Below are 57,671 nucleotides of genomic sequence, written 5' to 3' on the forward strand. Positions count from 1 at the left end.
CCACCACCCCCTGCGCCGCCCGATCCCCCACCATGGCCCGAACCTGGCAGCATGAGCGCCGCAATATTCAGATAGGCGTAAGCATTCCCCCAGGGATCGACCATGTCTCCGGCTCCTGCCTCGGCCAGTGTGTTCGGGTAGACGTCGTAGGCGGTATGGTACGAATCGACGGCACGGGCAATGTAACGAATTTCGGCGATGCAGCGCGTGAGCCTGGCCTTATCCAAATATCCCAGATAGGCCGGCACGGCTAACCCGGCCAGGGCACCCACAATCACCATCACAATTGCCAATTCAACGATGGTGAATCCCTGCTGACGACGATCGAGGGGGACGTATGCCATAGCGACCCTAGAATCCTGACGCGGCAGGCAGCGGCGCGGATGGCTTCTGAACTGTTTCCGTTTTCGTCTGGAACGGCTCCATTGCCAGGGCCAGCTGTTCGATCGTGGCACGCAACCGGTCGGTTTCCTGCTCGACCTCGCGCAACGCCCCACGGGCAGCCGCCGCCTTCAGCCGTTCCAATTGCGGGGCCATGTCGGCATGGTGTGCCTCGATCCGGGAGATCTTTTCGCGGAGCGCGCCGACCATTTCGCCCAGACATTGAGCTTCGGCATGCAGATAGTCGCTCTTCCGAATCGACGTGCGCACGGTCAAATCCCCGTTCGCCACCGACTGGAAAATCCGGCGAAAGCGATAGAGCGGGCCCGCGATGCGGTGCGTAAAAAATACGCCGTGCACGATCAACAGCAACGACACCACCGCGACGGCCGGCCAGAACCGGCTGTGCAACAATTCGAACTGATCGGCCACTCGCTGCGCCTCGACCGAGGAAAGCGGAAGATGGTCCAGTTGCAGCATCAGCGGGAGAAATAACGCACCCGAGACTGCGGCGATCACCACCACCACATAGAGGAGACTCAAGCACAGAAAGCGCGGCTGGACCGTATCCCACAAAAAATGCCGTCTGAATCGCGGCCTGCTCATGTGGTCGCCGCCCGCTTCGTCCAGATCAAATGGCCCTGGTTCTTAAACGTGATGCGTCCGCCTCCGGCGGGATCATAATAAAACGCCAATTGATACTTCGCCTGCTCGGCATCCTGATACGAGACGAGAAACAATGTCCTGGCGCCTTCCCGGCTTTCGTCGACCTTCGTAATCAGATAGCCGTTCGCCGCCACCGCGCTGGTCCCGAACCCGATCCGGGCTTGGTCAATGAACATATGTTGATCGGCATACCCGTCGCTTGTGGTTTCCCACACCCCGATCAGATACGACGGCGCCTGATCCGGCTCCGGGGCACAGGCCGAACACCCCCACAGCAACAATAGACCGCTCACCGCTCTCATTGACCACACAACTCACCTCTCCAGCATGCTGTCTCGACACCATCCCCCGATACGAAATCAGTATGTCGCAGTTGCCGGGAAATTCAATCTCTTTACATATTCCTACAAGCCGGCGCGGGCCGGTCACCGCGCAGAATCGAGCCGCGGGCAGGCGCCGGCGACCGGAGCAGTGGGGTCAGGACCTGACTATTCGGTTTGGAGCGGGATATAGAGCAGGCTGCCCTGCCTGTTGATGAGCAGGAGCGCGAGATCTGTGGAGCGCAGCGGCTCGGCAAGCCGTTGAAATGTGCTGAAGTTGGGGATGGGTTGCCGATTGAGTTCGAGGAGCAGATCGCCGGGCTGCAGTCCCGACACTTCCGCCAGGCTGCCGTCCTCGATATCTGTCACCACCAGCCCGGTGTTGGCCGGGAGATCCATCTGCCGAGCCAACGCGGGAGTGATTTCATCGACGATCACGCCGGACAGGGGATGCGCCGTGGGACCAGCGGGCTCGGCAGTCTGCGCCTTCCGCTGCCGCTCACGCGGCGCTTCCTGCACCGTCAATTCGGCCTGCATCAAGCGGGCATCCCGCAGGAGTTCGACCCGGTGTTTGCTGCCGATAGCCGCCGCCGCCATAAGATTGCGCAAATGCCCGCTGTCCATGACATCGCGCCCGTCGAACCGCACCACCACGTCGCCGCGCTTCAATCCCGCCCGTTCGGCTGACCCCTTGGCCTGCAGGTCGGTGATGATCGATCCTTTCACATCCGGCAGGTGAAAAATCTTGGCCAACAGGGGCGTCACATCCTGGGTGGAGGCGCCCAGAAACCCGCGCACGACGCGGCCTGTCTTGATGAGACTCTGCATGGCCGTCCTGGCCATGTTGCTCGGAATGGCGAACCCGACGCCGACGCTCCCGCCGGTGGGGCTGGCGATGGCCGTGTTGATGCCGACCAACTCCCCGTTCGTGTTCACCAGCGCGCCGCCCGAATTGCCGGGATTGATCGGCGCATCGGTCTGAATGAAATCTTCCACATCGGCAACCCCCACGTCCGCGCGCCCGACCGCGCTGACGATGCCGAAGGTCACCGTGCGGCTCAGACCTAGAGGGTTCCCGATGGCCAGCACAAAATCGCCAACAGCGAGCGCACTAGAATCGCCCCAGGCCGCCGTGGGAAGACCGCTGGCATTGATTTTCACGACGGCCACATCCGTCTTCGGATCGGTCGCAACGACGCGGCCTTTGAACTGCCGCCGATCGGCCAGGATCACTTCGACATCCACCGCATCGGCCACCACGTGGTTGTTGGTGATGATGTAGCCGTCCGACGAGACAATCACGCCGGATCCCTGCCCATATTGGCGGCGGGGCGGCACATCCTTAAACATGCCGAAGGGCAGGCCTTCATCGCTGAACGCCTGATCGTGGACCATGACAGTGGAGGCTATACTCACGACCGCCGGAAGCACCTTGGCGGCGGTGGCCCGCACCTGTGCCTGCAAATCTCCGGTCGCGCTCACCCTTGACGGACGCGGGGCAAGCACATCCGCCGCCGAGGCGGCCCCATCAGACCAGCAGCTCAGCAACGCGCCTAGGATTCCCACGGCCAACAAGCCTGACTGTGATCGAGGTGACGACATGGTGTGAGAGATCCTCAGAAGGGCAGGCCCCAGACTATCATGCACCCGAGGCCTGCACACGCAGAACTCATAAATCGGTATGCCGCAGGCGGAGCGCGTTCGAAATCACCGAGAGCGAACTGCAGGTCATGGCCGCACTGGCAATCATCGGGCTGAGGAGAAGCCCGAACACCGGATAGAAGAGCCCGGCCGCCACCGGCACACCAATACTATTGTACACAAAGGCGAAGAAGAGATTCTGGCGGATGTTTCGCATTGTCGCCTTGCTTAACCGATACGCCCGGACGATTCCTCGCAAATCCCCTTTTACCAGGGTGACCCCGGCGTTCTCCATGGCCACATCGGTGCCGGTGCCCATCGCGATTCCGACATCCGCCTGTGCCAGAGCCGGCGCATCGTTGATGCCGTCCCCGGCCATCGCCACGACCTGGCCTTGCCGCTGAAACTCTTGCACGATCCGGCTCTTTTCTTCCGGCTTGACGCCGGCCCGGACCTCATCCAACCCCAATTCCTTGGCCACCGCCTGCGCCGTCGCCGCATGGTCGCCGGTCACCATCACCAGGCGAATGCCCTCCTGCCGCAACAAACGAAGTGCCTCCGGCGTGGAACTCTTGATCGGGTCCGCCACGCCCAGCAATCCGATCGCGCGGCCATCCACCGCGACCAACATCACAGTCTGTCCCGTCTGCCGCATCAGCTCGGCATTGGCATCCAACGCAGCGAGCGCGCTCTCGTCGCCGACCTTCAATTCCCGTAACCAGTCGATGGTGCCCACCGCAACCCGCCTCGCCCCGACGGTCGCCATGACGCCTTTTCCCGCTTTCGACGTGAACTCGGCCACCGGCTCCAACGTGATGTCCCGCGCTTCAGCTCCGCCGACAATCGCATTGGCCACCGGATGCTCACTTCCCCGTTCGACCGACGCGGCCAATCGCAACAGATCCGTTTCCGACCAGGGCGCCATCGCGCTGACCACCCGCAACTTCGGCTTGCCTTCCGTTAACGTGCCGGTTTTATCGAACACCAGGGTGGTCATCTTTTCGATCGTCTCCAGCGCCTCGGCCTTTTTGAACAACACCCCGGCCGACGCACCGCGCCCGGTCCCCACCATGATCGACATGGGCGTCGCCAGCCCGAGCGCGCAAGGGCAGGCAATAATCAGCACCGCCACGGCGTTCAACAGGGCATGGGCCAGACGCGGCTCCGGACCCAGCCATGCCCACAACAGCCCAGTGATGATCGCCACGGCAACCACGATCGGAACAAAGTATCCGGCCACCACGTCGGCTGTGCGCTGGATGGGGGCTCGACTGCGTTGTGCCTCAGCCACCATCCGGACGATGTGGGACAATAATGTGTCCGCCCCCACCCGATCCGCTCGCATCACCACGCCGCCCGATCCGTTGATCGTGCCGCCGGTGACCCGCTCCCCGGCAAATTTTTCGACCGGGATGGATTCGCCGGTAATCATGGATTCATCGATTGAGGTCGAGCCTTCGAGAATCACTCCGTCCACGGGAACCCGTTCGCCAGGACGTACCCGCAGCCGATGACCCGCCTGCACCTGTTCCAGCGGCACATCTTCTTCACGGCCATCTTCATGCAACCGCCGCGCGGTCTTCGGCGCCAAGCCGAGCAGCGCCCTGATCGCGCCGGTCGTGCGGCTCCTGGCTCGCAGTTCCAACACCTGGCCCAAAAGAACCAAAACGGTGATGACGGCGGCGGCTTCGAAATACACCGGCACCGCCCCGCTCTCGAGGTGAAATGATTGCGGGATCCAGGACGGAAGTAACGTGGCGACCACGCTATACAGATAGGCCGTGCCGGTGCCGATCGCGATCAGCGTGAACATGTTCGGGCTGCGGTGAACGATCGACGCCCAGCCGCGCTGAAAGAACGGCCATCCGGCCCAGAGCACCACCGGCGTACTGAACAGAAACTGGACCCAGGCCGATTGCGTGTCCGACAACAGATGGTGCATCGGATGGCCGGGAATCATGTGCGACATGGCCAGCAGGAACACGACCGCCGCCGGTCCCAGTGCAACCCAGAACCGCCTGGCCATATCGACCAACTCCGGATTCAGTTCTTCCTCAGCGGTGACCGTCCTGGCTTCCAGCGCCATCCCGCACTTCGGGCAGGCACCCGGTTCATCTTGCACCACCTCCGGATGCATCGGGCAGACGTATTCCGTCTTCGTCGGCAGCGGTTGCACGGAATCCGGCTCCAAGGCCATGCCGCATTTCGGACAAGGGACAGGCTTCTCCTCCAAGACTTCCGGACACATGGGACAGACATACTTAGTTCCAGGAGGTGCCGGAATGGTGGACATTGCTTCTTTGGCGGCACCCGGCGACAGATAGCGTTCAGGATCGGCGCGAAATTTGGTGAGACAAGCCTGGCAGCAGAAATAATAGGTCGTGCCTTCATAGGCAAACGATGCGGCCGCCGTCTTTGGATCCACCGTCATCCCGCAGACGGGGTCGATGAAGGTCGCAGCCGTCGAACCGGCAGGCGAGCCCCCCACCATAGGCAGGGCCTTTCCTCCAAACTGGCGCTGGGGGGCTGCGATTGGAGCCAGGTACCGGGCTGGATCGGCGCGAAATTTGGTCAGGCAACCTTGGCAGCAGAAATAATAGGTCTTCTGCTCATGGATGTGAGAGCCGGCCGCTGTGGCAGGCTGGACCGTCATCCCACAGACAGGATCGCGTTCCCCGCCCGTAGCCGCCTGTTCCGCCATCGGCTGCATCATCGGCAGCGAACGGCGGCTTGTCTGGTGAACGCCGGCGCCAGCGGGGACGTCCTTCTTCACGGAGTGAGCCGGCGCGGCGCGAAACCGGTCGAGGCAATGGAGGCTGCAGAAATAATAGGTCTCGCCCTCGTGCTCCGCATGCCCCGCCGCCGTTTCCGGCTCCACCGTCATGCCGCAGATCGGATCAATCGCCATGCACCCGCACCTCGTCTCTCGTCGTTCGTATCTCGTTGCGGTCGAGGGACGCGTCACGCTTCACGAGATACGACTCTTACTTCTTTCCGTCGCCGTCCAGAATGCTTTGGATAATAACCTTCAAATTCTCGGGGTCAATCTGTTCGACCTTGATGTTGCCGTCGAGCAACACGGTCGGGGTCTGCTGAATCTTGATGCGATCGCCCCATTTCCGCCCGTCTTCAAACGCCTTCGCCGGTTTGGCACTGGCCAGTCCTTCTTCGAACGCCGCCGGATTCAGTCCGACCTCGCGGATCAGCACCTCACGAATCGCCTTGTCGATAATGCCGATCTTGTCCTTGTGGATGGTCCGGAACAGCGCCCGCTTCATCTCGTTGCCCTTCCCCATGCTCTTGGCCTGCTCATACATATCGAAGGCCGTCGGCAACTTGCCGGGAATCACCGGATATCCCACCATCACCGCTTCGATTTTGTTTCCGAATTCCTTCTCGAGAATCATCAGTCCTTCGCCGTCAAACCGGTGACAATGCGGGCAATAGAAGTCGGCGAACTCCACCAATTGGACCTTCCCCGGCTTGTGGGTCGATTTTTCATCGCTCAACATCTGAAAGTTGCCCTTGAGTTCGGGCTTCGCCGCCTGCGCGGTTCCCGCCCACCCGACGAGCGCCATCATCATCAGCCCCACGAACAGACCACTGTGCCACACGCGACGCATCACCATACGCTGCACTCCTTTTCAGACATGGATCGTTTCCACAGGCTCGTGGGCATTATAAACAATGCCCGCGCTCTTATGCGTCTGTTATAATGCCCACGATGCGGGGCAAACTTCTACAGGGACTTGGTATTTTATGGATGGCCGCGATCCTGACAGCCTGCGCGACCTCCGCCGACCAGCGCGAGGCGGAAGACGTCGGAGCGCAGACACCGCAGTTTTCACAAATCAAAGCCGCCCCGGAATCGTTCAAGGGCCAGACCCTGGTGCTCGGTGGCCAAGTGCTCTCGGCCAGGCGGCTCAAAGAAGGTACCCGCATCGAAGTGCTGCAATTACCTCTCAACGAGGCGCAGCAGCCGTCTTTGGACCTCACGAAATCGCAGGGACGATTCGTCGCGATCCAACGGGAATTTTTAGACCCGGCAACCGTGCCACAGGGCACCTTTCTCACGATCACCGGCCAGCTGACCGGCTCCGTCACTCAACCGCTGGATGAGACCGACTACACCTATCCAGTGCTGGAGATCAACTCGTTTCGCACCTGGATCCCGTCCCAGGACTCGACCCTCCCCCGATACCGCCCCTATCCCTACTACAGCCCGTTCTGGAATCCCTACTGGGGACCGTATGGACGGTTTCCCTACTATTGGTGACAGGCGCAACGGAATTCCCGGCTCCACGTTGTTACCCTTGCATAGCCGAATGAGATGGGTACCTGCGCCTATCCTCGCGCATCGGCTCTCAACGACAACGCCCCGTCCATCCGTGAAGATGAACGAGGCGTTGCGATAACCGAATCGAGTTTGGCCGTTACTTGATCATGATCAACTGGCCACCCGGCTGCTTCGGGTTCAACTGATCCCGATAGGTCAGGGTGTTGCCCTGCGTGGCGTTGAACAAATCGCTGGTCGGAATGCCGATGTACTTCGTCTCACCGGGCTTGAGCACCACTTCCGCTTTCAACACGAACGGAGAGGCGGCGTTGACGGGGTCAGTCATCTGGAAGCCACGGTCGGAAGAGGAGGTATTCGTCACTTTCAACAGAAACGGCCGGCCTGGACGGATTTTGAAATCGATCACGGTCGTGGGTGGATACCAGGCCTTCAGGCTGCCCACTTCAACCGCATACAACTCGGCATCCACTTCCAACTCCTTGAACGGCTGGCCGACCACGGAACCGGTTTGGAGATCACCGACCTCGACGCCACCGGCCTGCAACGCCCAGGCTCCAGTTGCACTCGATAACAGACTCAACGCACCCAGAAACAACACTGCACTCCGACTCAACATACACGACCTCCTGATAGGTTAAAGGGATGAAGACGAACGATGCTCCGGCGCCAGACACGGAGGAAGACCGGTGCCTTCCAGTACCTGACCGCCAACAATGTGACCATCCATGATGAGAAATAATACTTTCATGCGCTTGGTATTGCCCGAAAATTTTCCGTTGGCAATGGCCACGACCTCATGCGATCCGTCGGGTTGAGGCTGATCCGCTTCGATGATGACATAGTAGAAATCGAAGCCCTCGAACTCCCGATTGAACGCCTGGGCCCGCAACACATGCTCCAGCGAGTCGTCGGCACCCCGCCCGCTGTCCCCTCTGCCAACACCAATAGCTGGATCAGGGCTATGAACACACTTCGCATGGGGCTTCCTCCCTAGGGTGGAGTTATAGCCCCGAGACGCCCGGTCGTCTACAGACGCGCGCTCATGGATGCTTACCGGTGCTACAGTATCGTGTCCGGACCACAATCGGCAAGAGGTTATACAGGATTCCGGGGTATCAAGGAAACCGTGACAAGGTTGGACGCGAGGGCTGGCAGACGAACAGCGAACGCGACTCGGGCAAAAAAGCCACGGGGGAGCTGGATACTTGCGGTCTCCCTCCGTGTCATCCTCGTCTGATTACTTGCTCTTACCCTTCCCCTTCTTGCTCGAAGCCTGCTCCGCATGCGCCAAAGACTCTTCCGCATGCTTGATGGGTTCCTTCACATGCCCGCCGCCGGCTAAGGCATACCCCATCGGCGCGGCAACCACAAGCGTAAACAGCGATAGCACCACCACTCCAACACCTAGACGAGTCAGCGTCATTCCTCCCCGGTAATAAGCTGCCCGCCGTATTTCGTGAGGCGCATTGTACGATATCCGGCGCAGCGTGTTGAGTGACTGGTAGCCCGGAAGGACGATGGGAGAGGGAAGCGTATGGGCGTACGCTTCCCTCATCGGGGCTCACTGCGTGGTCAGCGCAGTCCAACCGTCGAGCCCCGTCCTCCGGTCATCAACCATGGGCCGTCGATAACCAGGGCCAGCGGCAAATCCCGCATCGGCCTGGTTCCGTCGTCGCCGGGTGGCCGCCTGAATCCCACCTCGCATAAATCCACGATTCAGACTGCCTCACTCCGTCACCATCCATCGTCATCCCGGCGCATTTTTCCATCACAAACACCGCGGGCAGGGATCGCCGTACACCGGTCCCCGCCGGATAAGGTTCGGATTCCACAATGAACGCCGTCCCCACGGAAAACGACCTATTATCCGCCGTGAGCAACGCCTTGGGACACACATAAAACCGGAGTTGCTGCGCCCCGGCACGAGACTTCACCACCGATGTCAGATGCGGCCAATCCCGATACCCACTTGGGATCAAAAGCCCGGATGCGGGCGGAGCCGGCGACCATCCTCCGCTGATATTCAAGGCCAGCGCCAACAACCGCACCACGGCCACATTCAATCCTGTCTGGTCGCGGGGTGTTCCGGCGATCGTCGTTCGTCGAGGAGAGGCCGCCCTGTCACGAACCGGCATGGAACACCTTCCTTTCTGCTCGTGCGACGAGTTAGGGTCGGACTTCTCCAACCTCTGTCCCGGGTCGAGGGCCCGCGCTCTGCTTCACCGCCTCCGGTTGCGCCGCCGGATATGACCATCGCGAGCAGGCTGACGCTCCCCATTCGAGCCCACCGCTGCTCCACGCGATCACCCAAGATGATCGAGTTCCTTCACACCCTTCATCGACTCCGGCTCATTCAGCCTGCCTCTTCAGTTCGACACCTCCGGGCCGTCGGCCCCCCGAAGGGCCGGGGTGAAGGGGGAGGCCATCCCGTTCACCCCGGGGAGGCAGATCCTGAAGAAGGGTGCGCAACCTCAGGATCCGTCTTGATTCGCGTATCACTTGGCTGCCCGGCGCCCGCTCAGCGACGCCATTTTCAATCGTGGCGTAACATCGATCGGACACGGATCGGTCCGCTCGGCTTCGACACCGCTCCTTTCCAAGTGTGCGGGGGAGGACGAACCTCCCGAACAGCCGGGGCCACCATGCGTAAACCGGCACAGCTGTCATGACGGAACTTGGGACCGGCGGCGGAGGTCACAGGGATAGCGCCTGCGCCGCCGGTTGCGCCGAGGGAAAGGGCAATTCACCCCCGGACTCAGAAGCAGCGAGTGATCGCTCAGGGCAACCGCCCGATTGCGGCGGCTCACAGGGTGGAGGACGTTCCATCCCAGGTTTCGGCCTGAATGGACCGACTATCACGAGTGCTGTGAAGAAAAGGCGCTGCGGCCCGCCCGGACGCTCCCCCTCGCGGAGACCGGCGGCGCGCGGGTATGAAGAACCGCGTGACCCTGAACATCTATGAACGGAGGAGCAGAGGGAAGCGGATGAAATTGGGCCGCCCGCACTACGCCGCCGGCAGCTTGAGCCAGCGGCCCGACATCGGAAGTGGATTGGCAGGCCCAGAAGCAGAGGGAAGCATGCGAGTCCGTCCCGGAATGTTGATGGTGTCCGTCGGACGGCGCCGCATGGGCGAAGAGACAACCGGATGCCATCAGAGCCAGCGTCATGTACACCCCGGCAATACCGGATGCACTATAGGCCAGGGATCTGTGGAGTGTTGATGGTCTCATCGTATGGATGTATCTCGTGACATGTTTATCTACCCTGATTCCCGAAACCTGTCTACCGACGGATGCTCACGGATGCTACACAATCATCAGGTCCGCTCGAGAGGCCATCCGCCGTGGCGGTGACACGAGCCGGCCGGTCATCTGCGGGGCTCACATCGACAGCAGGACATGACGACGGGACGCGAACGCCGTCTCCTGACGGCCACCCACGGGTGCTACAGCTTGAAGAGCACAACGGGAATAGGAAACCGGGGATAGCGTCAACAACGGCTGATGCGGGGCAGTGGATGGAGCGCGGCGTGGTCAGTCGAGGTACGGCGTGAGGAACCGTTCCATCTCAGAGAATACGTGCCGACGATCCTCCTCGCGACGAAGGACTTCATCAGCCAGAGGCAATTCCACGTATCGAAAGGTCGTGATATTCGCCGCCTTCAGCGCATCAGCCATGTCGCGGCTCTGTGAGACCGGCACGGAACGATCCATGAGGCCGTGCATCAACAGCAACGGAGTGCGAATCTCTCGCGCATGAGCAATGGGGGACGTTTCGCGGAGCCGGTCCCGATCGTTCCACCAGGAACCGATACGTGACTCGGCCATCGGTTTCTGATTCAGGTACCAGCGGCTATCGGACAGAACCTGGGGCAAGTCCGTCACCCCGCCCAGACTGACGGCGCAGCGATACAGCTCCGGCGTCTTCACGGCGCCCATCAAGGCGGCGTACCCTCCGTAGCCCGATCCGATGATGCAGATCCGCTTGGCATCGGCAATACCGGCTCGAATAGCGTACCGCACCACATCGGTGAGGTCATCCTGCATCTCGAGGCCCCAACGTTGAAATCCGGCGCGAAGCTCTTCGTCTCCATAGCCTTCCGTGCCTCGGAAACGCGGCTCCAGCACCGCCCAGCCGCGACTGACGAACCACTGCGTCCAATAGTTGAATCCCCCGGGCATTCGCGAGGCCGGCCCTCCATGAGGAAAAAGAATCATCGGAAGCTGGCGCGGGTCCCGATTCTTGGGAACCGTCAGAAAAACCTGCAGCTCCTTGCCGTCCCGGGCCGTCACGTAGGTCGTGGCGGGAGCAGCCGGCGCGGCCGTCTCAAGATCGGGATACGACTTGCCAAGCAGCACCATCCGCCCGTCGTGCTCGTCGAAGATCGACCACCGCGGGGGATGCGCCGCGCCGCTCGACTTCACGACATGCAGCCGCCCGTCGTCGCTGCTGCTGTGAATGACATTGACCGTTCCGGGAATCGCCCGATCGATACGCGCCTGCAAGCGCTGCGCGTCGAAGTCCCAGAAGAGCACCCGCTCATCCGCCGCGCTATACCGCACACCAATCACCTTCTTGCGTCCCGGCGCATAAACCAATTCGCCGTTCAGGTCAAACTTTGGGTCGGCGACCACGAGGATACGATCCGCTGAGCGGTCCATCAGATTGAGTTTAAAAATCGCCGCTTTGCCCCGATGTTGGTCCCTCACATACAACCAGGCGGGGTCGGCATCAAAGGCCAAGGGCACGAGTCCGGTTTCCCTGGCCAGGTCATAGTCGGCCAGTTCTCGCCAAAGGCTGGATTCCGGCAGCCTGACAATCGCATGCACGGCGGTCTGAAATTGTCCCACCCCGGCGCGCACCACCCCCGCCCGATCGGCAATCCACTGCGAAATCGCGCTGGCGTCCGGTTTCGAACTGGGATTTTCCTCCACCAACTGCCGCTCACCGGAATAGACGTCCACTTTGTAGACATCAGGAGCGTCGGGGTGCTCCAGATCGAGGGCGAGCAGCACGTGCCTGGGATCGCCGGGAATCGTCCCGACCAGCTGATCGTGGAATCGCGGGAAATGTTTCCGTCCGAACATCGATGCGAAGGCGCTCTGCTTAAACAAATTGGCGGTCTGCTCCGTGCCGTCGCGGTTCACCGCCAACAATCGCGTTTCGATCGTGTCGGTCGCCTCCCGAGTCGCCGCAAACCGGATACTCACCAGCAGTCGCTCATCATTGACCCAACGAAACCAGGTGATGATGTATTCGCGATTGTCCGTCGACACAACAGGGTGCGCGTCTTGTCCCGTGACGGTTTGGGTCTCGAGAAACGTCTGCCCTTCATGGTTGCGGAGCACCGCCATATGCCGACCGGAAGGGGACAGCTGAATGGATTCAATGCGGGGAAGCGAGGCGAACACTACGGCCGGAGGAGGGGCTGAGCCGGACTCGGCATAGGCCGGCAGCAGGCTCCAGACACAGAACAGAACAGTGACAAGTGCGTAGATGGCCGGCACGGTCTATCCCTACAATTACCAGGACATGCCCATCCGGGAAATACCCGACGGATTCAGTTATCACATGTTCGCGCGACGGCCGTCTATCCCGTTTTTTACGCAGGCGGGAGGCCCGCAAGTTACCGGACGTCGCAGGATGCACCTCGCCGCAGCCGCGATGCAGGGACCGCAAATCCCCAGACCACCCGTCGCGGCCCCGTTCCCTTATTCCTCATAGACTGAGATTCATTTCGTGCGTCTTGTTGCGTTGCACCAGCCGATCCAGCGAGGCGCGAAACACCCGCAGACTGCCGCGGCCGATTTTGGTGCCTTCCAACCGGCCCTCCTCCACCCACCGGTAAATCGTCCACCGGCTCACCGCCAAGGCATCCGCCGCTTCCCCGACGCGCAAGAGTTGCTTGTTCATCGCAATCTCCTTTGAAGTAAGGACGTGAGCGGCCGCCTTCGGCGCTGCCGCTCACGCCACAGGGTTAGAACAATCCGAACGTGACACCCCCGTAAATCGCCCTGCCGTAGCCCGCAAAAAATGCCTGTTGCCCGGCGGCAGCCCCGGCGGTTTCTCCGCCGATCACCTGTCCGGAAGCGGCGTACTTCTTGTCGGCAATGTTGTCTACTTCCACATAGAACTTCGCGAACCGGAACCAGCTGTTCTTGAGATCGAAGCTCTTGTGCACATTCACATTCGCAATCACATAGGAGGGAATGCCGAACGTATTGCTGTTGTTCAGGAAGTAGCTGTTGTAATAGCTTCCCTCGACCCACGCGCCCCAGCCGGTCGCGGCGTGGTCATAGGCCACCTTGGTATTCAGGACATCGGTGGGCACATTCGGCACCTTGTTGCCGTCGCGTACCAAAAAGCCCGCGGCTGTATTCAGGCGATCGGCGAAATTGACGTATTTGGCTTCGATGTGGGTATAGGCGCCGGACAAGCGCAGGCCTTCCATCGGTCTCCAATCGTAAAAGGCTTCGATTCCCTTGTACTGTGAAGAGTCAGCATTCACTGAGGCCGTGTTCGTGCCGGACACCGCCTGCGTGATGATCTCATCCTTGAAGAACGTCCAGAATCCGACGAGCTGAACCGTCAAGGTTTTCGTCAGCTTGGATTCCGTGCCGATTTCAAAATTCAAGTTCTTTTGCGGCTTCAGGTCGAAGTTGGTGCCGGGTTGTCCGGTCACCGGATCTCTGAGCAGATTGCCGAATCCGGGAATTCCATAGCCGGTCGATGCCCGAACCCAATGCCGCTGCGCGTCACTCGGCTTCCAGCTCAGTGACATTTCGGGCGCCCAGTTGGTATAGCTGCGCTCCGCACCGGCCCGGCTGCTTACTGCGCCGCCCGTATAGCCGATCGACTGGACGCTCAGTTGTGATTGCTCAAACCCCAACCCCACGGCCAGCGTGACCTTGGGGATAAACTCCAATTCTTCTCGGAACCGTCCCCCCACGTTTCTGATCGTGCCGCGCGAATTTTGCAGCAGCGCGCCGCGGGTACCGAAGCCGTCTGCGAGATTCTGAAATGTCTGCGCTTCCTGCTCCATATTGGAGAGAAAGAACCCGACATAACTCCTCAACGGCATGTCGAAAAGCCGTCCGTCGTGCCGCAAATCGGCATAGTGTTTGTAGTTCGGATTCACGTTGTCGCTGATCTGCGAGAAGGTTTGATTGATGTCCTTCACGTCGTAATCGGCTTCGATCGTCAGCACGGTGTTCGCATTGATCTGACGCTCGTAGATGCCGCCGATGATGGTCCGACGATCCAATCGCCGCTGCGCGAGCCGTTCGGCATCGCTGCAGCTGGTGGCTGTACAGACCACGTTGGTGCCGCCGGCCTGCCGGTGGTCGGCGTTGAACTGGGCCTGCGTCAAACGGGTCGGCACCCGCGCATCGAGCCAGTTCGTGATGGCCTTGAAGTAGAAGTTCTGTTTGTCGTCGATTTTGAAGCGTAGATTGAGGTTAATGGTTTGGGTGGTGTAGTTGCTGTTCCGGATGAACCCGTCTTCCCCCACGTTACTGACAAACAAGGAGGCATCGAGATTCTCAAACTGTTGCCCCACCGCGATGCCTTCTTTGTGGTAACCGAAGGAACCCCCGCTCAAGAATGTCTCGACTCCGTTGATGTCGCTCCCGCGCCTGGTGCGGAAATGCACCATGCCGCCCAGCGCATAGTTGTCGTACAGCGATGATGAGGCGCCCCGGGTGACTTCCACACTACGCATGAACCAGGGGTCATGAATATCCAACCGCGACAAGCCATCCGACTGAGTCTGAACAAAACCATCCTCGTACATCTTGATGTCTCGCACGGCGAAGGTGGTTTTGGCGCCCTGGCCCCGAATCATCATGCTGAAGTCGCGCGGGCCGTTGGCCTGCCGCATGACGACACCGGGCAGGGACTCCATCGATTCTTTCATGGTCCTGGTTGGCTGCGACTCCGTCTCCGATTGTTCGGTCGATGACAGCGACAAGCCCTCAGGCCGTCGCTGCACCCGGTCGCTCACGATGCTCACGTCGGACAATTCGTACTGCGGAATCGGCTCCGCCGCCTTCGACTCCAGCAATTCTTTGACTACAGACGGCTGAAGCGTGGGCGCAGCCGCCTCAGCCGCGGGTTGCTGCTGCAATTCTTCCAACTCTCGAAGAATGTTTTGCAGTTGGTCGCGCAGCTCACGCTCCCGCGCGCTTTTCTCCACAACAGTTCCGGCTGCCATCTCCTCCTGCGCAAACGAAGTAACCACGGTCATCGGCAAGGCCGATAGCAAGGCACACCATATGAAGGCATGAAAGCTGAATGAATCACGACGGGCCCACATAGACACCCTCCCGGCACAACTGTGCACACGACAGAAGAGACAACCCCCTCGCGCCCCTGTCTGAACGGACGAGAAGAGAAGCGAGACGACCTGGCGATATGAAAAGGAGTTACGACTGAAGGGGCGGCCCACGAGAAGCGGCGTGGTAGCCGCCGCCTCCCGCGATGATGGCGTGGCCGCTCTCGACGAAGAGGGTCGCCATGAAAAACGGCTGCAGGAACGGCGCAACAGGGCCGGCATCCGAGGTTGGATTCGCCTGACAGGCCCAGGCGCAGAAGCTGGAATGAGACACCGTGCCGCCATGATGGTGGGCGGCCGGTTTCGGATCGACATGCTCAAACACACAAGCGACGGAGAAGACAGCTAGCACCAGATAAAGCCCTGCCAGGGCAGCCGCGAGTCCGATGGAGGGTTTCGTGATACGCATCATGGCATCAGACTCTGCAAGGCCTGTACGGCATGCGGCGCATCCCAGTCCCGGGGTCCGACGGCGCGGCCGATCAACATTCCCTGCTGGTCGACAAACACCGTCGTCGGCAAGGCCCGCACGAGGTAGGCTTGGGACACCGCTTGATCGTCATCGAACAACACAGGCAACCGTACATGGAGAGTGGCAAGAAACTGCCTGATCCCCTCGCGTTGCAGATCGGTTGTAATTGTGAGCACCGCGAACCGTTCAGGATCCAATTGCTGCCGCAATCGCTCGAAAGCCGGCATCTCTTCTTTGCAGGGCCCGCACCAGGTGGCCCAAAAATTCACCACCACGACTTTTCCTTTGAAGCGGGCGAGTTCGATCGAGGGGCCCTCCAGGGTATTCAGGTCAAACGGCGCCGCCATGGTCCCCGGTGCAACCCGTCCGATCTTCAGCGCGGCCAACCGGTCGTCGGCTGACGCAGGGCCGAGCCAGAGTCCGATGGCCATACATAGGGCGAACGTCTGCACGAATCCCGATCGCATCACGCACGCATTCCCACTCTAGCGGCCTTCATCAGCGGCCGCAGTCATGGGCGGCATCCGCAACGTTTGCATCACAATTTTATGACCCGGCATCCCATGCTCCATCCAGGCCATGGCAAACAGGCCATGCCGATTCACGGCGACAACCGGCGTCTGACTTTTACGGTCGTTCAGCTTCTGCGGCGTCGTAAACGTCGCCCCGCGATCTGTCGAAGCGCTCATCACCACATCTCGCTTGACCGGCCCCTGCTCCTCCCAGATCACGACCACCCGGCCTTCCTGATCGACGGCAATCTGCGGATGGTCGGGAAAAGTGTTCTTGGACACGTTCAACTGCCGCTTCGCGGAAAACGTCCGGCCCCGGTCATCTGAAAAGGCCAGATAGACGGCGGGAATTTCGTCGGTCCCTTCCGTATACCAGACCACATACAACCGTCCATGCCGGTCGACGCCCATGGAGGCCGGCCGATGCGGGCAGGCCGGAAAGACCCATTGATCATGGCCGACAATGACCGATGGCTCGAATGTTTCGCCGTGGTCGGTGGAACGAGCGACGACGGTCTCCCGCACGTTCCCCTCAAAAATTTTTCGCCAGGCCACATAGACCGTTCCGTCAGGGCCGCTCGTGATGGCGGTACGACAACAGACACAGGTGCCCTCGTCCACTTTGCGATTACTCGTCACTGTTTTCCCTTGATCCAATGATCGGGCGACATAGGTCCCCGGATCTTTCTTGCCTTCGCGCCCATCAATCCAGGAGAAATGGAACCGGCCTTCTGCATCGCGGTGGAGCGCATCAAACGTATGCTGAATGACTCCCGGATCATCATTGACCAGGATCGATGGCTGGAATGTCCGGCCGCCGTCGTTCGAACGGCTCAGGCGCAACTCCGTCGCAAATGGCTGCTCTGGCGTAGCCTTCGGATGGGCCAGCCCCCAGGTCACAAACACGTCATCACCCTGAACCACGAGAGCCGGCGCTTCCTGTCTCCAATACGGGATGTCCTCCGCCCGATTGATACGCACCGGCGCGCCCATCGGCCCGCCCGGCTCCGTGCTTCTGGCATACAGAACCGATCGCACCTCTTTGTTCTCTTCCATCCAGGCCAACGACAGAGATCCGGCCTCATCGATTTGCATCGATGGGCCCACCAGGCTTTTCACCTTGTGCTCGGTGGTAATCTTGGGGCCAAGCTCCCAGGGCAACGCCGTTTCCGCGAAGGCTACCGGCGTCATCGGTAGCAACCCGAGCAACAGCCCCGCGCACAAGGCCGGTCGGTCTCGCCCCGGCACCGGCCTCCTCCGTCGGCTTCGTATGTTCTGGATCATGACTCCCCTCGTGGAAAGATGAAAATAGACCGCGCGAATTGCGCCAGATTCTTCAAGCCCCCGGGGTAAACAATTGGAAATATTTGGTCACGCCGAACGTGTAACTGGTCGCCTGCGCAAGATTATTGTTGGCATCCCGATAGAGCGGCACCTGCGCATAAAAATAGGCCTGCCACGTGTCCCCGATGTTGAAGAGCACACCAGGCGCCGCGCCGAACCAGGAGGAGCCGGTATTGGGAATACCGCGATCCAGGATCGGCCCCGACCCGATGCTCGCGCTCAGACTGTCGTGCGTCATGTAGCGATAATTCACCTGTGCCGTAAACACCAGCCAGGGCAAGGTCACCAGATTGAACCCGCCATTGACGATGTATTCGTCGCCGAACTGATAGCCGTCGTTGTTCTTGAAGGTATGCCGATAACTGGCGAAGACGAATTGATTCAACCGGTGAGGGAGAATCTCGTAGGACTGGTACATCGTTCCCACGAGGCCAAATTGGCCGCGTCCCAGCTGGCCTGCCGGCTCTAACACTCCCCCCAGGTTGTCGGTCTGCCGATAATCGCCGGTCGGCAACTCCGTGCCGACTCCGAAGACCAGCATGTTTTTCAGCGAGGCCAGCACATTGTATTTCGCCATCACCCGGATATCGCCGAGCCCCTTGTCGGAAAAGCGGCTGAGGTCCTCATTCTGTCCCTGGTGAAAATGGTAATGCTCGTGCCGGCGCGTCATATAGGGCAAGGTCACCTGTAATCCCAATCGATCAGTCACACCGTAGTTGAAATCCAGAGCGAAGGAATTCGTGTAGGTCGAGCGTTCGTTATGATGATTGGGAATGATACGCCGTCCGATCTGGTCGGCTTCGGCGATGAGGCCTGTCGACCCGCTGGGCAAATTCATCGGCGTATAACTGTAGATAAAATTCATGGTCAGCAGGCCGGATTGCGGCACCTGTTGTTGTGAGCCGATCGTCACAAAACAACTGACGGCCCCGCAGGCGGCGTCGGCCGTGGGTAGAGACGCCACACTCCCGATGGCCATGGTCACGAGTCCGAGCACCGATACGAACAGTCTTCTCTTAAAAGCCCGCATTACGCACAATCCTTTCTCCCATCACGAATGACAGTACGGGTCGCGTCCGTTGCCGGAAGAAACCTCCGGCCGAGACGCTACGGTTGATGAATGAACGCGATGAACGAGGAAAATGATTCAGGACCGGGGAAAACCGGGAGGGCCCCGTGACGCCCACAGGGCGCGGGATTCGATCGACAAGGAGCCGAACAGAATGTCATCGATCAGGGCAATGACGGAGATGGCGGCGGGGACCAACTCGGGCGCAGGCCCGAGGTCTTGTCCGGCCGCACACATCCAGGAACAGACCACGGTCCCGTGCACACCGGAATCGTGATGGGCGTGCTGCGACACATGCTCCAACATATGCGGATACACGATCCCCTGCAGGGCCAGGAACACACAGACCAACAGAAGAGGCAGCGCGATGTGTCGCAACCGGGTCATCATAGGTTTATTGCAACGCGGCCGCCTTGACGGGCGCCGCACTCTGAATCCGGCTGACGATCTCTTGGATTTTGCGCTCCGTCAGCAACCCGCCTTTGATGTACTCCTGCACCACTCCCTGCTGGTCGATAAACACGCTGACCGGCAGGCCGAACACGCCGTACTGGTTTGCCACTCTGTTTTCGTGATCGAGGAGCACAGGGAAGGTATGTTTGTACTGTTGGATGTGCTCCCGCACTTTGGCCTCGTCCTCCAATTCATTGACGGCCAGCACCACAAAGTCCTTGTCGCGAAGTTGGTCATAGACCGTCTGCATCGCCGGCATCTCCGAGGTGCAGGGCTTGCACCAGGTCGCCCAGAAATTCAGCAACACGACCTTGCCTTTGTATTGCTCCAGACTATGCGCCTTCCCCTGGAGATCCGTCAGCGAGAACTCCGAAGCGGGCATGCCGGCAGCCGGGGGCCGTGAGCCCATGGCCAGGGCCGAGCCCGCCAGCGTTGAGAGGAGGAGAGCCGTCACGATCAATTTCCGCATAAGACCTTGCATCATCTCCGTCCCTCTCTTACAGACCCACAATTGAATATCCATGCTCAATTCTCCCGACTCGGCTTACCGGTTTAAACTGTAACTGACCGGCAAATGCAACACGACCATCGGTGCCGTCAGTTCATGCTTCATGTGCAGAGGACAAGCCCGACGCACGACTTCCATTGCCGCTTGATCCAGCGATTCATGCCCGGAACTCTTGACCACCTCGACACTGTTCAACTGTCCGTCATTGCGGATGGACACCTTTAACACGACCTTGCCTTCCCAGCCGTTCAAGCGGGCGGTACTCGGATAGTGCCGCAACTCGCTGATGCGGCGGTGCAATGATTCTCCCACCCATTTGTAATTGGCTTTGGCTGCTTGTTTCGGCATGGCCGCGCCGGCCACGACCTGATGTTCCTCCATTTTGGCAGGATCCGGTTGCGCGACCAACGCCGGCGCAGGAACCGCAGCAACAGGTTCAACGGGAGCGGGAGGTGCGGCCACCGGTTCACTGACAGGCGCAGTCGCCGATTCCACAGCCGGCACGGGATCTACTGGGGCCGAAGGCGCCGAAACCGCTTCGACCGCCGGAGCGGTGCGTACCACCGCTGCACTCGCCGTCATCACTGGCTCGGGCGCGGTTTCCACGACGGCAGGGGTGCTGGCCACCGGTTGCGCCTGGTATGTCTGCGCCGTCACAGGAGCGGCTTCCATCACCTGTTGCTCAACCACCGGCGCGAGCTCACGCTGCACTTCGGCCGGAGCCGCGGCCCGCAGCACCGGTTCAGTCTGAAGCACCTCCCGCGGCTCGACCGGCTTCGCCTGCATCTGGACGATGTCCTGTTTCGGCTGGGTCTGCTCTTGGGGACGAACCGTTTCGACCACGGGCTGAACTTCCCGTTGAACAACCTTCGGAATCACTCTGGTTTCCACCTGACGCTCCACCGGCTGAGGGGGAGGTTCCACGGCACGCACCGGTTGAAGCCGTGGTTTTACCGGAGTCGGGGCAGGAGGCTGGACTTGAGGAACGGGAGCCGGAGCAGGTTCTTCCTGACGCACCTCTTCACGCGGCGGCTCGACGAACGCAACATCCCACGTGAACGACTTCTTCTCTTCCATGACGCTCATCTTCGGCATGAGACCAAACGCCACCAGCGCCAGACAGGCATGCAGGACCAGCGAGGCTCCCCATCCTGTGACGAATCGGGTTGATTGCCTCGACTGCGCGACCAACACATGTTCCATGGGAACGGTCTCTTTCGACACGATGCCTTCCGACCTTATTTGAAGACCACCTTGGAGAGTGACCCGATCGGGACCTCGACCTGCCCGAAATCGGACTCGCCCTTGAAGCTGCCGTTCACCGCGGGGACAAATTCCCCGCTTTTCCCGTTGGCCAGGGTGACGGTCATGGCCGGGGCGGCCTGATCGGCCCCCGGCTTCAGCTCGATCTGCTTGATCTGGTCGAACTTGATATTGACCGTCGCCGTGCCGCGTTTGGACGGTAGGTGCCGCAACTCATGCGGGACAAACGAGGTCTCACTCATTTTTTCTTCCCAGTAGAAAATGCCGTTTTTCAGCTCAGTCTCGACACCCTGGGCATCGGTTACCGCAATGGTAAATGCTTTGTCTGCCTTCATGTCAGCCGCGGAAACCACGGGGGCCGGCACCAACAATGCCAAGCCCGCAAGGCCCCACAGGCCCAGGCGGAACATCCATTGATTCACCTGCATCTTCATCACTCCTTCACGTCTTCGCACAGGAATTGACGCCGCATCGTTGCTGGCGGGTTTGCGAGATCTCGCCTCCATGCCATGACGTCAGGGACGACCTCTCCGAAATAGAGGGCGTTTCGCAGAGCGACCATCGACCAGGGAGAATGCACCCACAGCATGCGAGACACCTCGCCCAACTGTTCGATCCAGGCTCCCCGACGGCGAGTCGCGGAGCAAGAGTATGCATAAGGGAGACGTGGATTACAGCGAACGGGGCGGAGCGCGCGACTGACAGAGGGCGGATAACTGAGGGAGACGTACCGTGCCGGAAAGGAACAACGCATCGCCGGAGAGCGCCAATACCTGCGCCGCATGGACCGGAGTGACCACATGGACTCCGGCCGTGGCACACATCCAGGCGCAGATGCCTGAGCCGTGCATCCCGGCGTCGTGATGCGCGGCATGGTGAAGCTCATGCGCGACCGCGCTGCCTGTCGTTACCGCCAGTAAGGCCACGACGGCAAAGACGACAACCCAGACGATGCTGTGAAAGCGGGAACTTCGCATAGGGAGCACACCACAACCTGACGCGCATGCTAGCAAACTCGCTGAGGAAGCGTCAACGCAACTTTTCCCTGGCGGGGTCCTGACGGCTACGGCCCGCCTACACCGATGATGCGCTCCACGCGCTCATCACGCCCGCCAAGGTCGCGATAGCGGCGATATTGTGCCAGGGCCCGCCCCATGTCTTTCCGATGGAGTTCGTAAAACACCCCGAGATTGTAGTGGGCTTCCGCCGAGTTGGGCTTGAGCGCCACAGCCCGTTCGTGCTCTCGTTCGGCCTCATCCAACCGGTTCAAGCTGGTATAGACCATCCCCAGGTTCGAGTGAGCTTCGGCGTACTCGGGACGATACCGGATCACCTCCAGAAACTCCCGCTCGGCGTCAGTGAGAAGTCCCTGGCTCCGATAGACAAATCCGAGGTTGTAATGGGCATCGACGAGGTCGGCCTTCACTGCAATGGCTTCCTTGAACGCGGCAGCCGCAGCGTTCAGGTCATTGCCCCGCTCGGCCAGACGCCCGAGGAGATACCAGGCGTTGGCATGCCCGGGATTGGCCTGCGTGAGCCTGGACAAATACTCGCGAGCCATCTTGAGATCGCCTTGACTGTCATAGAGATTCGCCAGGTGAAAGAGCGCCTCAGCATGGTCCGGTCGCACCCGAAGCAAGGATTGGTACATCTTGACGGCATTCGCGCGGTCATGCCGTTCCTCGTAGAGCCAGGCTAAATCCAGATGCGCTTCTTCATTTCCCGGCGCAATGTCCAGCACCTGCCGCAACACCTGCTCCGCTTCGTTCCCCCGCCCCTGCGCGAGATAGACATCGGCGAGATCGTTGAGAATCTCGGCCGACGGCGCACTCAACTTCAGCGACTGCTTGTAGGCTTGAATGGCGTCATCGGGATTGCGTTTGCTTTGAAAATAGACCAGCCCCAACACATGGTAGGCCTCGGCTAGCCGGGGGTTTTGCGCGAGCGCTTTCTTCAGAGCCTCGATCGCGCCGTCGGCGTTGCCTTCACGAAAGAGGGTCACTCCCCGCTCATAACTGCGCCGCGCCGATTCCGACGAGGCGTTTGAGGCGGCTGATGATTCGGGAATGAACGTGACGAACACAACCAGGCACAAGAGCAGGAAGCTCGTGAGGAAAGGACGCGAACCGCTGGCTCCGTGCCGCATCGAAATCCGCAATGGAATCCGTGAGTGACTTCACCGATGAGAGTCGGCGAAATGATGAGGTTCACTATAGATCTCAACGCACCCGAAAGCAACGACGAGACCCGCTTCAGAGCCGTTCATCGCGAAGCAGTTGAGACCGTCGCACCTGTTTCGGTAGGATTCGATGACGGATTCCTGTATACTCCGCCGCCGAGCCCATGCCCGAGCGGCGAGCTCTGCCCGTAGCGGGCTCGTGAAATTGAAGGTACGTCTGCATGCTGACCCAAGTCCTGAACATCATATTCGGCAGTAAAAACGACCGTGAGATCAAGGCATTGCGCCCGATTGTCGAGCGGATCAACGGGCTGGAAACAAGCCTCACGCCGCTGTCCGATCAAGCCCTGGCGGAGAAAACGCCAGAATTCAAAAAGCGTCTCGAAGACGGTGACACGCTCGATGACATTCTGCCCGAGGCCTTTGCGGTGTGCCGTGAGATGTCCCGCCGGCGCTTGAACATGCGGCACTTCGACGTGCAGCTGATCGGCGGCATGATTTTGAACAAAGGCCGGATCGCCGAAATGAAGACCGGTGAGGGGAAAACCCTGGTCGCGACCCTTCCGCTCTATCTCAATGCGCTGGAAGGCAAGGGCGCCCACCTGGTCACGGTCAATGATTATCTCGCGAAACGCGACGCTCAGTGGATGGCCCAGCTCTATCATGCGCTCGGCCTCACGGTCGGCATTATTCAGCACGACGCCTCTTTTCTCTACGATCCGACTTACGAAGCGGCGGACAAACGCCTCCAGCATCTCCGGCCCTGCAGCCGGCATGAGGCCTATCGTGCCGACATCACGTACGGGACCAACAACGAGTACGGCTTCGATTATCTGCGCGACAACCTGATCGTCAGCGACCTCAGTCAATGTGTCCAGCGCCCGCTGCACTTCTCCATCGTGGACGAAGTCGACAGCATCCTGATCGACGAAGCGCGCACCCCCTTGATCATTTCCGGCCCGACGGACCAAACCACGGACTTGTATTACCGCATCAATTCGATTATTCCGCAGCTCAAGCCGGAGCATGACTTTACGATCGAGGAAAAGACCAAGACCGCGTCGCTCACCGAAGAAGGCAACGTCCGGGTGGAAAAACTGCTGGGCGTGGATAACCTCTACGACCTGCAGCACATGGATCTGGTGCACCATGTCGTCAAAGCCCTGCAGGCCTACGCGCTCTACAAACGTGACGTGGACTATGTGGTGAAGGACGGCGAGGTCATCATCGTCGATGAGTTTACCGGCCGCTTGATGCCGGGCCGCCGATGGAGCGACGGGTTGCATCAGGCCGTGGAAGCCAAGGAAGGCGTGAAGATCGCCAATGAAAATCAAACCCTGGCGTCGGTGACCTTCCAGAATTATTTCCGCATGTACAAGAAGCTGGCGGGCATGACCGGCACCGCCGACACGGAAGCGGGCGAGTTCGCCAAGATCTATAATCTGGACGTCAACGTGGTCCCGACCAACCGGTCCATGATCCGCAAAGACTACGCCGACGTCGTCTTCCGGACCGAAAAAGAAAAGTTCACGGCCATCGTCGAAGAAATCAAGGACTGCCATGAGCGCGGACAACCGGTCCTGGTCGGCACCATTTCCATCGAGAAATCCGAGCGTCTGGCGGGGTACTTGAGCCGCAACGGCATCAAACACAACGTGTTGAACGCCAAGTTCCACGAGAAGGAAGCGGAAATCATCGCCCAGGCCGGCCGCAAAGGCGCCGTCACCATCGCTACCAACATGGCAGGCCGCGGCACAGACATTCTCCTGGGCGGCAACGCCGACTTCCTGTTCAAACGGATTCTCTATCAGGACGAAACGCTGACGGATGCGCGCAAGCAGGAAATTTTCGACGAGATCAAGGCCGATTGCGAAAAGGACAAGCAGGCGGTGGTCGCCGCGGGGGGCCTGCACATCCTCGGAACTGAGCGGCATGAAAGCCGCCGCATCGACAACCAGCTCCGCGGCCGCGCCGGCCGTCAGGGCGATCCCGGATCGTCACGTTTCTACCTCTCGCTCGAAGACGATCTCATGCGGATTTTCGCCTCCGAACGCGTCTCGCAAATGATGCTCAAGCTGGGGATGGAAGAAGGCGTGCCAATCGAACATGGCATGGTCACGCGCGCCATTGCGAACGCGCAAAAAAAGGTTGAAGCGCATAATTTCGAAGTCCGCAAACAGCTCCTCGAATACGACGATGTCATGAACAAGCAGCGGGAAGTGATCTACCAGCACCGGCATGCCGTACTGGCAGGCGAGCACATCCAGCAGGACATTCACGACATGATGCGGGATCTGGTCAATGCCTTCGTCGACACCTACTGTCCGGTTGATCAATACCAAGAAGAATGGGATTTCAACGGCCTCGAGGAGGCGCTGCACGGCCAGTTCGCCCTCGACATCACCCAGGGCAAAGGACGTGTGGCCGACCATTTCAAAGACGTCGGCCGCGATGCGATCATCGAAGAAATCCAAACACAGGTCCGGCAGGCTTATGACCACAAAGAGCAGGAACTCAGCTCCGAACTGATGCGGTATCTCGAAAAGATGCTGTTGCTGCAAGTGATCGACCACCATTGGAAAGATCACCTGCTGGGCATGGACCACCTGCGGGACGGCATCGGCCTGCGAGGCTACGGGCAGAAAGATCCGCTGATCGAATACAAACGCGAAGGGTTCGACATGTTCTCCTCCATGATGGAGCGCATCAAATCCGATGTGCTGGAGCGCATGTTCCGCGTGCAGGCTGTCAGAGGCGAACAACCGCCCCCCGTTCCCGAACCGACCCCGCCGCCACAGATGGTGCTCAATCGCAGTGACGAACCGGCGCCACAGAGCGTCCAGCATCAGGCGGACAAGGTTGGCCGAAACGATCCCTGCCCCTGCGGCTCAGGCAAGAAATACAAAAAGTGCCACGGAGCGTAGCAAGGGACCGACCCAGCCCGCGCTGCTTCGCACGGAAGTTCCACCGGCCTACGCTTCGGGTGCCTCAGCTGCGCAACCCGTTCCTCCTTCCTACAAAAAATCACAATTAGGAACTGAAGGGGCTACAACGGTCTCCCAGGTTTATCACTCTTTTCATTTGGAGGTGGACCAGGTGGCCTCCAGCTGCGCGCGTTGAACAGGGGCCTTCCGAGGCCGCGCGTTCCGCGAGCAACGGAGGTCCCCTTGTTCCCCTGCTCCACCATGCCCAAACCGGGTCTTTTCGCCTTGACTTGCCGCTGAGGCAGCGGCTAATCTAACCCCCTCTTTTCCCTAGAGAATCCGGTAGAAGCGCGGTTTGTTGCGATGACGCCTGAACCGGCAGTCGACTACCGACAAGGGTGGTGTCACTTTGAGCACTGGGCATCCACAACTCCTGGCGGAAATCAGGGCTGAAATCGCAGCGGCGGGCCCCATTCCCTTCGCTCGTTTCATGGAGCTCGCCCTGTACCATCCGCAATACGGTTATTACGTTCGTCCCGTCGACGATCCGACGCAGGAACGCATCGGCTGGTCGGGTGATTTCTATACGAGTTCCGATGTGCATGCGATTCTCGGCCAAGCGCTGGCTAAACAGGCGCAGCAACTCGATGCCTGCCTCGGACACCCAAATCCCTTCACCGTCGTGGAAATGGGGCCGGGCAAAGGATTGCTGGCGCGTGATTTTCTCACCGCCTGCCAAGACGCTCCCGCGAACCTCAGCGAGCGACTCCGGTACATCCTGATCGAACGCAGCGCCTCGATGCGCGCGCTTCAGCATCACCACCTCGCGCCGTGGATCGGCCGGGCCGGGCACGTGGCCTGGCTCGATCGCCTGGAAGATCTCCCGACGGGCAGCGTCACCGGATTCTTCTTTTCCAACGAATTGGTCGACGCCTTTCCCGTGCATCGCCTGGCGGTAATTGATGGCCGCCCGCAGGAAATCTATGTGGACGTTCGCGACGACGGCTTCGCGGACATCCATCGTCCCCTTTCGGATGAACTGGCGGCCCATTTACGGGAAGGCGGCATCAGCCTGCCCGATGGCTATCGCGCGGAAATCAATCTCAAGGCGGTCCACTGGATGAAACAGGTGGCGCAGGCAATGGCACGCGGCGTTGTGCTGACGATCGATTACGGGCACACCGCCGAAGATCTCTACGGACCGGAACGCAAGAACGGGACATTTCTCTGCTACTACAGTCAAACGACTACTGAAGATGCGTACCAGCGAGTCGGCGAGCAGGACATGACCGCCCATGTGGACTTCACCGCCCTGGCGCAAGCTGGCCAACAGGCTGGCTTAGATGTGACGGGCTTTACGAATCAGATGAGTTTCCTGATCGGCCTGGGCGCCGAACAGTTCCTGGAGTCGCTGCAGCCCGAATCGGCGGAGTTTTATGCCGCCATTCACCTGCTGCGGCCGGAGGGAATGGGGCGGACGTTCAAAGTGCTCGTGCAACATACGGGCATGGACAAACCCGAATTGGACGGCCTGAAGTTCAAGCCGTTCTTCGGATCGATTTTGGCGGCTCAATCAGCCGCGTAGCAAGAGCCCGAACGAGAGCCGCCATCGTGCCGCTCGTCGTTTCACGTGTTACGTTTAACCTTTTACGCGTCACGGGCACACCATGGGTAACGAAGCCGCGCCGCTGAATTACATCCCGATCCTGATCTTTATCGTGATCGCGTTTGCGTTCGGAGCGGTGCAGATTCTGCTGGGGCGCATTGTCCGGCCGAGCCGGCCGTACCGCGCCAAACTCGCGCCCTATGAAAGCGGCAGCCCGTTGTTTTCGGACGCGAAGGTGCAGTTCCCGATTCGCTACTACATCATTGCGATGTTGTTCGTGATCTTCGATATCGAAATCGTGTTCATGTTTCCATGGGCGGTCGCATTCAAGAAGCTTGGGCTGGTAGGACTGGTAGAGATGGTGGTGTTTATTGGAATTTTGATCGTCGGGTTCTGGTATGCGTGGAAAAAAGGGGCGCTCGAATGGGACTGAGCATGGGAGCTAGGGTGAACAGCCTGGCCACCTCTGTCGCTCGCGGAACGCGCGGCCGCAGAAGGCCCTCGTTCGACGCGCGCAATCAGAGGCGGCCAGACCGCTCATTCTCCTTCTCGCGAGAGAAAATGGGAAAGTGAGAGGACTATGAGTTTCCTAGAAAGACAGCTGGATGCCAATATCCTGACGACGAATCTCGATGCGTTCGTCGGCTGGGCGCGCAAATCGTCGTTGTGGCCGATGACATTCGGGTTGGCCTGTTGTGCCATCGAAATGATCGCGAGCGTCTCCTCACGGTATGACATCGATCGATTCGGTGCCGGCGTCTTCCGCGCCTCGCCGCGCCAATCGGACCTGATGATCGTGGCCGGGACAGTGTCCCGCAAGATGGCCCCCGTCATTCGCCGTATTTACGACCAGATGGCCGAGCCACGCTATGTTATTTCCATGGGGTCCTGCGCGACCTCCGGCAACCATTACAACAGTTATGCCGTCGTGCAAGGCGTCGATCAGATTGTTCCGGTGGATGTGTATATTGCCGGCTGCCCGCCTCGTCCGGAAGCCTTGATCGACGGGCTCTTAAAATTGCAGCAAAAAATTCAGCGCGAAAAGATTTTCGTCAAGTAATCCGCTCTACTCACGATGCAACCGCTGCTTGAACGACTCATGACCACGTTTCCCGACGCCGTCCGCGGCGTGGAAGTGGATGCCGCTCGAAACGAAGTGACGGCGCGCGTGTCTGCTGCGCGCATCGTTGACGTGGCGCGCTGGCTGCATGACACGCCGGAAGCAGCGTTCGATCACATCACCGATATCTGCTCGGTCGACTACCCGAACGACTCAGAACGGTTTGAGGTGATTTACCAGCTGTTGTCGCTCGCGCACCGCCGGCGCATCCGACTCAAAGCGCGCATTACCGAAGAGCGTCCGGAAATCGCCTCCGTGACTGGTATCTGGAAGGGCGCGGATTTCATGGAGCGCGAAGTCTACGACCTGATGGGGATCACCTTCCTGGGGCATCCCGACCTTCGACGCATTCTCCTGCCGGAAGACTACGAGGAGGGCCACCCGCTGCGGAAGGACTTTCCTGCTGAAGGGCGGGGCTGGCGCAGTTCGTTTCCATTCATCCCCCGTTTGGACGAAGCCCCTGAGGAACAATCGGAGGGTGAAATTCCCGAGTCGGAGAAACAGATCTATCGGGCAACCGAACAGCCAAGCGGTACGCGCCGGCGGGAAGAACTCCTGCTGAACATGGGCCCCCAGCATCCCAGCACCCACGGCGTGCTTCGGGTGGTGTTGGAACTGGACGGCGAGCGGATCGTGAAGGCCACCCCCGATCTCGGCTATCTCCATCGCGGCGTCGAAAAGCTGGCGGAAGGCCTCCATTATATGCAGGTCATCCCCCACACCGACCGGCTCGACTATGTGTGCGCGATGACGAATAACTACGCCTATGTCCGCGCAGTGGAAAAGCTCCTGGACATCACCGTGCCGGAACGGGCGGAGTACGTCCGCACCATCGTCGCGGAGATGCAGCGGATCGTCGGCCATCTGTTCTGGCTCGGCACCCAGGCGCTGGACATCGGCGCCATGACCGTTTTCTTCTGGACGTTTCGCGAACGCGAAATCCTGCTGGACATGTTCGAAAAGTTGTGCGGCGCGCGCCTGACGTTGAACTATTACCGCATCGGCGGAGTCGACAGCGATTTTACGCCCGATCTGGTGACGCGGCTGAAGGCCTTCCTGCACACGTTTCCGGATAAGGTCAATGAATACAATCAGCTGCTGATGTCCAACCGCATCTGGGTGGGGCGGACGAAGGACATCGCGGTGATCTCGGCGGAGGACGCGATCAATTTCGGCCTCACCGGCCCGACGCTCCGGGGATCGGGCGTCGATTACGACATCCGCAAGTATGAGCCCTACGGCGCCTACGACAAGGTCGAATGGGAAGTGCCCGTCGGCAAGCGGGGCGACACCTACGATCGCTACTGGGTCCGCATGGAGGAAATGCGGCAAAGCGCCAGGATCATCGCCCAGTGCCTCGACCAGATGCCGGAGGGATCGATCATGGCGGATGTGCCGCACGTGATACCTCCGCCCAAGGCGAAGGTCATGCGCGACATGGAGAGCCTGATTCACCACTTCATTATTTTCACCCAGGGATTCAAGCCGCCGAAGGGCGAAACCTATTGCGGCACCGAAGTGCCCAAAGGCGAGCTGGGATTCTTTCTCGTCAGCGACGGCAGCCCTCGCCCCTATCGGCTTAAGATTCGCGCCCCGTCCTTCATCCACATGGGCGCGTTTGACCATATGGCGCGCGGGTACCTGATTTCAGACATCATCACGATCTTCGGCACCTACGACATCGTGATGGGAGAGTGTGATCGGTGAGTCGATGAGCCGTGTACTACCTGTGCTCGCGCAACGCGCGGTCTCAGAAGACCCTCGTTGGACGCGCGCAGACTGAAGCACCCGGCTCACGCCTCACCTGAACTGAAGCGTGGAGTGCGAGCGATGTTGAAGGAAAAATACCAGGGCGAAATCGACGAGATCCTTTCCCGTTATCCGGTAAAGCGGTCGGCACTATTGCCGCTGCTCTACCTGGCGCAGCGCGAAGAGGGGTATGTGACAGAAGCCGCCATGCAGGAAATCGCCGGGATCTTGAAGCTGACCCCGCCGCAGGTGTATGAGACGGCCACCTTTTATACGATGCTGAACCTGAGGCCGGTGGGAAAGTTCCACCTGCAGGTCTGCAAGTCGTTGATGTGCGCCCTGGTCGGCTCGGACACCGTCATCGGGTGGATCAGCGCGAAGCTGGGTATCAAGCCGGGCGAAACGACCCCGGACAAACTGTTTACCCTCAGTATCGTCGAATGCCTGGCCGCTTGCGGGACCGGCCCGATGATGCAGGTGAATGACGATTATTACGAACGACTGACGGAAGAGAAGCTCGATCGCATTCTGGAGGATTTGCGCCAGACAGGCACATCCTCGCTGAAGACCGGACCGTTCATGTGGCCGGAACCGGCCGCGGCGAAATCGGGGGCATGAACCGTGAGGCGTAACACGTGAAACGACGCGTCACGATCACAGCTCTGAACTTTTCATCTTTCACCTTTTTCGTTTCACGCTGAAGTTATGCGCACGTACGAGCCTATTCTGCTGAAGAACATGCTACAGCCCGGTTATGCCGGCTCGCTGCCGGACTATGAACGCGCGGGCGGATACCAGGCGTTGCGAAAAGTACTGGGAAAAGTCACCCCCGCAGAGGTCACCGCCGTGGTCATGAAGTCCGGCTTACGCGGACGCGGCGGAGCCGGATTTCCGACCGGGGTGAAATGGGGATTTTTGCCCAAGGATTATCAGGGGCCTCGTTACCTCTGTTGCAATGCCGACGAGAGCGAACCGGGGACGTTCAAGGACCGCCAGCTGATTGAGCGTGACCCGCATCAATTGCTCGAAGGCATGCTGCTGGCCTGCTATGCCATCGGCGCGGCCAGTTCATACATTTATATTCGCGGTGAGTTTGTCCTCGGCGCTCGGATTCTCGAAGCGGCCATCAAGGAAGCTCGCGCCGCCGGGTACATCGGCAAGAATATTCTCGGCACCGGTATCTCCATCGACATCTGGGTTCATCGCGGAGCCGGCGCCTATATTTGCGGGGAAGAAACGGCCCTGCTGGAATCGCTGGAAGGCAAACGCGGTCTCCCGCGCGTCAAGCCGCCGTTCCCGGCCACGCACGGCCTGTACAATAAACCGACCGTGGTGAACAACGTCGAAACTCTCGCCAACCTGCCGCATATCATGAATCGCGGGGCCGAATGGTTTGCCTCGATCGGGTCTCCGCCAAAAAGCACCGGCACGCGGGTGTTTTGCGTGAGCGGTCACGTGGCGCGGCCGGGCAATTACGAAGTCCCGATGGGCATCACCTTTCGCGAGTTGATCTACGAACAGGCCGGCGGCATGCGGTCGGACAAGAAACTCAAGGCCTTCATTCCAGGAGGCGCCTCTGCGCCCTTTCTCACGCCCGATCACCTCGACGTCAAGCTGGATTTCGAATCTGTGGCGCTGGCCGGATCGATGCTCGGTTCGGGCGGCGTGACGGTCATGGAAGAGGGCACCGACATGGTGTGGGCGGCCCTTCGACTGATGGAGTTTTTCTATCACGAGTCCTGCGGCAAGTGCAGTCCCTGCCGGGAAGGCAGTTCCTGGCTCGTACAGATCATGCGCCGGATCGTCAACAAACGCGGACGGATGGCGGACCTTGAAACCCTGACGGACCTATGTAAGAACATTGCGGGACGAACGGTCTGCGCCTTCGGCGATGCCGAGGTGTCGCCGATTTTGAGCACGATCAAACATTGGCGGCATGAATATGTCACGTATATCCACGCTGCGGAAACCGCGAACCTGATCCGGCCGGAACCGGCAGGAGCGAAACATTGACGTCTCTCGTGTCACGTTGCACGAATAACGGCCATTATGCCTGATCAAAAACCAGATACAGTCCGGCTCACCATCGACGGCACCACCGTTGCGGTTCCCAAAGGGACCCTCGTGATCGAAGCCGCGCGGCGCGTCGGGGTCATGATTCCGCATTTCTGCTACCACCCCAAGCTGAAGCCGGATGCGAACTGCCGGATGTGCCTCGTCGAAGTCGAAAAGATGCCGAAGCTGCAAACCGCCTGCAGCACGCCGGTTGCCGAAGGCATGGCCGTGAGAACCGCCACCACCACGGTGGACGATGCGCACAAGTCGGTGTTGGAATTCATCCTGGCCAACCATCCGCTCGATTGCCCGGTCTGCGACCAGGGCGGAAAGTGCGACCTTCAAGATTTCTCGCATCAATACACGCCGACCACCAGCCGGTTTACGGAAACCAAGCGGATCTTCCCCAAAGAGTACTTCAGCCCGCTCATCGAAACGCAGATGAATCGCTGCGTGCAGTGCTTGCGCTGCGTCCGGTATTGCGACGAAATTATGGACGTCAAAGCCCTGGCTCCGGTCGGCCGCGGCACGATGACGGAAATCAAACACTTCGGCCCGCATGAACTCGACTGCGAATTCTGCGGCGGCTGCATCCAGATCTGCCCGGTCGGCGCCATCACGAGCCGGCTGTCCATGTATGAATACCGGCCCTGGATGCTCAAACGAGCCGATACGATCTGCACCTTCTGCGGCGACGGCTGCCGGATCACCGTGCAGACCAAAGAGAACGAACTCATTGAAGTGAATTCTTCCCACGGCGCCGGCCGGAATAACGGCGATCTCTGCGCGCGCGGATTCTTCGGCTTCCATGCCAGCACCCACGCCGGACGCCTCACCCAGCCATTGATCCGCCGTGACGGCGTATTGGTGCAAGCCACCTGGGAAGACGCGCTCGAATATGTCGCCGAACAGGCTCTCCGTGTAAAACTGGCCAGCGGCCCCGATGCGTTCGGAGGCCTCATTACCTCCCGCTGCACGAACGAAGACCTCTACGTCTTCCAGAAATTCATGCGCCAGGTGATCGGCACCAACCGGATCGATAGCAGCGCGCGCTACGGCCACCTGAGCGCGGTGCGGGCGCTGCGGCGCGTGCAAGGCACCCACCGCTGGACTATCGCCTTCGAAGACATTGTGGCCGCCAACGCCATCCTGCTGGTCGGCACCAATATCACGGAGACCAGCCCCATTACCGGCCTCAAGGTCAAGGAAGCCGTAAAGAAGCGTCAAGCGAGTCTGGTCACGATAGAGTCCCTGGAACCGGCCGTCGATACCCTGAGCAATATTGCGAACCTGGCCACGCAGCATTTTTCCACCCATCCCGGGCAGATCGGCAATCACGTCTTGGGCTTGATCAAGGCCGTCATTGACGGCAACCTGGTGGATGCCGGCCTGGCTGAACAAGCCCCGGCCTTCGTGCAACGGCTCACCGCCGCCCTGGAGCCAATCTCCTGGGACAGACTCGAAACCGCGACCGGGCACGGCCGCTCGCAATGGGCCGAGACTGCCAAACTGCTAGCCGCGGCCAAACGAGTGGTGATCCTGGTTGGCAATGGCGTCCTGCGCCATCCCGGCGGAGAGGGAACGACCACGAATCTCCTGGACCTCCTCATCCTTCTCGGCAAACTGAATCAGCCCGGTTGCGGGCTCGGGCCCCTGGCTCAAGAAAACAACGACCAGGGCGCGGTCGAGATGGGGGCTGTGCCTGAATTTCTCCCTGGACCGGCCCCGATCAACGATCAATCAGCCAGGGACCGTCTCTCATCCGCGTGGCGCGAGGAACTGCCCCGCACGCCCGGCATCCCGCTGACCGAGATGCTTGCCGACGCCAACAAGGGGGCTCTCAAGGCACTCTTGGTGATCGGCGAGAATCCCGTCGGCACGTTGCCGTCCGCGGCGCAAGCAAAAGAAGCCTTCGCCAAATTGGAACTGCTGGTCTGTCAGGAGTTATTTCTCACCGAAACGGCGGCAATGGCCCACGTGGTACTCCCCGCCTGTTCGTATGTGGAAAAGGACGGCACCTTCACCAATTCCGAGGGCCATGTGCAAACCGTTCGGCAGGCGATCAATCCAATCGGTGACAGTCGGCCCGATTGGGAAATATTGTCGGCCATCTCGGTCTTGATGGGCTCCCCGCTGGAATATGGCGATGCGCGGGAAATCCTGAAAGAAATTCGTAGCGTCATCCCCGGATATGGCTTGCTAGGACCGACGCCCACGTCACCCAAGGTGGATCAGGCCGTCCTCCTCCGCTATCTCGCGGAAGGCGCCTCGACCGACATGGCCGCGCGATATGCCCTGCGCCAGGCGCCCACATCCAGAGATACATCATTGACCCTGATGTTCACGCAAACCCTGTTCCACTCAGGCAAACTGTCCACCCGTTCCAAGGGACTCCTGCAACTGCAGCAGGAAGGGTTTCTGTCGATCAATCCGGCGGATGCGGCCAGGTTGGGGCTGACGGAGGGCGACAAGGTCACGGTCTCGAACGCACGCGCCTCCATCACCACGACAGCAAAGGTCCGGGAGCGTGTGCCGGCTGGCCTCTTGTGGTTTCCTGAACATTTCGACGGCGAGGCCAAGGAACTCGTTGAATGGATGATTGATCCCCAGACTCAAATCCCCTATTTTAAGCTCGCGCACGTGTCTCTGGCGAAGGTCTCGTAGGACGGGACGAGGAGTATTGCTGTTATGGAAATCGGATTACGACTGGCGGTGTCGTTAGCTCAGATCGCCGCAGTAATGGGAGTGGTGATGCTCACCGTCATGGTCCTGACCCTCGCGGAGCGGAAAGTGCTCGGCTGGATGCAGGATCGCATGGGCCCGATGGAAGTCGGCCCCTACGGCGTGCTTCAACCGATCGCCGACGGACTGAAACTCTTCTTCAAGGAAGACATCATTCCGGCCGGCGCGAACAAGTTCCTCTTCACCTTGGCGCCGATTCTCGCCCTGGTACCGGCCATGATCGGGTTTGCCGTGATTCCGTTCGGCCCGACCATGACCATCGAGCTGTTCGGCATGCAGATCAAGCCCTTCGTCATCAGCGATATCAACATCGGCATCCTCTATATCCTGGCCTTTGCCTCCATCGGGGCCTACGGCATCATCCTCGGCGGCTGGTCCTCGAACAGCAAATACTCCCTCCTTGGCGGACTCCGTTCCGCCGCGCAGGTGATCAGTTACGAATTGAACGTCGGCCTTGCGATCGTGGGCGTCATCCTCCTATCCGGCTCTCTGAGCCTGGTGAAAATCACCGAGGCGCAGGCCGGCGGGTTCTGGAACTGGTTCATCATCGCCATGCCGTTCCCGCAGATTTTCGCCTTCGTGGTCTATGTCATTTCATCGGTGGCGGAAACGAACCGCGTGCCGTTCGATCTTCCGGAAGCGGAAAGCGAACTGGTGGCGGGATTCTTCACCGAATACAGCGGCATGCGCTTCGCATTTTTCTTCATTGCGGAATACGCCAACATGATCCTGGTGTCCTGCGTCGCGGCAGCGCTGTTCCTGGGCGGCTGGAATGCCCCGTATCCCGGCACCCTCCTCGGACACCTCGGGCTCGACGGCCTGGCCTGGATTGAAAACGTCGTCTGGTTCGCCGCCAAGGTCTACTTCTTCCTGTTCCTGTTCTTCTGGTTGCGGGCCACATTGCCCCGCCTGCGGTATGACCAGCTCATGCGGTTCGGATGGAAGGTGATGTTGCCCATCGCCCTTGGCAATATCGTGTTGACGGCTATCGCCGCCTATTTCTTCCCGCGGTAACGGAGCGAGATGAACGTCGCCATCACGGCACAGCCTAAGCGGAAACCGTCCTTCAGCGATTGGCTGAAAACGTTGACCTTCTATGAACTGCTGGTGGGCATGAAGGCCACGCTCAAGCACCTGCTCAGCTATAAACCGATCACGTTGCAATACCCGCATGAGAAACGCCTCCTCCCCGATAACTATCGCGGGATGCTGGCGTTGTTGCGGTATGACGACGGAACGGAGAAATGCGTCGGCTGCGACCTGTGCGAAGCGGCCTGCCCTTCGCGCGTGATCCGGGTCGTCAGCGGCGAAGTCCCGGGGGAACCGACGAAGCGGTATTCCAAGGAATACTATATGGATATGACGCGATGCCTCTTCTGCGGCCTCTGCGTCGACGCCTGTCCCGTGGATGCCCTGGCCATGACCCGCGAATTCGAATGGGCCGTATACGACAAGCGCCAACTCCATCTCAACAAGCAGCAGCTGCTTGCCATCGGCGATCGCGCCTATCCCGTCCGGGAAAAGCGCCTCGAGCTGCAACATCCGAACGTGGCGTTTTTTAACGTGACGTTCAAGCATCTCCCGCAAAAGGAGAACTAGGCCCTCCGCCTCGTCCTCCGTGCTGGCCCCCCACACAGAGACGAATGAGGCAAACAGGCTGCCACCGGGCAGAGAGCCAGCGCGACAGGGAGCAGGGCGTTTCGGTTGATTCGGACAAGATAACGGACGTATGGATCACATTTTCTTCTTTTATTTTGCTGCGGTGATCGCCACCACTTCCGTGCTGGTGGTCGCCTTGCGCAACCCGGTATACAGCGCGCTGGCGTTGTTGATCATGTTTTTTCATGTCGCGGGACTGTACATCACCCTGCACGCGGAGTTCCTGGCCGCGGTCCAAATCGTCGTCTATGCCGGCGCCATTTTGGTGCTCTACCTGTTTGTGGTCATGCTCCTGAGCATCAAATCTGAAGAGCGCTATCACAACCAACTCCCCGTGGCAGGCCTCCTGGGTGTGATGTTGTGCACTGAAGTCATCCTGTTGCTGATTCAATCCCGGACAGCAGCCTCGGCTCCGGCAATTCCAGCGGATCCCGTGGCGGAATCGGGCAATACGGAACTGATCGGGGAAGCCTTGTACTCGACCTATTTGTTCCCGTTTGAAGTCGCCTCGTTGATCCTGCTGGTCGCGATGATCGGGGCCATTATTCTGGCGAAGAAAGACATCAATGAACCCGTGCAGTAACAACCGGTAATCCCATGGCTGTCCCCTTATCCTACTATTTGATCCTGAGCGGGTTCGTGTTTCTCACCGGCGTGGTGGGAGTGCTCATCCGCCGGAACATCATTGTCATTTTGCTGTCGGTGGAGTTGATGTTGAATGCCACGAACATCAACTTCGTGGCCTTTTCGGAATATTTTCACAATGTGGCGGGGCAGGTGTTCGTGTTCTTTGCCTTGACCGTGGCGGCGGCGGAAGTGGCCGTAGGCCTGGCCATTATTATCGCTCTCCACCGAGCGCATTCATCCATCTATATCGACGACCTGAAGCTCTTGAAACGATAGGCCGACCTGACCAACGATGCTGTACGCGCTGATCCCATTTCTTCCCTTGTTCTCCTTTCTGATCGTCGGCATCGGCGAACAATGGATCAAGGACCGCGCGCATCTGGTAGCCGTCCCGGCTATGGTGGGCTCCTTCCTGCTGTCGCTCATGGCCTTGCATGATGTCGCGACCGGCCAGGCTGTCAACGTGCCCCTCTATACCTGGCTGACCTCGGGCAACCTGGACATTCACATCGGCATTTCCATCGATCGCCTGACCGCCGTCATGCTGATCCTCGTCACCACCGTCAGTACGCTGGTGCACATCTATACCATCGGGTACATGCACGGCGAGCCTGGGTACGCCCGCTTCTTCGCCTATATCGCGCTCTTCACCTTCTCGATGTTGATGCTGGTGATGGCGGACAATCTGTTGCAATTATTCGTATTCTGGGAAGCGGTCGGGCTCTGCTCCTACCTGCTGATCGGACACTGGTATGAACGGGCAAGCGCCTGCGCCGCCGCGACAAAGGCCTTCCTGGTTAACCGCGTCGGAGACTTCGGGTTCATCCTCGGCCTGTTCCTCGTCTGGTATTCCTTCGGCTCGCTCGACTATGCCACGGTGTTTGCGCAAGCTGGACAATTGGCCTCCAAGACCACAAACCTCCTCAGCCCGTTCGGCGGCACCTGGGACGTCTCGGTCATGACCATGATCTGTCTCCTGCTTTTTACCGGGGCAGTCGGCAAATCCGCGCAAGTGCCGCTCCATGTCTGGCTTCCCGATGCGATGGAAGGACCGACGCCGATTTCAGCCTTGATTCACGCCGCCACCATGGTCACGGCAGGCGTCTTCATGGTCGCGCGATTAGCCCCGCTCTACAACCTTTCACCCACAGCCATGACGGTCGTCGCGCTGGTCGGGGCACTCACGATGATGCTGGGCGCCACCATCGCCCTGACCCAGACGGACATCAAGCGCGTGGTGGCCTATTCGACCATGAGCCAGCTTGGGTACATGGTGATGGCCTGCGGCCTGGGCGCGTACAGCGCCGGCATGTACCACCTGCTCACCCATGGCGCCTTCAAGGCGCTTCTGTTTTTGGGCTGCGGCTCGGTCATCATCGCGCTCCACCACGAACAGGACATGCGCCACATGGGGGGATTGAAGGACACGCTCCCAATTACCTACTGGACCTTCCTGGTCGGTTCACTCGCGCTGGCCGGGTTCCCGCTGACCGCCGGGTTTTTCAGCAAGGATGATCTGCTGGTCTCCTCCTGGTCGGCCGGTCCTCTGGGCCAGGTCCTGACCATCTGCGGATTGCTGACGGCGGGATTGACCGCCTTCTATAGCTTCCGGCTCGTGTTCGTCACCTTCTGGGGCAAGTCCCGCGTCGATCCGCACCATGCGGGCCATCTTCACGAACCTTCAACGACGATGACCGCGCCATTGATGGTGCTGGCCGTGCTGAGTATTGTCGCCGGGTATCTGGGCATCCCGGCGTTTCTGGAACCGGTTTTTCATGGGGAAGGCGCAGGCGCCCATCACGAAAACAGCGCCGCCTTGGGCATCATGGCGCTGGCGACCCTCATGGGGCTGACTGGCATCGGCGCGGCCTACTACCTCTATGTGCTGAATCCCGGTTTGCCGGATCGCCTCGCGCAACAGTGGCGCGCGGCCTATGAGCTGTCTTTGCATAAATGGTACATCGACGAAGCCTACGACCGCTCCTTCGTCCGTCCGACCCTGTCGGCCGCGCAGGGGCTGTGGAAACATGTCGATGTGGCCGTCATCGACGGCGCCGTCAATGGAGTCGCCCGGGCGATTGCCTGGGGCGGCTGGTTGATCCGACTGACACAGAGCGGCCAGACGCAGCATTACGCTCTTGGCATGACACTGGGTGCCGTCGTCATCCTGACGGTGTATTTACTGCTGTAGTTGGAAGAGATTGTGGAACCACTGAAGACCGGTAGGTCCTTTTACGTTTCACCTGTGGAGTAGATTTTCGTGACCTCGTTCCCCTGGTTGAGCCTGATCGTCTTTTTCCCGCTGATCGGAGCCGTGCTTTGCTTCCTGGTCAAGGCCGAGTCCTCACGCTGGGTGGCGCTCGCCTTTACCATCGGCAATTTTTTCCTCTCTTTGCCGCTCTGGTGGTTGTTCGACACCTCTCACGCTCAGATGCAGTTCGTGGAGCGTGCCTCCTGGATCAATTCCCCGCCCGTGAACTATAGCCTGGGCATGGACGGCATCAGCTTCCCATTGGTGCTCATGACCACCTTCCTCATGCCGTTTTGCGTCACGGTGTCTTGGACGGCGATCGAAAAACGCGTGCCGCTGTTCATGTCAATGCTCCTGATCATGGAAACGGCAATGGTCGGTGTGTTCGTCGCGCTGGACTTCGTGCTGTTCTACGTGTTCTGGGAAGTCATGCTGATCCCGATGTATCTGTTGATCGGCGTCTGGGGTGGTCCGAATCGCCTGTATGCGGCGATCAAATTTTTCCTCTACACGTTGGCGGGCAGTTTGCTCCTGCTGGTCGCTATCCTCGCGCTGTATTTCCAGGGCGGGCATACCTTCGATATCCTTGAACTGAGTCGAGGGACGTATGGCGCCACACTCCAGATGTGGCTGTTCCTGGCCTTCTTCGCCGCCTTCGCGGTGAAGGTTCCGATGTTTCCCTTTCATACCTGGCTGCCGGACGCGCACGTGGAAGCCCCGACCGCAGGCAGCGTCATTCTCGCCAGCGTGCTGCTGAAAATGGGCACGTACGGATTTCTCCGCTTCACCTTGCCAATGCTTCCGGACGCCACCGTAGCGTTCACCAAACTGATGATTGCCCTGTCGATCGTGGCCATTATCTATGGGGCCTACATGGCGCTGGCGCAGACGGATATCAAGAAACTGATCGCATACTCCAGCGTCAGTCATATGGGCTTCGTCACGTTGGGCATTTTCGTCCTCAATATCCAGGGCATCGAAGGGGCGGTCATGCAGATGGTCAACCACGGAATCACCACGGGGGGGCTCTTCCTCTGTGTAGGCATCGTGTATGAACGGACCCATAGCCGTCAGATTCTGGACAATACCGGCCTGGCCGGGCCCATGCCGCGATATGCCATGTTTCTGATGATTTTTGCCTTGTCCTCCTTAGGGCTTCCGGGCACTAACAGTTTCGTCGGCGAATTTCTCGTCTTGGCCGGCACGTTCGTCTGGAGCCAGTTTGCTACGGCCTTCGCCGCATTGGGCATCATTCTGGCCGCCGCCTATATGCTCTGGCTCATGCAGCGGGTCGTATTCGGCACCCCTGCACCCGCGCATCGTGCCCATCTTCTTGACCTCAATGCCAGAGAGACGGCTACGCTCGTTCCGTTAATCGTCCTGGTCTTCGTGCTGGGTATTTTCCCCAATCCGTTATTGACCCGCATGCATGCCAGCGTGACGAATCTCCTGAACGGACAGAAGGCTCCGGCGTTTGCGACGGCCCCTCAGCAAGCCTCCCTGCCGAAAGCGGCGGCAACGATGGCGGCTATTCCCTCTTCACCTTCCCAACAGGCAGCGGCACGATGACTTTTCCACTCCAAGATCTCCTGGCCATTCTTCCCGAACTGATCGTCATCGGTACGGCCTGCCTCATTCTGGCATTAGACCCGATCCTGGGAGCAGACAAAAAGGACGTCCTCGCTTGGCTGACGCTGGGCGCTCTGGCGATGTGCATGGGCCTGACTTCGTCTCACCTGACCGGTCAAACCTATGCCTTCAGTAATCTGGTGGTGATCGATTCGTACGGCGCCTTCTGGAAACTCCTGTTGTATGTCGTGACCGGCCTCACCGTCCTCCTGTCTCTGGCCTATCTCAAAGCCGAGCGATTGAGCATCGGGGAATACTACGGCTTCATTCTGCTGGCATTGGCCGGGATGATGGTCATGGTGTCCGGCGCCGACCTGCTCACCATTTATCTCGGCACCGAACTGATGTCGCTCTCGCTCTATGTCATGGCCGGGTTAAAAAGAACGGAAGCCCGCTCGCTGGAAGCGTCAGCCAAGTATTTTGTGTTGGGCGCCTTCTCCTCCGGCGTCTTGCTGTACGGCATTTCCCTGCTCTTCGGTCTGGCCGGCAGCACGCGGCTGTCGGTGATTGCCGAGGCCATTACGGCGCAAGGCACCGCCAATCCGCTGCTGTCGCTGGCACTGGTGCTCCTGGCCGTCGGGTTCGGATTCAAGCTCGCGGTCGTGCCCTTTCATATGTGGACGCCGGACGTCTACCAGGGCGCGCCGACCTCGGTCACCGCCTTTATGGCCGTGGCCTCCAAAGCCGCCAGCTTCGGCGCCTTCCTCCGCGTGTTCGTGGAAGGCCTGGGAGGGGCGAGCGCTGACTGGTCGGTCCTGTTTACCATCATCTGTCTGGCCACCCTGGCGCTGGGAAATCTCGTCGCGATCGTACAGACCAGCATCAAACGCATGCTGGCCTACTCCAGCATCGCCCACGCGGGATATGCGCTCATCGGCGTCGTCGTGGCAGCCGGTCATAGGGGCGAAGCCGCCTCTAGCGGATTCGCCAGCGTGTTGCTGTATCTCGCCGTCTACTCTTTTATGACGCTCGGGGCCTTCGCCCTAGTCGGCATGTTGCGAAAAGAGGGACAAGAGAGCGAGAACATCGAGGATTACGCCGGACTGGCCAAACGTGAGCCGCTGGCGGCGTTTTTCATGCTGGTGTTTCTGATCTCGCTGGCCGGCATTCCTCCGACCGCAGGCTTTATCGGCAAGTTCTATATTTTTATGGCCGCCGTGAACGGCGGCATGACCTGGCTGGCGGTCGTCGCGGTCATTTTCGCCGCCATTTCCGCGTTCTACTACTTGCGGATTGTGATGGTGATGTACATGCGAGAACCCGAGGGAGCCGCGGCCTCTCAGTCACGGCTGGAAACCTCTCCCGCGCTGTCCTTCGTCCTCGCCTGTGCCATCGCCGGCGTGGTGTTTCTCGGCCTCTTCCCGAACGGCCTGTGGTCGCTGGCCACCCATGCGGCGCCGCTCCTGAAGTAGCCTCCCGGTGCCAGGGTTGCCACCCCACGTTGATCTGCATCCCGATTCTCGATGGTGCGCAGGCGTTCCTTGTCAGGCTTTCCTCAACGATCTTGGGCATCCATCGCTCCGCACCGATCCTGAATCGCGCGGGCCTGCATGACGGAACTCACATTTTTCTCCAACGTGTTCGACACCTTCAGGCGGCGCGGCTGTCCCAGCCTAGCAGCTTCGTTGGCGTTTTATTCGATCCTCTCCCTCTTCCCGATGGTATTCCTGCTGCTCTACGGCATCAGTTTCATCGTGAGCCAGGACGTAATCGGCTATCAGTTTCTGCTCGGGTTCCTGAAAGGGTTTCTCCCCAGCATGGGCGAACGCCTGGCCAGGGATATCCGGCGGGTCGCCGAACAAGAGGAAGTGCGCTGGGCGGTGTTTCTGGCATTCGGATGGTTCAGTGCGCTGGTGTTCTACGAATTAGACTATGCGATGAACACCGTGTTCGGCACGGCAGCCAAGCGGCATCCGTTGATTTCCACTCTGGTCGCCGTGGCCCTGATCTGGATGCTGGGATTTCTGACGCTCATCTCCTTCGTTGCCACCCAGGCCATCGAGTTACTCACCGCCTATGCGCCCCATTTTCTGGGCATGAATTTGGTGGCGATCGCGGCCCACGACTTTCTGCTCACCTATACGCTTCCCTTCCTGCTCGCCTTCGCGTCCGTCACCTGCTTGTACCGGTTTCTTCCTCACCAGCGGCCCACCTGGCGGGAAGCGACGATCGGTGGCGCGGTGTTCAGTCTCCTCTGGGTCTCCGCCAAGGTGCTCTTCGTCACCTATTTGGAAGATGCCGCCGTCTACACCCAAATGTACGGCTCCCTGCTCGAAGTCGTCTTACTGCTGCTGTGGGTATACTATTCTTCGGCGCTAGTTCTGCTGGGAGCCGTTGTCACCCATGAATGCCAATGCCGGCGCCCGGTCAGGCTGGACGAGTCGGCCACGCTGCCCGGTTGACCATCCCGCGTTGATGTCTCACACCTCACGGTCGATGGCTTGCCGATGCGGGATGCGGGGCGGAGGGAGCGGCCCGGCTACGAGGAGGAGGCGCCCATGCCTGACGGATGGCGTTGTTCGATAAAGTGTCCGATGGACGCGCGTGTGACCAGTCCCAACAATTGACTGTCTTCGACCACGACCAGTCGTTCGGCCCCGCTCGCCATCATCTGTTCCAAGGCCTGCATGGCTGAACGATCCGGAGAGATGGCCATTTCGTCGCCGGCGGGTTGCATAATATCGGCCACGCGGCGAAAGGCCCAGAGGGAGTTTTTGACTGACTGAATATCGCGGACCGCTACCACGCCCAGCAGGCGGCCTTCATGCACCACCGGAAATCCTCCATAGCCGTAGGGGAGGAAGTATTGATTCACCGCTTCCTCCAACGAGAGCTCCGGGGAGAGGGCCACGACATTTGCGACCATGAGCTCGCGAACCGGCACCGCCGCCAGCGACGCGCGGATGACCGCCTGTTTCCGGCTCCCACGGGCCGCCGCAAACAGAAACGCGCCCAGCAACACGATCCACCCTCCGCTGCTCGCGAGCGCGCTGGACGCCGTGCCGGAAAGCGCGCCGAAAACAAGCAGCGCGCCGAATAGCGCGAATGTGATTCCGAACAGCAGTCCAACAAGAGCCGCCTGACTCGTTGCACGATAATAATCCTTGCTCCAGGCCCACAGTCCGGCCCGCAAGGCGCGACCGCCGTCCAACGGAAACCCCGGCAGGAGATTAAACAGGCCCAACTGAGTATTGACCATTCCGAGCAGCGTGCCCAAGGCTACTAACCCGTGCAGAGAGGAGCCTGCCGGGAACGATTCCAACACCGTAACGAACAGGAGAGAGATGCCTGCCAGTATAAAACTGACGAGCGGACCCGCGATCGCAATCAGAAACTCCGCCCGCGGATGGGGCGGTTCTTTTCGCATCTGCGCGACTCCGCCGAAGATGAAGAGCGTAATCTGCCCGATCGGAATGCGATAGCGCAGCGCCACCAACGAATGGCCCAGCTCGTGCAACAGGACGGAGGCAAACAACAGGAGCGCCGCCACGCCGCCCATCGCCCAATAGCGGGGCTCGGATAAGCCGGGAAGCGTGTCCGGCAGATAGCCGGTCGCCAGCGACCAGGTCATGAAGACAAACACGAACAACCAGGAAGCATGCACATGGATGGGAATGCCGAACATCCGTCCGATTTTCCAATCTGGTCCTTGCATGGTTTCACCGTAGCAGCCACCCCGAGTAAGCGTCAACTATCGTAGATGCGCCCCATCAGGTATACTGCGCCATGCACTGGAAAACATGGCGGATCGGAATCGCGGTGATCTGCGGGTTGACCCTGGCCATGGGAGCCTGGCCCGCGTCGGCACAGGTCATCAAAGCCGGTCCTGCCTCCTGCCCTGCCGTGGCGCTTACCTATGATCTGTGCCCCGTTCGCACCGCTTCGGGCTTCGATCGCGAGTTGATCGATTTCCTTATCGAACACAAGGTGCCGACGACCTTCTTCATGTCCGGTCGTTGGATGACCAAACACGATGCCGAAGTGAAGCAGCTCTTGGCCGTTCCGTTTTTCGAGATCGGCACACACGGCGACGTGCATGCGCATCTGCCGATGCATGAAGTCGAGGAACAGCGACAGGAAATCATGGGACCGGTGCGTCTGCTCAAGACCAAGTACGGTCGCCCGGCGGCGCTGTTTCGACCGCCCTATGGCGAATATAACGACGAGACAGTGGAAGCCGTGAAAGCGCTCGGCCTGCGCTTCATTCTGTGGAGTATTGAATCCGGCGACCCAGATCCCACCCTGAGCGCCGAAGCGATCCTGACCCGTGTTCAGAAGCGACTCAGACCGGGCAGTGTCATCGTCTTGCATGCGAATGGAAAAGGGAAACATACCCGTGAAGTGACCGAGGCCCTGGCCGGGCACCTCTTACCCGACAAGGGTCTGACCCCGATGACCGTCTCGGATCTTCTGCGATGCAACCAATCGACGATCGCACCCGCACCATAATCCGCGACATGCGGGAGGAGGATCGCGATGCCGTGATCGGCATCCTGACCAGCTCCGATCCCTGGAAGCGCCTGGGCTTTACCGCCTCCGACTGGCTGCGCATCTTTGCGCCGCTGCCTGCCGGACGCGACACGTTCATTCTGGACGTGGATGGAACCGTGGTTGGCATTGCCATCGTGCGGAGAAAGTTTTTGTTCGGCGACTATCTGGAATTGCTCGGGATTGCCCCGTCAGCAACGGGCCGGGGCTTCGGCAGCCGTTTGCTATCCCACATTGAATCGCTCACCTTCGCACGAGCCCCGAACCTGTTCGCCTGCGTCTCGGACTTCAATGACGCCGCCCGTGCGTTCTACCGTCAGCAGGGGTATAAGGAAATCGGGCCCATGCCCAATTTCTTGATCCCCGGGTATGCCGAAATCCTCCTCCGCAAAACGGCCGGCCCGGCGAAGGGTGTCGTAAAGTGAGTCGCAGCAATGGCCCAGATCGTTCTTGAATTTCTGTATCAGTTTCTTGCGGAAATACTTTGTTGTGGAACCGGACGTGGGCTTCTAGTCCTGATTGGCACCGATCCAGAGCGCCATGAAACCCTCTGCACCATAGTTGGATTCATATTTTGGTCACTCCTAGGAATTTCGATATGGTGGTTCATGTTTTAGCTTTTCATTGAGGAATCATTAGAGAGTGCTCAAAACAGTTTCCAGCAAGGCCGCAAGGAGTGCGAACCCCGAGGCGTACGCGGAGGGTACGTTGAGGGGTTCGGACGACTGAGAACGCCGCTGGAGACTGTTTTCAGCAGCCGACAGGGGTGCCAATCATGAAAGTCACCAAACTTCTCCATACTCGCATGCGCGTGAGCGACATGGATCAGACCATCCGCTTCTACCAGCAGGTGTTGGGCCTGGAGGTGTTGGAACGCAAAGTATCTCCACGCGGGTCACACTTGGCCTTTTTAAAAGTCCCCAACAGTCAAGAACTGATCGAACTGTGCAGCTTTCCTGCCAGTGGGCCGGTTACGGTGCAGGAAGATCTGGTCCACCTCGCCTTTGAGGTCGAAAATCTGGACGAGACCATCCGGAGTCTGGAGTCCAGCGGGATCCGGGTCACCGACGGCCCCACGCGCACGTCATCCGGCAGCCGATTTATCTTTATCGACGCACCGGACGGATATGAGGTTGAACTCATCGAGCGACCGCCGGGCACGGCACTCGTGTAGACGAAGGCCATCACGCGCGTCACGCTATCCTCTTCCCCCCACCCGCATGCCTATGCGAACCCATTGACGAATCTGAATCCGTCCACGTATTGTTCCTTCGCTTCACGTATCACCGTCGTCGAATGACAACAAGGAGAGCGCAGATGAAGAACGGGTTTTTTCGCGGGCACGGACTCGGCAACGATTATCTGGTCATGGACCCCAAAGAGCTCAGCTTTACGCTCACCCCCGGGAGAATCCGCGGCATTTGCGATCGCCATTGGGGCCTCGGCAGCGACGGGATCCTCGCGCTGGTTCCCTCCAAGAAGGCCGACTTCGGTCTCCGCATTTACAACCCGGATGGCAGCGAAGCAGAAAAATCTGGCAACGGACTCCGTATCTTCGCCCGCTATCTGCATGCCACCGGTAAAACCAAAAAACGCGCCTTCACCGTCGAGACGAAGGGCGGTCTCGTTTCGATCACCCTGCATGTCGATCGCCATGGCGATGCGGCGGCGGCCACAGTGGAGATGGGCCAGGCCACCTTTCAACCGGCGGCACTTCCCTGCACGTTGTCCGTCGATGAATTGATCCAGGCTCCCATCGAAGCCGCAGGACGGTCATTACAATTTACTGGCGTCAGCGTCGGAAACCCCCACTGTGTGGTCTTCAAACAAGCCGGTGCGGCCTGGACGCATGAAGAGCTCCTCGCGCTGGGGCCAGCCCTGGAAAACCATCCTCTCTTTCCAAAGCGCACCAACGTTCAACTCGCCGTGCCCACGGGTCCGAAGGAAATCTTCATCTTGATTTGGGAACGCGGCGCCGGGGAAACCCAGGCTTCCGGCTCCTCCTCCTGCGCTGCAGCCAGCGCCGCCGTGAAGCTCGGGCTGGTGAAGGGTCCGGTCACGGTCAAGATGCCGGGGGGAACGCTCAACATCGAGGTCGCCAAGGATTTCAGCCTGACCATGAAGGGCCCGGTGGCTGAAGTCGCCCGGGGCAGCCTCAGTCCGTCGTTTGTACGAACGCTCCGCTAAGCTGGAAGCCATCAGCAGTCAGCGACCGGGTAAGGTTGCGGACGATTTGTACCGGTCGTTACAATGACCTAGACCCCGCCGCGATTTCCTCGCGCTGAAGGCTGACAGCTGCATGGACACGTCGCTAACGCTCCAATCCAAACTCGACCGTCTCCCCGAACAGCCGGGATGTTATCTCTTCCGGAACGCGCAGAAAGAAATTCTGTATGTCGGCAAAGCTGCCGTGCTGTCAGACCGGGTCCGTTCCTATTTCCAAAACGGCAATGATCAGACCCCCAAAACCAGCCTGCTGGTCAGCGAAATCACCGACCTCGAAACCATCGTCACCCGTTCCGAACTGGAAGCGCTGATCCTCGAAAGCAATCTGATCAAGCGCCACCGCCCGCGATTTAATATCGTCCTGCGCGACGACAAGCAGTACCCCTATCTACGGTTGCCGATCAAAGAACCATTTCCGCGCCTCTCCATCGTCCGGCGCGTCCAAAAGGACGGCGCGCTCTATTACGGGCCCTACACGCCGGCCGGGGCGCTCCGCGAGACGTTAAAAGTCATTCGCAAAGCGTTTCCGCTAGCCACGTGCGACATCGACATCGACGGCCAAGCCGACCGGGCCTGCATCGAGTTTGAGATTAAACGCTGCATGGCGCCCTGCACCGGCAATCAGTCACGCGAGGACTATCACCTGATCGTCAAACAGGTCCGCCAGTTTCTTGAAGGCCGGGATCGGGAACTTCTCGACAGTCTGCGACAGAATATGGAAGCAGCCGCGGAACGGGAGGAATTCGAGGAAGCCGCCCGCCTGCGGGACCGCCTCTTCAGCGTTGAGCGCACGCTCGAAAAACAACGCATTACCCAGATCACCACCACGGACCAGGACGTGATCGGGATCGCGCGGCAGGGCACGGCAGCGGACCTCCAGCTCCTGTTCGTGCGCGGAGGCCTGCTGATCGGGCGGAAAGATTTCTTCTGGCCTCAATCCGCCGACTCCGCTGATGAAGAACTCGTCCGTTCCGCCATCGAGCAGTTCTACAACAAAGAAGGGCAGCCGCCCAAAGAGCTCTTGGTACCGACCGACCTCGGCGATGTCCCGCTGATCGAACAATGGCTGAGTGAGAAACGCGGCGAGACCATGCGCATCCTTGCCCCGGAACGAGGCGCGAAGCATCAGCTGGTGCTCCTGGCGGAAGAAAATGCCGCCGCCGCCATTGCCGACCATCTCCGGAACGAAGCCTTGGACCGGCAGGCCACGGCAGAACTCAAGCGCCTGCTTCGTCTTGATACCGTGCCCCGTCGCATCGAAGGATTCGACATTTCGAATATCATGGGCAATCAATCGGTCGCCTCCCTGGTCGTGTGGGAAGACGGACAGGCGAAGAAATCCGACTATCGCAAATTCCGCATTCAAACGGTGGAAGGGGCCAACGACTTTGCCAGCATGCAGGAAGCGGTGATGCGGCGCTACGGCGCCACGGAGGATCTCGCTCGGCCCGATCTGATTCTGATCGACGGCGGCTTGGGCCAGTTGAGCGCGGCACTCGAAGGGCTCAAGCAGGTCGGCCAGGAGCAGATTCCGATCATGGGCCTGGCCAAAGCGCGGGGTGAAAAAGAGGAACGTATCTTTCTGCCGGGCCGGAAGAATCCCATCCTGCTGCGTCCGACCTCACCCGCCACGCATCTGGTTCAGCGAATCCGCGACGAAGCCCACCGCTTTGCCGTCACGTATCACCGGAATTTGCGGGGCAAGGCCCTGCTGTCATCCGAACTGGACCAGATCCCCGGCATCGGCAAGATCCGCCGTGCACGCCTTCTGAAACAATTCGGCAGTCTTCCACAGATCGCCTCGGCCACTGACGAACAACTCAAGTCGGCCGGCCTCGATACAGCCACGGTCGTCGCCCTACGCAAAACCCTCATGCCTTCCTAGCGCACTCTTGAGCAAGTCCATTCTGGCTTCCCGGACGCACCTCACCCTGTATGAGGTTCGATACACTCGTATCTGAATGGGTACGGTTGAGAACACCAGCCTACGCGGTGCCGGTTTGAAACAGCCTCATTTTCCCCTTGCACAGCGGTCATTTCACGACTACTCTGGCGCGACTCTTCGCAATTCATGCTGGGTACGTAGATTGCCTTTCACCAGGAATGTTTCGATTGACGACGCTGACCAGGAGGCATCCCGATGAGGATGTTACGTATCGCCGGCGCGCTGGTTCTCGCCTCGCTCGCCGCCTGCTCCACACCGCCGGAAGTTAAACAAGCCCTTGCGGTCAAGGACCATGCCTATGCGGAGAATGAGCAGCTCATGCAGCAATATCGTGAGCTCGTGAGTCATATCACTACCCGCCATCTGCAGTGGTATCGTTATGTTCAAACACGCCTGAAGCTGGATTTGGCCCTGCAATGGGCGACAACCAATCCTCGCGTGGCCGACGTGCCGGACGCCGCCATGGCCGAAGATGATGCGGCAACCCTCGGGCCCGACGTGCTGACCTTGATCAATGCGATACGACTGAAGTCTCTCCCTGAGCGGAAAGGACCAACCGGCCAACCCCTGTTTGCCGCCGGCGCAGGAGATATGAGCAACCTCGTCCAGCAATTGCCTGACCTGATCGCGCGGGTGGAACAGCATGTCGCCGGCGGCGCACAGGTGCCTCAAACCGTCGACCTCACGGCATTCGACCGGTACCGGAACAATGTCGAAGCGCTTCGAAGGATCAACGGTCTGATCAAACAATACCTGGATATCGACGTCACCCTGAGCCGAAGCGACACGCAATCGCTGGCCGATGCCCTGCGCGCGGTGCGCCGATGACCGGCCGTCACGCCGCGCCACGGAAGGAGCCCTCCATGGTCAGACAAAGCATGACGCGGCTGTCCCTTGCCATGCTGTTGCTCATGGCCACCGGCTGCCATTCGATCCACAGCCGTTCGGTCCGTGATCTCATTCAGATGGAAGGCGCCAAGATCGATGCGGCACAAACCAACATCGATCTGTTCCAAAAAGAGACCGAAGCGCGCATCAAATTTCTCGAGCAGGCGCGAGCCGAACTGCATCAGAGCTTTAAGTCTCTTCACATCCAAGAAACCAAACACCGCTTTGCCCTGGCTTCCTTCCGGAATCTGACCAACAAAAAAGGCGACGCTGCGTATGCGGCGGCCTACCTGACGAGCCTGATCTACCTGGCGGATGTGCAAGGGTTGGAGAAGGCCGTGTGGGATCAATTTGAAGAAGACTTCTGCGCTCTGCGCGACACGGCCAATGCACTGAACGATTCCTGGAAGCAGACCGCCACGCTCCATGCTCAGGTGCAACGCTTTGCCGGACAATCGGCGCTGGCCTCGGTCGATCCGGAATTCGTCGCGGCGATCCTCGATCAGGCGCCCGGCCGGTCCGAACAGATCATGAGTGTCCTGAACCATTCCCGGACGGTCAATGACGCGCTGGAAGAAGTCGTCGGCGCGCGCCTCCTCCGCATCGGCGGGTTGGATCGCGCACAGAGATTCACCGCCGATCTGGTAGAACTCCTGGATCGCCTGAAGAAAGACGACGGACAGTAACGGAGGGCGCTATGAACCGCAGCATCGACGGGGTGATTACCTTCCTCCGGGACAACGACAGCGTGATCAAACAATTGATGGAGACCGCCGAATCCGCCACCAACGATATCGAACAACTCGCCACCAGCGTCGGCCATGCCCGGGATGAGGCCCAGGTGCTGGTGGATCAATTGGGCGCGGTGGAATTCAGCGTCGGACGCGACGACGAGACGAAAGTCCGCCAAACGGCGCTGCTTGAAGCGGTCGCCGCCTTGAGGAAAAAATTCGAGCGCTACAAAAACGATCCTCTACGAAGGGGCATCTACGCAGCCGAGATCTCCAATCTCTATCTGCAATTGGCGAACACGTTTAATAACGAGACCGTCGCCAGGATCGTTCCCTTCGGCGCCGACGAAATCGAGACCTACAAAGACCTGATGAAGAACGCGGTGTTGGACGCCGCTTCCCGAAAAAAACGCGCGGCGGTCATCAAAGCGGGGATTCAGATTTCCCGACTGGCGCTGGGCGTGGCGAGCAAACTCGCCCTCGTATAGCCCCTATGGACGCACGATCCGCCATGTTGCCATCCGCCATCATGCTCCTTCTGCTCCTGGGTGCCGGCTGTAGTCTGGATGCCACCTCCCGTGGCCCGTTCGGACCGGAGGATCCTGAGACTGCCATTCCCAAGAAGCCGCTGCCCGCGCAGGTCCCGGCCAAGCATGTCCTGGAGTTTACGGCCGACGAGTCTCCCGGGCACATCAAACCCAAAATGGCCGGGAGCACGAGTGATACCGTCGTGACCCGCTTGCCTAACCCCGCGGCCTCTCTTTCCGCCTCCGAGATTGCAGGGCTGCGGCAGGCGGCGGAGGCCGATTCCCGGGTAATGTCTCTGCTGGGCGCGCGCTGGGGGTTTATTGATGCGGACTTGATGCCACCGAATCGAAAAATTGCATTCGGCTGCTGCCGTCAGCAGGCACGCATCGCGAGGCTCGTCTACTTCAGTTACAGCAACAATGCCGCCGTGGAGGTGAGCCTGAAAGATGCGAGGGTGCTGGAGGCTTCCCGCAACGAAGGGTATCTGCCTCCTGAAGGGCCGCAAGATGTTCAACGCGGGATCGAGCTGGCCCGGGCCGATCACCGGCTGTCCGGTAAGGTGCGCGATCTGCAAGGCCATGGGCTCTTGATGCAGCCGGATCGAGGGTTTTTCAAAAACGATCCGGGGTATGGCCATCGCGTGATATGGATTACGTTTTCGCCGGGAGTGGGTGGTGACCCGAAGTATTGGGCCCAGGTGGATCTCACGGATGACCGCGTGCTGGACGCCGGCGATGAGCCACCTCGATAAGGCAGGAAAGGAGAGCCAATGAGGCGTGTTGTGGGTGCCCTCCTGCTGTTCTGCGCAGTGGTTGCGCCGAATCCCGGTTTTGCCGAGTCTTCGTCGGAACACATTGATTGGGGCCGCTGGAGTTTCGACTATGAGGTCAAAGACAATACCGGACTGGCCGTCAGAAACGTCGCCTACGATGGTGAACTGGTTCTGGGCAAGGCCAGCATGCCGGTTCTGCGGGTGAAATATGTAAAGGAACGCGTCTGGTGGAATCCCTTTACCTGGTTTGGATCCCGCGCCGACAGCGGCCGCTGCGGGCCCTTTCAGGATCGTCTCCGATGGGTGGATCTGGTTCCGATCGTCAACTGCGGCGACAACAAGGTGTGCGCCGAACAGGCGACACTCCACGGTATCCAGTGGCTGGAACTTGGCATTTATGCGCGCATCGGGGAATATCACATTTATCAATCCTGGCATTTTTCGGAGGACGGAGAGCTGCGCCCGGTTGTCCAGAGCCGCGGCTTGTCCTGTAACACTGACCACATACACCATCCTTACTGGCGGTTCGATTTCGACATTAACGGGAACGGAATGGATCAAGTCTTCGTGCGTGACGACGGAGGCGCGGACACCGGCTGGGGACCCGGCTGGACCAAATATACAAATGAACGGAATGCTGTAAAAAATTCGTCCACCCGACGAACCTGGTTCGTGCGCGATCAGCCGACGGGTCACGGCGTGTGGCTCCTTCCCGGCGACGGATACGCTCCGCTCAAGGACGATGGCGAGCGGGACGCCTTTGCCGACCACGATGTCGCAATTCGTCGGGCCAAAGCGAATGAGGATATTCCTTGGGTCTTCGGCGCCCGCGGCCAACTGGGATATGACGAAGACAACCAAGGCGTCCAGGAGCAGGATGTCGTGGTCTGGTATGTGGCGCACCTTCCGCACATGGCCGCTCTTGGCCCAACCAAGTGGCTGACACTGGGACCGACCTTAAAAATCCAGCGATAGCGCCCTCTTTCCCCGCCCGATTTCTGACCAGCCTCAACACGCTCCTCTCTTGCCCGTTGCGGTTCATACCTTAGGCACTCTATACTAAGCGAAGGTTACCCTAGGTACGGCCCATCCGGTCGCAGTACAATGAGGGGTTCCCCAATAATACAGCTGCCTTAACATATGAACCAGGCCCGAATTTCTGAACGCTTCCGATTGCTTGTCATCCCTGCGACAACAGAGCGCGTTCACCGGAAAGAATTGGCATGAGTCAGTCGGCGTTTTCCACAAAGGAATTCCAGCGGCTCGGCGAGATTATGTATGACGCGCGCTCCGTCGACCGGAACGACGGTGTGTGGCAGCTGGTATCGGCGGTGCAACAAGTGGTGCCGTATGAGTATTCAGGATGCGGCGCGGTAGATCTTTTGCATGGAATCGATCCTTCTCTCGGGCATTCCACCTACCCCCGGGAATTCTGCCAGCTCTACATGGGCCAGGGCCTCGCGGCGGACCCCGCCGTCCATCGTCTGCTCACTTCCGGCCAAACCGTGACCTCCAGCGCCGATGAACCGGTGATCCAGGAGCCGAAAGACATCACCTCCCTCAAGCTCGATTTCGGGATCAAAACCTGCCTCTCCGCAGGGGTACGCGGAGACCATGGCAACTGCTCCTACTTTGCCTTCAGCAATTTTGACGCCAAACAGGCGGATAAATTGCGCCTCCTCCTCGATATTCTCACTCCGCATTTTCATTTGAGTTACATGCGTTGCAAATCGGCCTGGACTCCCCATCAGCCTGCCAAGCCTGCCCTCCTTCTCAGTAAACGGGAAGAGGAAATTCTCCGCTGGGTGGCGGCAGGCAAAACCAACTGGGAAATCTCCGTCATTCTCAAGGTCAGTTTGAACACGGTGAAATTTCACCTCAAGAATATTTTCCAGAAGATCGGCGTCGAAAACCGGTGGAGTGCCATTGCCTACTGGCAAACAGAGGCGCAGCATCGCAGCAATCCATCCGCGCCGCCCAGTGACGATCGCCCCCCTTCCGGGTCCGGCCACCAGGCCTAACTCGCATCATGCATGTCCACCCGCGCGCCGCCCAGTCCGTCACTCACTGACCGACGAGGGACGGAGCCTTCGCCTACCCCGATGGGTAGGTGACGCCGGACCTCACCTCTCGTAGAGTCTGCCCATACAACGTCGCATATGGCGTGACGTGTCAGCACCACGTATCACCTGCCATCCATATCACTGGCCAGGGCCAAAGGGCCCCGGGAAAACAGGAAGGAGAGGCCCTATGAAGCAGCTTGCCGCACATCCTGCAGCAATGGACGCCACCTGTACTCTGCTCGACCTCCTGCAACAACGAAAGACGCGCCGCTTTGGCCGAGGCATGACCCTGCCGGGCGGCCCGCTTCAATACACGAGTCAGCATGAACCGATCCCGCTCAGCCGGGAAGAGGAACGGTATCTCATCTATGCGGCGATCGGCCGGTCCGGGCGCAACCTCGGCGACATGCAGTTTGTCGGACGCCCAGGCGCTGGCGCGGGCCAAGGCAATGCGCTGATGAATTTCAACAGCCGCACAGTCCCCAGCCCCTGCTCCGCGCAAACGACGCAGCTGTTTTATACCAACGACGACGGGGTCTTTTTCGTCGCCGACGCCGCGGGGCCCGATCACCCCTGGGATCTGAACGTCGTGCAACTGCAATCGTCTCGATTGGATATCCCCCGGGAAGCGCCCTTCATGCTCCCGTTCAACCAATGGTATACGAATCGGCCCGGCACCACTCTGTTCATGCCCGTGACCAATATCGCGCTGTTGTATCTGAACCTCCTGCTGACAATGTTCAGCGAGGAGACCGGCTATTTCATCGTCGATACGGACAACGCCAACGCCGGATGCGGCCTCGATGCCTTCCGAAAAAGCGCAGGCGGGCACCTGCATGACGACCTGAACGCCCGCCGTATGTTCAGCCTGCGTGAGCTCGACGCCGCGATTTGCGAGACCGCCATCCAGGAACAAGGGATTATCTGCGAACATATCTCCCTCATGCAGCAGGCGCTGGGACTCGGCGGCGGCATCCAGAGTGTGGGGAGCGGCCGGCATCTTCTGGGCATGGAACCTCACATCTATCCCGGACTCGGATTCCACTTCGTCGTCCCGCCGGGCAAGCCGCTGCGGGCAAATCCCGTCGGCATTCCGCAGGTGTGGGAAGGTCCCACGCCGCCATTTGTGCCCTCGATGAAGGACGCTGTGATCCGGTTGATCGCCAGCAAGTTCGGGCCTGACGGCACATTCAGGAAACCGCAGGAACAGCCCTGGGTACACCCCAAGTCGGCGCAGCAGGTCCCGCAGCACTCCGAACGGGCCATCGAGGCGACAATCGCCTTCACCGAATATGTGCTCGGGACGTACGGCCGGTTTCCGGCGCACGCCGACGCCTGCAAGTCGATCGTGGCTTGTCAGACCCATCATCTGGACGAAGACTTTTACGCGACCTTTTATCCCGACTCCGCCTTGCCGGATGCGCATCGTGAACACATGCATACCTGGCATGCCCATTGACGACGAACAGTTGACGACAAACATTCTCACGCTCTTGAGAGCAGAGGAGGGCATCATGACAGCACAGACCTCTCGTCGAGTCGTCATCACCGGAATGGGAGTGATTTCCCCGCTGGGTTGTACCGTCGACCTGTTTTGGCATCTGTTGAGCAAGGGCGCGAGCGCGGTGAAACCGATCCGCTCGTTCGATACCTCACCGTTCCAGGCTTGTCTTGCGGCGGAGGTGAGTGACTTCGATCCCGAAGATTTTCTGCATCGCAAGCAAGCCCGCCGCATGGGACGGGCAACCCAATTCGCCGTAGCCTCCGCCATGATGGCCGCGCGCGATTCGGGCATCGATCTGGAACAGGAAGACCGCGGCGCGATCGGCATCAGCATCGGCACCTCCATCGGCGGCATGAAAGAAGCATTTGAATTCCATGACGCGGCCAAACTCACCGCCTATGAACGGGTCAACCCCTTCACCATGGGCATGACCTTTCCCAATGCCATCTCATCGGAAGTCGCCATCGTCCTGGGTCTGCACGGTCCTTGCGAGACCTATTCCATCGGCTGTTCGTCTACGGCGAACGCGATCGGACGCGCCTACGAATGGATCAAATCCGGCCAGGCCTCGTTGGTCGTAGCAGGTGGAACGGAAGCGCCCTTGCACCCGAGTGTCTATGCGGCCATGAACGCCGGACGCGCGCTGGCGCCGGATGAACGGGGCGCGATCAGAAACCTCCCCCGGCCTTTTGACAAGCACCGGTGCGGCATGGTGCTAGGCGAAGGC

The 57,671-nt window shown here is 59.7% G+C and carries 54 protein-coding genes (1 of these 54 running past the window's edge); 29 read left to right on the forward strand and 25 right to left on the reverse strand.

The genetic code is table 11. The features are described from left to right. The 6 genes from GDA65_14125 to GDA65_14150 form a co-directional block, all read right to left on the reverse strand. A partial coding sequence (locus GDA65_14125) for a prepilin-type N-terminal cleavage/methylation domain-containing protein (GenBank protein ID MBA5863829.1) occupies positions 1-344 on the reverse strand: 344 nt, incomplete at its 3' end. A 7-nt stretch (positions 345-351) separates the two neighbouring features. Beyond that, the gene (locus tag GDA65_14130; GenBank protein ID MBA5863830.1) at positions 352-987 is read right to left on the reverse strand and encodes a hypothetical protein; all 636 of its coding nucleotides are present in this window, start codon (positions 985-987) and stop codon (positions 352-354) included. Continuing rightward, entirely contained in the window at positions 984-1,340 is a 357-nt protein-coding gene (locus GDA65_14135; GenBank protein MBA5863831.1) for a hypothetical protein, read from the reverse strand. The genes GDA65_14130 and GDA65_14135 overlap by 4 nt, the downstream gene beginning before the upstream one ends. Before the next feature lie 195 nt (positions 1,341-1,535). After that, entirely contained in the window at positions 1,536-2,969 is a 1,434-nt protein-coding gene (locus GDA65_14140) for a Do family serine endopeptidase (protein MBA5863832.1), read from the reverse strand. 67 nt (positions 2,970-3,036) lie between these two features. Continuing rightward, entirely contained in the window at positions 3,037-5,916 is a 2,880-nt protein-coding gene (locus GDA65_14145; GenBank protein ID MBA5863833.1) for a heavy metal translocating P-type ATPase, read from the reverse strand. A 76-nt stretch (positions 5,917-5,992) separates the two neighbouring features. After that, positions 5,993-6,637, reverse strand: a complete 645-nt coding sequence (locus GDA65_14150) for a thioredoxin domain-containing protein (GenBank protein ID MBA5863834.1) — start codon at positions 6,635-6,637, stop codon at positions 5,993-5,995. Between the two features lie 86 nt (positions 6,638-6,723). On the opposite strand from GDA65_14150, the gene GDA65_14155 reads away from it, so the two are divergent. Further along, positions 6,724-7,284: a Slp family lipoprotein gene (locus GDA65_14155; protein MBA5863835.1), complete on the forward strand. Its 561-nt coding sequence runs from the start codon at positions 6,724-6,726 to the stop codon at positions 7,282-7,284. Positions 7,285-7,441: 157 nt separating this feature from the next. On the opposite strand, the gene GDA65_14160 is transcribed toward GDA65_14155, so the two are convergent. The 18 genes from GDA65_14160 to GDA65_14245 all read right to left on the reverse strand — a co-directional run bounded on the left by GDA65_14160 (position 7,442) and on the right by GDA65_14245 (position 23,404). Beyond that, entirely contained in the window at positions 7,442-7,921 is a 480-nt protein-coding gene (locus GDA65_14160) for a hypothetical protein (protein ID MBA5863836.1), read from the reverse strand. Between the two features lie 18 nt (positions 7,922-7,939). Beyond that, on the reverse strand, positions 7,940-8,197 hold the full coding sequence (locus GDA65_14165) for a hypothetical protein (protein MBA5863837.1): 258 nt from the start codon (positions 8,195-8,197) through the stop codon (positions 7,940-7,942). Positions 8,198-8,542: 345 nt separating this feature from the next. Beyond that, complete coding sequence (locus GDA65_14170; protein MBA5863838.1) at positions 8,543-8,860, reverse strand: hypothetical protein; 318 nt, start codon at positions 8,858-8,860, stop codon at positions 8,543-8,545. Between the two features lie 55 nt (positions 8,861-8,915). Next, positions 8,916-9,440: a hypothetical protein gene (locus GDA65_14175; GenBank protein MBA5863839.1), complete on the reverse strand. Its 525-nt coding sequence runs from the start codon at positions 9,438-9,440 to the stop codon at positions 8,916-8,918. A gap of 720 nt (positions 9,441-10,160) precedes the next feature. Next, entirely contained in the window at positions 10,161-10,535 is a 375-nt protein-coding gene (locus GDA65_14180) for a hypothetical protein (protein MBA5863840.1), read from the reverse strand. Positions 10,536-10,838: 303 nt separating this feature from the next. Next, positions 10,839-12,812 carry a prolyl oligopeptidase family serine peptidase gene (locus tag GDA65_14185; protein MBA5863841.1) on the reverse strand — a complete coding sequence of 658 codons (1,974 nt, stop codon included), beginning with the start codon at positions 12,810-12,812 and terminating at the stop codon, positions 10,839-10,841. Between the two features lie 211 nt (positions 12,813-13,023). Next, entirely contained in the window at positions 13,024-13,218 is a 195-nt protein-coding gene (locus tag GDA65_14190; GenBank protein ID MBA5863842.1) for a helix-turn-helix domain-containing protein, read from the reverse strand. 64 nt (positions 13,219-13,282) lie between these two features. Further along, on the reverse strand, positions 13,283-15,619 hold the full coding sequence (locus GDA65_14195) for a TonB-dependent receptor plug domain-containing protein (protein MBA5863843.1): 2,337 nt from the start codon (positions 15,617-15,619) through the stop codon (positions 13,283-13,285). Positions 15,620-15,728: 109 nt separating this feature from the next. Next, positions 15,729-16,049, reverse strand: coding sequence for a hypothetical protein (locus tag GDA65_14200; protein ID MBA5863844.1), 321 nt, complete (start codon positions 16,047-16,049; stop codon positions 15,729-15,731). Beyond that, on the reverse strand, positions 16,046-16,576 hold the full coding sequence (locus GDA65_14205) for a redoxin domain-containing protein (protein ID MBA5863845.1): 531 nt from the start codon (positions 16,574-16,576) through the stop codon (positions 16,046-16,048). The genes GDA65_14200 and GDA65_14205 overlap by 4 nt, the downstream gene beginning before the upstream one ends. 18 nt (positions 16,577-16,594) lie before the next feature. Then, positions 16,595-17,905 carry a hypothetical protein gene (locus GDA65_14210; protein MBA5863846.1) on the reverse strand — a complete coding sequence of 437 codons (1,311 nt, stop codon included), beginning with the start codon at positions 17,903-17,905 and terminating at the stop codon, positions 16,595-16,597. Positions 17,906-17,957: 52 nt separating this feature from the next. After that, positions 17,958-18,995, reverse strand: a complete 1,038-nt coding sequence (locus GDA65_14215; protein ID MBA5863847.1) for a hypothetical protein — start codon at positions 18,993-18,995, stop codon at positions 17,958-17,960. Positions 18,996-19,112: 117 nt separating this feature from the next. Next, positions 19,113-19,424 (reverse strand): hypothetical protein, encoded by a 312-nt coding sequence (locus GDA65_14220; GenBank protein ID MBA5863848.1) that lies wholly within the window; start codon positions 19,422-19,424, stop codon positions 19,113-19,115. 4 nt (positions 19,425-19,428) lie between these two features. Beyond that, complete coding sequence (locus GDA65_14225) at positions 19,429-20,010, reverse strand: redoxin domain-containing protein (GenBank protein ID MBA5863849.1); 582 nt, start codon at positions 20,008-20,010, stop codon at positions 19,429-19,431. Positions 20,011-20,031: 21 nt separating this feature from the next. Further along, on the reverse strand, positions 20,032-21,198 hold the full coding sequence (locus GDA65_14230) for a TonB family protein (protein MBA5863850.1): 1,167 nt from the start codon (positions 21,196-21,198) through the stop codon (positions 20,032-20,034). 35 nt (positions 21,199-21,233) lie between these two features. Beyond that, positions 21,234-21,692, reverse strand: coding sequence for a hypothetical protein (locus GDA65_14235; protein ID MBA5863851.1), 459 nt, complete (start codon positions 21,690-21,692; stop codon positions 21,234-21,236). A gap of 237 nt (positions 21,693-21,929) precedes the next feature. Then, a complete protein-coding gene (locus GDA65_14240) occupies positions 21,930-22,235 on the reverse strand; it encodes a hypothetical protein (GenBank protein ID MBA5863852.1) in 306 nt (101 codons plus the stop codon). 86 nt (positions 22,236-22,321) lie between these two features. Next, complete coding sequence (locus tag GDA65_14245; protein MBA5863853.1) at positions 22,322-23,404, reverse strand: tetratricopeptide repeat protein; 1,083 nt, start codon at positions 23,402-23,404, stop codon at positions 22,322-22,324. Between the two features lie 254 nt (positions 23,405-23,658). Between GDA65_14245 and secA the strand changes: the two genes are divergently transcribed. The 16 genes from secA (at position 23,659) to GDA65_14325 (ending at position 44,201) form a co-directional block, all read left to right on the forward strand. Then, a complete protein-coding gene (secA, locus tag GDA65_14250) occupies positions 23,659-26,361 on the forward strand; it encodes a preprotein translocase subunit SecA (GenBank protein MBA5863854.1) in 2,703 nt (900 codons plus the stop codon). A 409-nt stretch (positions 26,362-26,770) separates the two neighbouring features. After that, positions 26,771-27,946 (forward strand): SAM-dependent methyltransferase, encoded by a 1,176-nt coding sequence (locus GDA65_14255; GenBank protein ID MBA5863855.1) that lies wholly within the window; start codon positions 26,771-26,773, stop codon positions 27,944-27,946. Positions 27,947-28,028: 82 nt separating this feature from the next. After that, positions 28,029-28,400, forward strand: a complete 372-nt coding sequence (locus GDA65_14260) for an NADH-quinone oxidoreductase subunit A (GenBank protein MBA5863856.1) — start codon at positions 28,029-28,031, stop codon at positions 28,398-28,400. A gap of 147 nt (positions 28,401-28,547) precedes the next feature. Beyond that, positions 28,548-29,027 (forward strand): NADH-quinone oxidoreductase subunit B, encoded by a 480-nt coding sequence (locus tag GDA65_14265; protein MBA5863857.1) that lies wholly within the window; start codon positions 28,548-28,550, stop codon positions 29,025-29,027. A gap of 15 nt (positions 29,028-29,042) precedes the next feature. Then, positions 29,043-30,794, forward strand: a complete 1,752-nt coding sequence (locus GDA65_14270) for an NADH-quinone oxidoreductase subunit D (GenBank protein ID MBA5863858.1) — start codon at positions 29,043-29,045, stop codon at positions 30,792-30,794. Positions 30,795-30,917: 123 nt separating this feature from the next. After that, positions 30,918-31,454 carry an NADH-quinone oxidoreductase subunit NuoE gene (nuoE, locus tag GDA65_14275; protein ID MBA5863859.1) on the forward strand — a complete coding sequence of 179 codons (537 nt, stop codon included), beginning with the start codon at positions 30,918-30,920 and terminating at the stop codon, positions 31,452-31,454. A gap of 87 nt (positions 31,455-31,541) precedes the next feature. Next, positions 31,542-32,849: an NADH-quinone oxidoreductase subunit NuoF gene (nuoF, locus tag GDA65_14280; GenBank protein ID MBA5863860.1), complete on the forward strand. Its 1,308-nt coding sequence runs from the start codon at positions 31,542-31,544 to the stop codon at positions 32,847-32,849. Between the two features lie 36 nt (positions 32,850-32,885). Next, positions 32,886-35,555 carry an NADH-quinone oxidoreductase subunit NuoG gene (gene nuoG, locus GDA65_14285; GenBank protein MBA5863861.1) on the forward strand — a complete coding sequence of 890 codons (2,670 nt, stop codon included), beginning with the start codon at positions 32,886-32,888 and terminating at the stop codon, positions 35,553-35,555. A gap of 24 nt (positions 35,556-35,579) precedes the next feature. Continuing rightward, entirely contained in the window at positions 35,580-36,647 is a 1,068-nt protein-coding gene (gene nuoH / locus GDA65_14290) for an NADH-quinone oxidoreductase subunit NuoH (protein MBA5863862.1), read from the forward strand. Between the two features lie 9 nt (positions 36,648-36,656). Continuing rightward, on the forward strand, positions 36,657-37,232 hold the full coding sequence (gene nuoI / locus GDA65_14295) for an NADH-quinone oxidoreductase subunit NuoI (GenBank protein MBA5863863.1): 576 nt from the start codon (positions 36,657-36,659) through the stop codon (positions 37,230-37,232). A 130-nt stretch (positions 37,233-37,362) separates the two neighbouring features. Next, positions 37,363-37,875, forward strand: a complete 513-nt coding sequence (locus GDA65_14300; GenBank protein MBA5863864.1) for an NADH-quinone oxidoreductase subunit J — start codon at positions 37,363-37,365, stop codon at positions 37,873-37,875. A gap of 14 nt (positions 37,876-37,889) precedes the next feature. Beyond that, a complete protein-coding gene (gene nuoK / locus GDA65_14305; protein ID MBA5863865.1) occupies positions 37,890-38,195 on the forward strand; it encodes an NADH-quinone oxidoreductase subunit NuoK in 306 nt (101 codons plus the stop codon). Between the two features lie 16 nt (positions 38,196-38,211). Beyond that, positions 38,212-40,110, forward strand: a complete 1,899-nt coding sequence (nuoL, locus tag GDA65_14310; protein MBA5863866.1) for an NADH-quinone oxidoreductase subunit L — start codon at positions 38,212-38,214, stop codon at positions 40,108-40,110. 69 nt (positions 40,111-40,179) lie between these two features. Further along, positions 40,180-41,739 carry an NADH-quinone oxidoreductase subunit M gene (locus GDA65_14315; GenBank protein ID MBA5863867.1) on the forward strand — a complete coding sequence of 520 codons (1,560 nt, stop codon included), beginning with the start codon at positions 40,180-40,182 and terminating at the stop codon, positions 41,737-41,739. Beyond that, complete coding sequence (gene nuoN / locus GDA65_14320) at positions 41,736-43,211, forward strand: NADH-quinone oxidoreductase subunit NuoN (protein ID MBA5863868.1); 1,476 nt, start codon at positions 41,736-41,738, stop codon at positions 43,209-43,211. Before GDA65_14315 ends, nuoN begins: the two co-directional genes overlap by 4 nt. Positions 43,212-43,349: 138 nt before the next feature. Next, positions 43,350-44,201, forward strand: a complete 852-nt coding sequence (locus GDA65_14325; protein MBA5863869.1) for a YihY family inner membrane protein — start codon at positions 43,350-43,352, stop codon at positions 44,199-44,201. A gap of 77 nt (positions 44,202-44,278) precedes the next feature. On the opposite strand, the gene GDA65_14330 is transcribed toward GDA65_14325, so the two are convergent. Next, a complete protein-coding gene (locus GDA65_14330) occupies positions 44,279-45,454 on the reverse strand; it encodes a CBS domain-containing protein (GenBank protein MBA5863870.1) in 1,176 nt (391 codons plus the stop codon). A 71-nt stretch (positions 45,455-45,525) separates the two neighbouring features. Here GDA65_14330 and GDA65_14335 point away from each other — a divergent pair, with 71 nt between their 5' ends. From GDA65_14335 to GDA65_14390, 12 genes are all read left to right on the forward strand, one after another. Next, positions 45,526-46,248: a polysaccharide deacetylase family protein gene (locus GDA65_14335; GenBank protein MBA5863871.1), complete on the forward strand. Its 723-nt coding sequence runs from the start codon at positions 45,526-45,528 to the stop codon at positions 46,246-46,248. Further along, on the forward strand, positions 46,215-46,712 hold the full coding sequence (locus GDA65_14340; protein ID MBA5863872.1) for a GNAT family N-acetyltransferase: 498 nt from the start codon (positions 46,215-46,217) through the stop codon (positions 46,710-46,712). The genes GDA65_14335 and GDA65_14340 overlap by 34 nt, the downstream gene beginning before the upstream one ends. A gap of 347 nt (positions 46,713-47,059) precedes the next feature. Continuing rightward, a complete protein-coding gene (locus GDA65_14345) occupies positions 47,060-47,461 on the forward strand; it encodes a VOC family protein (protein MBA5863873.1) in 402 nt (133 codons plus the stop codon). A 143-nt stretch (positions 47,462-47,604) separates the two neighbouring features. Beyond that, entirely contained in the window at positions 47,605-48,474 is an 870-nt protein-coding gene (locus GDA65_14350) for a diaminopimelate epimerase (GenBank protein ID MBA5863874.1), read from the forward strand. Positions 48,475-48,586: 112 nt separating this feature from the next. Further along, positions 48,587-50,398, forward strand: coding sequence for an excinuclease ABC subunit UvrC (gene uvrC / locus GDA65_14355; GenBank protein ID MBA5863875.1), 1,812 nt, complete (start codon positions 48,587-48,589; stop codon positions 50,396-50,398). Between the two features lie 255 nt (positions 50,399-50,653). Next, on the forward strand, positions 50,654-51,286 hold the full coding sequence (locus tag GDA65_14360) for a hypothetical protein (protein MBA5863876.1): 633 nt from the start codon (positions 50,654-50,656) through the stop codon (positions 51,284-51,286). 35 nt (positions 51,287-51,321) lie between these two features. Then, positions 51,322-52,032 (forward strand): hypothetical protein, encoded by a 711-nt coding sequence (locus tag GDA65_14365; protein ID MBA5863877.1) that lies wholly within the window; start codon positions 51,322-51,324, stop codon positions 52,030-52,032. A gap of 11 nt (positions 52,033-52,043) precedes the next feature. After that, positions 52,044-52,565: a hypothetical protein gene (locus GDA65_14370; protein MBA5863878.1), complete on the forward strand. Its 522-nt coding sequence runs from the start codon at positions 52,044-52,046 to the stop codon at positions 52,563-52,565. A 23-nt stretch (positions 52,566-52,588) separates the two neighbouring features. Beyond that, positions 52,589-53,356, forward strand: coding sequence for a hypothetical protein (locus tag GDA65_14375; GenBank protein MBA5863879.1), 768 nt, complete (start codon positions 52,589-52,591; stop codon positions 53,354-53,356). Between the two features lie 18 nt (positions 53,357-53,374). After that, positions 53,375-54,352, forward strand: coding sequence for a hypothetical protein (locus GDA65_14380; GenBank protein MBA5863880.1), 978 nt, complete (start codon positions 53,375-53,377; stop codon positions 54,350-54,352). Positions 54,353-54,600: 248 nt separating this feature from the next. Next, a complete protein-coding gene (locus GDA65_14385) occupies positions 54,601-55,398 on the forward strand; it encodes a hypothetical protein (protein ID MBA5863881.1) in 798 nt (265 codons plus the stop codon). A 1,334-nt stretch (positions 55,399-56,732) separates the two neighbouring features. Continuing rightward, positions 56,733-57,671 carry the 5' portion of a beta-ketoacyl-ACP synthase II gene (locus tag GDA65_14390; protein ID MBA5863882.1) on the forward strand. Its footprint extends 609 nt past the window's final position, so 939 of the gene's 1,548 nt are visible here — the first part of the coding sequence; the start codon lies at positions 56,733-56,735; its stop codon lies beyond the right edge, outside the window.

It is taken from the genome of Nitrospira sp. CR1.1, assembly GCA_014055465.1.
In the GTDB taxonomy this organism is placed as follows: domain Bacteria; phylum Nitrospirota; class Nitrospiria; order Nitrospirales; family Nitrospiraceae; genus Nitrospira_A.

Coding starts and splice junctions, on each gene's coding strand:
- GDA65_14130 (MBA5863830.1), bottom strand. CDS start 987: ATGAGCAGGCCGCGATTCAGACGGCATTTTTTGTGGGATACGGTCCAG.
- GDA65_14140 (MBA5863832.1), bottom strand. CDS start 2,969: ATGTCGTCACCTCGATCACAGTCAGGCTTGTTGGCCGTGGGAATCCTA.
- GDA65_14145 (MBA5863833.1), bottom strand. CDS start 5,916: ATGGCGATTGATCCGATCTGCGGCATGACGGTGGAGCCGGAAACGGCG.
- GDA65_14150 (MBA5863834.1), bottom strand. CDS start 6,637: ATGGTGATGCGTCGCGTGTGGCACAGTGGTCTGTTCGTGGGGCTGATG.
- GDA65_14155 (MBA5863835.1), top strand. CDS start 6,724: ATGCCCACGATGCGGGGCAAACTTCTACAGGGACTTGGTATTTTATGG.
- GDA65_14160 (MBA5863836.1), bottom strand. CDS start 7,921: ATGTTGAGTCGGAGTGCAGTGTTGTTTCTGGGTGCGTTGAGTCTGTTA.
- GDA65_14170 (MBA5863838.1), bottom strand. CDS start 8,860: ATGAGGGAAGCGTACGCCCATACGCTTCCCTCTCCCATCGTCCTTCCG.
- GDA65_14175 (MBA5863839.1), bottom strand. CDS start 9,440: ATGCCGGTTCGTGACAGGGCGGCCTCTCCTCGACGAACGACGATCGCC.
- GDA65_14180 (MBA5863840.1), bottom strand. CDS start 10,535: ATGAGACCATCAACACTCCACAGATCCCTGGCCTATAGTGCATCCGGT.
- GDA65_14190 (MBA5863842.1), bottom strand. CDS start 13,218: ATGAACAAGCAACTCTTGCGCGTCGGGGAAGCGGCGGATGCCTTGGCG.
- GDA65_14195 (MBA5863843.1), bottom strand. CDS start 15,619: ATGTGGGCCCGTCGTGATTCATTCAGCTTTCATGCCTTCATATGGTGT.
- GDA65_14200 (MBA5863844.1), bottom strand. CDS start 16,049: ATGATGCGTATCACGAAACCCTCCATCGGACTCGCGGCTGCCCTGGCA.
- GDA65_14205 (MBA5863845.1), bottom strand. CDS start 16,576: ATGCGATCGGGATTCGTGCAGACGTTCGCCCTATGTATGGCCATCGGA.
- GDA65_14210 (MBA5863846.1), bottom strand. CDS start 17,905: ATGATCCAGAACATACGAAGCCGACGGAGGAGGCCGGTGCCGGGGCGA.
- GDA65_14215 (MBA5863847.1), bottom strand. CDS start 18,995: ATGCGGGCTTTTAAGAGAAGACTGTTCGTATCGGTGCTCGGACTCGTG.
- GDA65_14220 (MBA5863848.1), bottom strand. CDS start 19,424: ATGATGACCCGGTTGCGACACATCGCGCTGCCTCTTCTGTTGGTCTGT.
- GDA65_14225 (MBA5863849.1), bottom strand. CDS start 20,010: ATGGATATTCAATTGTGGGTCTGTAAGAGAGGGACGGAGATGATGCAA.
- GDA65_14230 (MBA5863850.1), bottom strand. CDS start 21,198: ATGGAACATGTGTTGGTCGCGCAGTCGAGGCAATCAACCCGATTCGTC.
- GDA65_14235 (MBA5863851.1), bottom strand. CDS start 21,692: ATGAAGATGCAGGTGAATCAATGGATGTTCCGCCTGGGCCTGTGGGGC.
- GDA65_14240 (MBA5863852.1), bottom strand. CDS start 22,235: ATGCGAAGTTCCCGCTTTCACAGCATCGTCTGGGTTGTCGTCTTTGCC.
- GDA65_14245 (MBA5863853.1), bottom strand. CDS start 23,404: ATGCGGCACGGAGCCAGCGGTTCGCGTCCTTTCCTCACGAGCTTCCTG.
- secA (MBA5863854.1), top strand. CDS start 23,659: ATGCTGACCCAAGTCCTGAACATCATATTCGGCAGTAAAAACGACCGT.
- GDA65_14260 (MBA5863856.1), top strand. CDS start 28,029: ATGGGTAACGAAGCCGCGCCGCTGAATTACATCCCGATCCTGATCTTT.
- GDA65_14265 (MBA5863857.1), top strand. CDS start 28,548: ATGAGTTTCCTAGAAAGACAGCTGGATGCCAATATCCTGACGACGAAT.
- GDA65_14270 (MBA5863858.1), top strand. CDS start 29,043: ATGCAACCGCTGCTTGAACGACTCATGACCACGTTTCCCGACGCCGTC.
- nuoE (MBA5863859.1), top strand. CDS start 30,918: ATGTTGAAGGAAAAATACCAGGGCGAAATCGACGAGATCCTTTCCCGT.
- nuoF (MBA5863860.1), top strand. CDS start 31,542: ATGCGCACGTACGAGCCTATTCTGCTGAAGAACATGCTACAGCCCGGT.
- nuoG (MBA5863861.1), top strand. CDS start 32,886: ATGCCTGATCAAAAACCAGATACAGTCCGGCTCACCATCGACGGCACC.
- nuoH (MBA5863862.1), top strand. CDS start 35,580: ATGGAAATCGGATTACGACTGGCGGTGTCGTTAGCTCAGATCGCCGCA.
- nuoI (MBA5863863.1), top strand. CDS start 36,657: ATGAACGTCGCCATCACGGCACAGCCTAAGCGGAAACCGTCCTTCAGC.
- GDA65_14300 (MBA5863864.1), top strand. CDS start 37,363: ATGGATCACATTTTCTTCTTTTATTTTGCTGCGGTGATCGCCACCACT.
- nuoK (MBA5863865.1), top strand. CDS start 37,890: ATGGCTGTCCCCTTATCCTACTATTTGATCCTGAGCGGGTTCGTGTTT.
- nuoL (MBA5863866.1), top strand. CDS start 38,212: ATGCTGTACGCGCTGATCCCATTTCTTCCCTTGTTCTCCTTTCTGATC.
- nuoN (MBA5863868.1), top strand. CDS start 41,736: ATGACTTTTCCACTCCAAGATCTCCTGGCCATTCTTCCCGAACTGATC.
- GDA65_14325 (MBA5863869.1), top strand. CDS start 43,350: ATGACGGAACTCACATTTTTCTCCAACGTGTTCGACACCTTCAGGCGG.
- GDA65_14330 (MBA5863870.1), bottom strand. CDS start 45,454: ATGCAAGGACCAGATTGGAAAATCGGACGGATGTTCGGCATTCCCATC.
- GDA65_14335 (MBA5863871.1), top strand. CDS start 45,526: ATGCACTGGAAAACATGGCGGATCGGAATCGCGGTGATCTGCGGGTTG.
- GDA65_14340 (MBA5863872.1), top strand. CDS start 46,215: ATGCAACCAATCGACGATCGCACCCGCACCATAATCCGCGACATGCGG.
- GDA65_14350 (MBA5863874.1), top strand. CDS start 47,605: ATGAAGAACGGGTTTTTTCGCGGGCACGGACTCGGCAACGATTATCTG.
- uvrC (MBA5863875.1), top strand. CDS start 48,587: ATGGACACGTCGCTAACGCTCCAATCCAAACTCGACCGTCTCCCCGAA.
- GDA65_14360 (MBA5863876.1), top strand. CDS start 50,654: ATGAGGATGTTACGTATCGCCGGCGCGCTGGTTCTCGCCTCGCTCGCC.
- GDA65_14365 (MBA5863877.1), top strand. CDS start 51,322: ATGGTCAGACAAAGCATGACGCGGCTGTCCCTTGCCATGCTGTTGCTC.
- GDA65_14370 (MBA5863878.1), top strand. CDS start 52,044: ATGAACCGCAGCATCGACGGGGTGATTACCTTCCTCCGGGACAACGAC.
- GDA65_14375 (MBA5863879.1), top strand. CDS start 52,589: ATGTTGCCATCCGCCATCATGCTCCTTCTGCTCCTGGGTGCCGGCTGT.
- GDA65_14380 (MBA5863880.1), top strand. CDS start 53,375: ATGAGGCGTGTTGTGGGTGCCCTCCTGCTGTTCTGCGCAGTGGTTGCG.
- GDA65_14385 (MBA5863881.1), top strand. CDS start 54,601: ATGAGTCAGTCGGCGTTTTCCACAAAGGAATTCCAGCGGCTCGGCGAG.